A 41,758-nucleotide genomic window follows, 5' to 3' on the forward strand; every position below is an offset into this window, starting at 1 on the left:
ACCGGGACAGTCTGCCGATTGACTCATAATGACGGAATTAAACGACTGTCCCTAATATAATATTTATAGAATAAAAACGGAAATAGGCAACCTAATTTTTTTAAAAAAAGTTGTTGCACAAAGAAATGTGAAGAAGATAAAGGAGGGGTGATTGATTGTCTGTCTGGAGCAGGACCGATTCAGACGGAGAGAGAAGGGGGTGGGGCCGATACTCAAAGGGGGAGTCCCTGTTGGCAGGAATCCCCCTTTGTATCAGTTATTCACGAATCCGCCCAATGAGGTCGGAAGTTGCGGCTCGAACGAGTAGGCTCTGGCAAATTGCCTGATAAAGTCGATTGTCGAGGCCGACGGCTGTTGTTGCGTCTTTGAGCTTCTCACTGTCAGGGTGTCTTTGGGAGTAGAGGTTTTTTTCATAGGCCGAAGTGTTGATGTTTGTATATGGTAAACGTCGTCGGCCTGTGATTTATTATCTGTGAGGTGCTCTTTTTTATTACAGAGTGAGAACAATGTTGTTCTCTTCGGCCATTTTCCGCAGGTTGAGTATGGCATAACGCATCCGCCCCAGTGCGGTGTTGATGCTTACCTGGGTGTGGTCGGCAATCTCTTTGAAGCTCATGTTTTTGTAGTAGCGCATGATGAGAACCTCGCGCTGCGAGTGGGGCAGAGCTTTGATGAGTTTGCGTATGTCGGCCTCGATTTGGTTGTGTACGATGGCGTCTTCGACCGTACCCTCGCTCAGCTCCTTGCGGTTGAAGATGTCCATGGTTTCGTTGTCCGATACGACGTAGTTGTCGGCCTTCTCCTGGCGGAAGAAGTCGATGATGAGATTGTGGGCGATACGCGAAATCCAGGCCGGGAACTTGCCGTTCTCGGTGTAGCGTCCCTGCTTGATGGTCATAATGGCCTTGACAAAGGTCTCCTGAAAGATGTCGTTGGCCAACTCTTTGTCTTTGACAATGTAGAAAATATAGTTGAAAGTACGGGCCTGATGACGCTTGAGCAATACATCAAAAGCTCCATTATTACCTTCGGCATACAGCGCAACCAATTCTTCGTCGGTGCGGTCGAATAAATCGTTCATTACTACCTCTCTTTTTTTTATTCCAGCGTAATGTTTTGTCGATAGGCAATCTTATTTTAGAGTGATTCAATAATTATTATTCGTTGCAAATAAAGATGTTTTTTTTGAAAACGGAAAGCAAAAATAGAATTTTTTTGTGCTATCGTTTCATTTTTAACATAGTTGCCGTGAACAAAATCGGTTTGTTAGCATTGTGTTTCTTCTGTTTTCGAGCCGATTAACGAGACCTTCCTCAGAGCCGGAGGTGAAAAGTCGGGAGCGCATGGGTGCATTATCATAAAAAATAATTACATTTGCAACTCATGGAAAACTAAAAAACAAGAAACTGTTATGAAACCAACTCTTTTTGTATTGGCCGCCGGTATGGGTAGCCGGTATGGGGGCTTGAAGCAACTCGACGGACTGGGCCCCAATGGTGAAACGATTATGGATTATTCGATATTCGACGCTTTGCGTGGGGGATTCGGTAAAGTAGTTTTCGTCATCCGTAAAGATTTCGAACAAGATTTCAGAGAGAAGATTCTTTCCAAATACGAAGGACATATCCCGTGCGAACTGGTGTTCCAGTCGATCAACGACCTGCCCGAGGGCTTTACCTGCCCCGAAGGCCGCACCAAACCGTGGGGTACCAACCACGCCGTGCTCATGGGCAAGGATGTGATTAAAGAGCCGTTTGCCGTCATCAATGCCGACGACTTCTACGGCCGCGAGAGCTTTGCCATCCTGGCCGACTATCTGAAGAATCAGGAGGGTAAGCAAAACGACTATTGCATGGTGGGTTACCGGGTAGGCAACACCTTGTCGGAGAGCGGTACCGTGGCTCGCGGTATCTGCGAGACCAATGCCGCCAAACACTTGACTTCGGTGGTTGAGCGTACGCAAATCGAGCGTCGCGACGGCCGGGTCATGTACAAGGAGGACGACGACAGCTGGACGGCTATCGACGACAATACGCCCGTGTCGATGAACATGTGGGGCTTTACGCCCGATTATTTCAAATACTCCGAAGAGTATTTCGTTAAATTCCTCCAGGAGAATGCCGGCAATATCAAGGCCGAGTTCTTTATCCCGCTGGTAGTCAACGACCTCATCCAATCGGGTAAGGCTACGGTTACGGTACTCGACACGCCGTCGAAGTGGTTTGGGGTGACTTATGCCGCCGATCGTCAGTCGGTTGTCGACAAGATTCAGGCACTGGTCGATGCCGGTGAATATCCTGCCAAGCTCTTCTAATCGAGCGGCTTGACATAAAAGTTTATCAGAAGAGAGAGGTTGTCTCGCGTGAGTGCAACCCCTCTCTCTTTGTCTCTCGGTGGGGTGGGGCAGGATGTTGGGCCCGTGGGGGCTGAATGGAGAATCAGATAGGGATGGGGGCGAATTGGAATAGCCAAACTCTTGAAAACAGTGTTTTCGGTTTGTCTCTGCTCTCGCCTTTCACTATCTTTAGATAAGATAGGATGCGGCTCGGCCAAGCAAATCATGCAAGCATCTTTGCTTGTCGCTCACCTTTCACTATCTTTATAGAAGATAGGATACGGTTCGGGATAAAAAATATCTGAAACGATGTTTCGATATTTTATTCTCCTCTCACCTTTCACTATCTTTGCACGCTGTTTTTGAAATGGTATTTATGAATGCGATTCCACTATTGCCTTATAAGCAACAGGTCGTTTCGTTGCTGAAACTGGGACTCCCCATTGTCGTGGGGCAGTTGGGTATGATTATATTGGGACTGGCCGATACGGTGATGATTGGGCACCACAGCACCGAGGAGCTTGCGGCTGCTGCCTTTGTCAACAACGTATTTAACCTGGCTATTATTTTTGCGACGGGTTTTTCATACGGACTTACCCCTCTGATCGGGATGTTGCAGGGGACCGGCAACGTGCAGGGCATCGGGCGGGTTTTCCGCAATGCCCTCGTGGCTCACACGGCAGTGGCGGTGCTGCTCACGGTTATCATGTATGTAGTCTACTGTTTTGTCGATCGGCTGGGACAGCCGGTGGAGTTGTTGCCTTACATACGGCCCTATTTTGTCTTGCAGCTCATCTCGCTCATTTTCGTGATGCTCTTCAACAGCTTCCGGCAGTTCTCCGAGGGGCTCACCGATACACGCACGCCCATGTGGATTTTGCTGGGGGGCAATGCTCTCAATATCATAGGGAACTATCTGCTCATCTACGGTAGCTTCGGTTGCCCCGAATGGGGGCTGTTCGGTGCCGGCGTGAGTACGCTGGTGTCGCGGGTAGTCATGCTGCTGGTCTTTGTGGGGATGGTGTGGTGGATGCCTCGCTACCGGGCCTATCGGGAGGCGATGCGCCATTCGCGCTTCAACCGCAACGACTTCGTGCAACTCAATGCCCTGGGGTGGCCGCTGGCCTTGCAGATGGGTATGGAGACGGCTGCCTTCTCGCTGAGCGCCATCATGGTGGGTTGGCTGGGCAGTGTGCCATTGGCGGCTCACCAGATTATGATTTCGGTCAGTACGCTGGGCTTTATGATTTATTATGGTATGGGTGCTGCCCTGGCGGTGCGGGTGAGCCACTTTATGGGACAGCGCGATTTCCCCAACCTGCGCCGGGCCGTACATGCCGGGCTGGGCATCATTCTGGTGCTGGCCGTGGCAGCCAGTCTCTTCTTCTACCTGGCTCGGGTGCCTATCGTATACAGTTTCACCGAAGACCCCGCGGTGATGGCTCTTGTGGTGGTGCTCATCTATTCGCTCATCGTCTACCAGTTTGGCGATGCCTTGCAGATTACCTTTGCCAACGCCCTGCGGGGGACGGCCGACGTGAAGCCCATGATGTGGATTGCCTTCGTGGCCTATTTCGTGATAGCCTTGCCGGTAGGATACCTGTGTGGTTTCACGCTCGACGGTGGAGTCGTGGGGGTGTGGGTCGCCTTCCCGGCAGGATTGTTCTCGGCCGGCTTCCTCTTTTGGCTGCGGTTCCGCTACCGCCTGCGTAGATTGATGAAGGAGGGGCAGGTATGAAGCCGGTATCCGACAAAGCCTATCTGCAACAGCTCATCGACGAGGGAGAGCACCAGCAGCAGGATTTCAAGTTCGAAATCTCCGATGCCCGCAAGATAGCCCGCTCGCTGTCGGCCTTTGCCAATACCGACGGCGGCCGGTTGCTCATCGGGGTGAAGGACAACGGCCGCATTGCCGGGGTGCGCTCCGAAGAGGAGATTTACATGATCGAGGCGGCGGCCCGGCTCTACTGCCAGCCGCAGGTCGATATTGCCATGCACACCTATACGGTCGACGGCAAGACGGTGCTCATTGCCGAGATACCCAAGGCTCCGGAGAAACCGATACAGGCCCAGGTGGCTCCCGGCAAATACATGGCTTATGTGCGCATTGCCGACGAGAACATACTGGCTATGGCCGTGCACCTGGCGGTGTGGCGGCAGAAGAACAGCAAGCGCGGGTCGCTTGTGGAGTATACCGAGCGCGAGCAGATGTTGCTCGACTATCTGGCCGAGCATGGCGAGATAACGGTGAGCAAATACAGCCGGTTGGCCCGGCTCTCGTATCGGTCGGCCGTGGAGCATATAGCTCGCTTTGTCCGCTTCGGGTTGCTCGAGGTCTGCTTCGAGCATCACAAGTTTTATTATCGGTTGCGGCAAAGCGAAGAGTGAGGTTGAATAAGCTCGAATGATAACATAAAACGGGGGAGAGTGGTCGCACACCGCTCTCCCCCGCTGTTATAATAACCTTATCTTATTTTACCCTGAATTTCAAACTTTGAGTCTGGCCGTTGGCCCGAATTGTCACGAGGTATATCCCGGGCGTGAGGAAGCGGTCGGGCAGGGGGTAGGTGTAGGTGCCCGGCAGTTCGCGGGTGGTGGTGTAGGCGGTGAGTTGCCGTCCGTCGAGGGTCCACAGCGCGATGTCGGCCGCACCGGTGCGCGACAGGCGGTAGTGCAGCACGGGCGAGCCCTCGGTCGAGATCCAGGCAAAGCGACTCTCGGCAACGGGGGTCGTTACGGCCGAGTTCTCCTTCACGGGGTAGTAGGCCCGCAGGTCTCGCAGGGGTATGGCTACCTCGGACCGGCTGCCGGCGTTGAGCACCAGGCGGATGGCCTGTAGCGTGAGGGGGAAGTCCTCGATGGGATATTCGCCACCCTCTTGGGCAAAGGCCCACGTGATAGTCTGGTCGCCGGTGTGAGAGGGCACATACTCGGGTTGCCAGTAGTTTTTACCCCCTTGGTGGGTGAAGTCGCAACGGATGTGTTTGATGGCGGCCAGCGCCTCGTCCGAGAGGTTGATTTGCAGCGAAATGGAGTCGGGCAGACTGTACAGCCGGTAGCTCTTGCCCAGTTCGACGTAGGGGTTGCGTCCCGCCTTCTGGTCGAACCGCAGCACGGCTCCGTCGCTCCATCCGGCCGGCAGCCCCTCGTGCGTGAGGGTGAGGGTGTTGGCTACGGTCGAGGCGAGGGGGTAGTCGGTGAGGTCGGCAAAGTCTTCGTGTACGAGTGTAGCCGGGGTCACCTCTACCGTTACGTGCAGATTTACCGTGAGGTCACCGAGGGTGCCGGTGAGGGTAGTCTCACCGTTGGCCAAGCCTTTGATTACCCCCTCGTCGATGCGGCAGCACGAGGGGTTGGTCGAGCTCCAGGTGAAAGCTGCCGGGTCGAGCGTATATACCTGGCCGTTGATGCTCCCCTCGAGGTTGATGCGGTAGGGGCGCACACTGTCGATGAGCACTTCGTCGACAGCGATATGAATGCCTTCGACCGGTCGGGTCGATACCGGCAGCTCGGCCGAGATACCGTCCTTTTCGGCAATGATTTTACCCGCCATCACCGTTTCGCCGGCATGGAATACGGCCTCGTCGTCGACCCAACCCAGCTCGGCCGGTTCGCAGCGGAAGGTGAAACCTTCGACGTTACGCTCGACAATATCCTTGTATTGGTTCTGAGCCATGAGGGTGAGCGGTGCCAGCGAGATAATGGGTACGTTCAACTGACTTTTCGAGAAGGTGTAGTGGGCCACCACGCTGTCTTCGGGGGCATTCGATACCACCAGCACGCCGTCCATGACCGGACGCAGCGAGCCGCGCCCCGGCAGGTTGAGCATGGTGTGGTTCACCACGATGGCCGTGGAGCCTCCGCTGTCGAAGTTGACCACGTTCCAGGCGCCGTGGGCCAGCATCCAGTTGGCTATGTCGATGCAGTTGATACCCACGCTGTTCTCCGAGAGTTCGGTGGCTACGAAGTAGACCGTCTTCCCGTCTTGCGACATGCCGGCCATGGTGCGGCACGAGAGCTCGTATTCGCGGCCGTTTTCAAAATCGTTGTATTCGCCCTCGTGCAGTTTCCCCTCGAAGGCGATGCTGGGGTAGCCGTGGAAGGCCTGCAGGATATTCTCGGGCGGGGTGCCGAACTTGCCGGGTATCAGTTTCTGCGAGATAGTGATTTCGCTGCCGACAGCCACACCGGGCAGGGCCTCGCGTTTCGTGTTGCGCAGGAAGAGCACGAAATCGCTCTCGGAGGTTTGCAGCGGCGAGTCCGATACCTCGAGCACCTCGCACGCGGTAGGCTCACCGTTGATAATCCAGTCGCCGAGCGGGCGCAGCTTGATATACCGCCCCTCGGCATCGAGCGTGAGGGCGTTGAGGTTGGTAAAGAGCACGCAGTCGCCGTTGGTGTAGCCGATACCCCAGTTGAACTGGTCGATGGCTACCGACTCGCCGGTAGGCAGCGAGGCCGAGCACTGAGGCACGGGGAAGAATACCGAGGCCGTTTTGTCTTGTGTGATAGCAAAGGTAGAGCGACCGCTGCCCGACGACCAGGAGATGAGGCCGTTGCTGGCGTTGAGCCCGATGCAGATGCCGGCATCATAGCTGAAGAAGTCGTGGTTGAAGGCGGCACACACCTTATGTCCCGGCCGGGTGAGCCGTTTCGACATGTCTTGCACCAGTTCGCGCGAGAGGTCGGGCACGGCGTTGTTCGACTGCACCTGCTCGATGGCATTGTAGGGGTTGGTCATGTCGATGGTGGTAGCCCACAGCGTGAGGGGTACCGATTCGTACCGTATCTTGATGTATTGGATGCCGGGGCCTATTTCGTAGTGTTCCAAGGTATCGGCCACTCCCCAGTCGGGAGCGGCAGCCTGTCCGGCCAGAATACCCATGGCTATCGAGGCAAGGAGAGTAAATCTTTTTCTCATGTGTTTTTATATATTAGTAAGACTTCTGTCGTTGGTCAAGTGTCCGCACAAGGCATGTTATGGGATTGTGCGGCCTGGTACGTCAGCGACTACTGCCTTGTGAGGCAGAACTCTGCACGTATTGACACTAACAAAGATAAAGTGCTTTTTTGGAAATCACTAAATAAATTATCCTAAAATATTGTATCTAAATATTATTTATTGTGATTCATGGGGTAGCTGTATTCGATATGAGAATATAAGTGGAGATGGAGTCGGCCCGGGATAGACAAATTTTTAATTTCCAAAACATGAGAGCTCCATTTTGACAAGATGCTAATGTTTTGTCGTATGGGTATTCCTGGATACCGCATCGGGGTGTGGTATGACGGGGTGTCACCCCGCGCTGCGACGCGGGGTCCAGAAGGAGGGGTGTAGAATAGGAGTCGGTTCGGCATAGCCAAATATCGAAAACTGCGTTTCCGTTTGTCCCTGCCCTCACCTTTCGCTATCTTTGTTACACGAAGATAGGATGCGTCTCAGTATAAAAATCAAGCAAGTTTGTTTTTCTACCTTCGACTTTCACTATTTTTGTCATTGGATTGAGGATTACGATAGTAATGATAAACAATAATACAACAGATTATGAAGAAACTCATTCTTACATTAGGGATATGTTTAGGTTCATTTTCATTTGGATACAGTCAAAGTTCAGATGAAAAAATAGCTGATGCAATGAATAATTCAGACTGGTTTGCATTGGACTCTTTATATCAAACAGAGCCCAGAGATTCAATCAGCGATTTTTTTGAAATATTTTCTCGTTGCCTTATTGGAAATAGGTTGAATCGTCCGGATGTTTCCATTCCTGCCTTTACGGAATTATTCAACACTCAGTCAGAAAATCTTGATTTGGGTAATATGCTCAGTTCGTCCATGATGTTTGCCATGGACTTAAGCAGGACTGGAGATAATGAGGCTGCTGCAAACATGTTATCTTCAACTCTTGGTTCAATACGCTCGTATCTTGATAGTACAACCATTGCAGGGGTTCAGCAATTTATCGATCAATACGAAGCCCTATCTAAATACAATCCATATAAAATCACATTTGAAAATTCGGCAGGGACTATTCCGTTTGAGATTGTACCGGTTGGTCCGGAAAAGAACAATTCGGTATTGATGCATCTAAGAGACAGTTATATAAATGGCGTTGAAGCCGATATTACTTTTGACACAGGCGCAGGAGTAAATATTATTACCGAATCATTAGCCCTTAAATATAATTTAATTCCACTCGAAGCATCCAGTACTGTTGGGGGAGTAGGTATACAAAATGGAAACTATGCAATAGCCAAGGAATTGAAAATTGGAGATATGATTGTTACGGATGTTCCTTTTTATGTCATAAACATAACAACTCATAACGAAGAGGCAGACCAATATATTGACTGTTTCGATATTGTGGTCGGTAGCGAACTGATGTTACAACTCAAAGACCTGACCCTTGATTTTGTCAATCATAAAATTACAGTTCCATCAGCCGCTCCCAAACGAAGCCAAGTGTCTCCAAACATGTGTTTTTCATCCAGTATGAATTTATTGGGCAAGGGTATCGTACACGGTAATAAAATGTTGATGAATATTGATACCGGTGATGCTTCATATGGTTCGTTAGACGAAAGATTCTTTGCGAATAACAAAGAATACATCACTACTCATTGTAAATTGGATACTGTCAGAGGTGCAGGAATTGGAGGTGTGCACATATCGGAGTGTTATCGAATGCAAAACATAGCACTCGAATTGGGAAATAGTCAAGTGTCTGTACCTGAAATGGTTGTTTTGTTGGAAAAGAATACAGACGGTGTATTGTATTCTTATCAATGTAATTTAGGGCTCAGATCGTTGATGTTTTTTGACAAAGTACGATTCAATATGGTCGATTTTGTATTGACGACATTTGAATAGAAACGATAATAATCTATTATGCAGACGAAAGAAAATTATTGTTATCTTCTTTTCGTCTGCATTTCTTTTTGTACTTTTGTATAAACAAGATAGTGATATGAGCGTAATAATTTCTCCGTCGTTGCTGTCGGCCGATTTCGGAAATCTGAACAGCGAGATAGACATGATTAACGAGAGTGCGGCCGATTGGCTGCATATCGACGTGATGGATGGCGTGTTTGTGCCGAACATCTCGTTCGGGTTTCCTGTACTGGAGTTTGTGAACCGTCGGTGCAAAAAGCCGCTCGACGTGCATTTGATGATTGTCGAGCCGCAGAAGTTTATCGCCGAGGTCAAGCAGATAGGGGGCGCCATCATGACGGTGCACTACGAGGCTTGCACGCATCTGCACCGGGTGGTGCAACAGATTCATGCGGCGGGCATGAAGGCGGGGGTTTCGCTGAACCCGCACACGCCGGTGTCGCTGCTCGAGGATATTATCGAGGATGTCGACGTGGTGCTGCTCATGTCGGTCAATCCCGGTTTCGGCGGGCAGAAGTTTATCCCCCGCATTCTCGACAAGGTGCGCGACCTGAAGGCGATGATTGCCCGGCGCAATTCGCACGCCCTCATCGAAATAGACGGCGGCGTGAACCTCGAGACGGGGCGGCAGCTGGTCGAGGCCGGTGCCGATGCGTTGGTGGCCGGCAGCTTCGTGTTCCACTCCGAGGCTCCGCTCGATACCATAGCCCGGCTGAAACAGTTGTAACGAAAAAGAGAACTTGAAAGAGGATAAAGCAGAAGCCCTCGCTTGCACATCGGTTGGCAGGCGAGGGCTTCTCTTTATGCGGATGGTATCGTTATTCCATATAGGCTGTGACGGTTACGGGGTCGGCTCCGACGGTTGCCTCGACGGTAGCGCGTTCGCCCCGGGCGTTTTCATAGACAAAGGTGTAGGTCTGGTCCTTCTTCAACAGGAACTTGAGGGCATCGTTCATGTCCTGCAAGGGACCGGCGGTGCGGCCGCCACCCAGTTGCACACCGTTGCAGAAGACATCGACGTTGGCCTCGACCCGGTCTTCCGATTGGGTGCTATGCTGTTTGTCCTTGTACATGACGAAGGTCACCACGGTGTGGGTATTCTCCCGGGCAATGGTTTGGGTCTGCTGGCCGTAGAGGTCGATATAGCGTTGCGACACGTCGACGGCATGCACGTCGCGCGACTCCTGATTCCAGACCATCGGGAACCAGTCGCCCGTGGGGCGGAACGATACGGCATAGATGGCGTGGATGCGGTCGCCCGGAGTCGACTGTCCGGCATCGGCCATGAACCAGGCGCCGTCGAGGGCAGGGGGGTAGTAGTATTCGGTCGAGTACCAGACCCCGTCGAGCCATACCTCGGTCCAGCTGTGGTTGCCCCGGTTGTCGTGCCAGGCAGCCGTGCCCACGAAGCGGGCCGGGATACCTACCGAGCGCAAGGCATCGACCAGCAGGATGGAGAGACCTGTACACGAGGCCATGCCCTGGCGCATCGATTCCGACGGGCTCTGGTTGGTCTTTTCGCGCAGGGTATTATATTCAACTCCCACTACTTGCGGAATGATGCGGTTGATGGTGTCGAAGGCCGCACGCATATCTTTACAGTCTTTCACCCGAGGGGCAAAGCGCTCGTAGAAATCTTTCCGCCAGGCATCGCGCACCTCGTCGACCGAGGCGTAGGGCAACACTTCGTTGAGGAAAATCGAGTCGGGCAGCGCCTTGGTCCAGGGAAATTCGGCACGGGCACGGCAGGCGTAGGTCACGTTTTCGCGCAGCAGTGCCAGGTCCATGGTGTCGCGGTCGCCCTGGGGCATCCAGGCCAGCAGATAGGCCATGGCTTCCTGTTCGTCGCGGGGTGTCTCCTTGAGTAGAGTGCGCAGGCTGTCGGCTCGGGGCGAATCGTCGAGCACGGTTTCGAGTTGTCGCTGACTGTCGGCCGAGATTCCCGACGAGGTACAGCCTGCAACCGTGCAGGCCAACCCGGCGCACAGCAGCAGGAGGGCATGAGTTTTTTTCATATCGGATGGTTTTTATTGAGTTAATTGATTGAGAATTTCGCGTATCTTGCGTTCGTCGGCGCCCACCGAAGCATATTCGGGGATACCCTCCACACCCCCCATCGAGACGGTGGGGTTGCGGTAGGTCATGCGGCTCTCGATGAGGCAGCGGGCACTGAAGTGCACGGCGTCGACTCCCGCTTGAGCCAGAGTCCGCACGTTCGACGGACTCACGCCGCTGCCGGCCATGATGGCTATGCGGCCGTCGGCCTGACGTACCAGCGAGCGCAGGGTGTCGATACCCTCGCTGACGGTGTTGCGTCCGCCCGAGGTGAGTACCCGGTAGCAGCCGGCGCGCACGAGAGCTTCGAGGGCCTCGGAGGTGTCTCGCACCATGTCGAAGGCCCGGTGGAAGGTAAACTGCATCGAGCCGCAACGCTCTACGAGTCGGGCGGTGCGGGCTTCGTCCACACGGCCGTCGGGGGTGAGGATACCCGCCACGGCACAGTCGGCGCCGCATTCGCGCACGAAATCTATCTCGTCGAGCATCAGGTCGAACTCGTCGTCGGTATAGAAGAAGTCGCCCCCGCGGGGACGAATCATCACACTCAGTTGCAGGTGGGGTATCTGGCGGGCCCTTCGTATGAGGGCCGCCGAGGGGGTGGTGCCCCCTTCGTAGGGCGAGGCGCACAGTTCTACCCGTGTCACGCCGGCGCGGGCTGCCGCCCGACAGGCTTCGAGGGAGAAGGCGCAAAGTTCGGTTTCGATCATGGCGATGGTTTTTGTGTGTTTGTTACAAAGATAGCGAAAGGTGAGCGACAAGCAAAGATGCTTGCATTATTTGCTTGGCCGAACCGCCTCTTTTCTTCTGAAAAGATAGTGAAAGGCGAGGGCAGAGGCAAACCGAAAACGCAGTTTTCAGTATTTGGCTATGCCGGGCCGACTCCTGTCTAAAGATAGTGAAAAGAGAGAGCAGTGACAAACCGAAAACGCAGTTTTCAGTATTTGGCTATGCCGGGCCGACTCCTGTCTTCTAAATTTTGTTGCCGTGTCGGAGAGGTACGACAAAAGCCGCAGCTACGGGTGTTGCCCCGCCAGTCTACGGCTTTTGTACCGGATGGCAAAAGTATCTTTTTTATTTGGTCTTTTTCGTGCCTTTGTAGATGAGGAAGCCCACGATGAATACACAGATGGCGATGAGTATGTAGAGTATCTCGTGGCTGTAGGTCTGCACCTTCAGGATGAGCTCGTCCTCGGGAATGACGGCGTGGAATCCGTATCCGATGGCGGCCAGCACGATGTTCCAGCACATGGCACCCAGCGTGGTGAAGAGGATAAACTTCGAGAACTTCATGCGGGCCAGACCGGCGGGTATGGAGATGAGCTGACGCACGGCCGGGATGAGTCGGCCGATAAGGGTCGATATGCTGCCGTGCTTGTCGAAGTAGCGTTCGGCCGTCTCTACCTTGCCTTGGTCGAGCAGGCACATGTGGCCCACGCGGCTGTTGGCAAACTTGTAGACGAGCGGACGGCCTATCCAGAGGGCCAGGTAGTAGTTTATGATGGCACCTATATCGGCACCGAGGGTACCGAAGAGGATAACCAGATACATATTCAGTTCGCCATAGGCAGCTTTGTAGGCGGCGGGTATAATCACGACTTCGGAGGGGAAGGGGATAAACGAACTCTCGATCATCATAAGGAAAGTGATGGTCCAATAATTGATATTATCGAGACACCACTGTATGAAAGATAACGATTCCATATAAAAAGAGTGTATAGAATTAAAATTTTTGAGACTGCAAAAGTAATATAATTCTGCTTAGAAATGAAAATGTTTGTAAAAATGTAACATAAATGTAATATGGTAATATTACTCTATTGCCGGGGCTTGAAAGATGGTGCGATAGATGGCCGCCTTCTCGGGCAAGGGTTTGGGATAGGCTCGCGAGGAGGAGGGCATGCGGTAGATTCTGAGTGTTCGGTCGTGGTAGACGATTTGGTTGTAGCTACCTATCGGGGGCGGAGTGGCTCCGGTGATGGCACAGAGGGTATCGGTGGCCTTCTGTCCGGTGGTGACGATGGTGTGGCAGCGGGGTATCTGGTCGAGCAGACGGGCCAGGTCGAGCGGCTCGACCACCTCGAGCGTGAGGTCCGAGGCGTTGCCGTTCAGTCTGCGGGCCACGGCCACGGTGTCGCTGATGGCGATGCCCTGTTCGCGCAGAAACGATTCGATGGCCTCGCGGCGGAAGCACTTGTGGGCCGTGTCGACAAAGTGGTCCTTGTCGTCGAAGAAGATAAGGCCGAAGATGCGCCACATGTCGTTGGTATAGTTGGGGTAGAAAAACTCCATCGACCAGCGTTTGCGGGGTGGCGGGAAACTGCCCAGCATCAGGATGCGAGCCTGCGGCGGCAGAAACGGGGCGAGTGGGTGGATTTCGACAGATGCGGTGTCCATAACGGTAAGTTGGGTTTATAGAAACGAGTCGTCCGAATCCATGTCGGTTTTCCAGAAGGCATCCTCGGCTGCATCGTATCGGTAGTTGCCGCTCGGCAGTGAGTCGGCGATGAAATTCTCCTTCTCGAGCAGGTCTGCTTCGTCTTCGAGCAGATAGAATTCGTTGTCGGGGTCGTCGCTCTCGAGGGTGGCTCGATAACCCTCGGGAACCTCGAAGGTCTCGCCGTCGGCTACCTCGATGAGCTGGCGGTCGTATCCCTGTTGAAACATGATGTCATAGGCATCGAAATCTTCATACTCGTCGTATCCCAATTCATCTCTCAACATCTCGAATTCGGGAGTGAGTGCTAACAAGATTGTATCCATGCGTATAGTCTCTTTTCGTCGGGGGCAAAGTTACTTATTTTTACGATTGCTTCAACAATTTGACCCGCCTGTTGTTTTAATTGAAAATAAAACTTATAAATCCTGAGTGTATATGAAAAAATTGTTCTTTTCTTGTGCCTGCGCCCTGTGCCTCGTGGGGGCTCCGGTATATGCTGCCGATGCTGCCGATGCCGCCGACACGCAGGCGACCGAGGCGGTCGAGCAGAGAGGCCGTCAAGTGCCCTCCGAAGTTTCGGATCGTATCGTCTTCCTGTGGGGTGGAAATGCTGCCAACAGTGAGCTGATAGGCATGTTTTACGACACGCGCCAACTCCACTTCCAAGACCCGCGTGCCCCCCGGTTCCTCTTTGTCGACCGCAAGGGCAAGGTGGCTTTCGGTGTGGGTGGTTATGTGAAGGTGACCGCGTCATATGACTTCGACGGAGCCGTGCCCAATCGCGACTTCCTCACTTACGATATTTCCGTGCCCGGCAATCCGGCCGAACGCAACCAGTTCCAGATGGATGCCACCACGTCGCACCTCTTCTTCAAGTTGGTGGGCGACAACTCGGTGTTGGGCAAGTATACGGTCTTTATCGACGGTGACTTCCGGGCGGGACAAAACTACGGCTTCCGGCTCGACCAGGCCTATGTGCAGGCTCGTGGTTTCCTGATAGGTCAGACGTGGAGCACCTTTGTCGATGCTGCTGCGGCGCCTCCTACCATCGACTATGAGGGGCCTACCGGCATGACCAGCGTGCGCAACGTGATGATGCGTTACACGTTCAATATGGGCAAACACTGGCAGATGGCCCTGGCGGCCGAGGCTCCGTCGGTCACCTGCACGCTCGACGGCGACTACAACGCCGCCATCAACCAGCGCATGCCCGATATACCCTTCTATATCCAGTATGGCTGGAACGGCGGTCACGACCACATACGGGCCTCGGGTCTGTTGCGCGGCCTCTCTTACCGCGACCTGGTGGCCCAGCGCAACCGCTCGGTGCTGGGGTGGGCGGTACAGCTCTCGGGTGTCACCCACATTACCCGCAAACTCTCGCTCTACTACCAGGGAGTCTATGGCTATGGCTACGGTGAGTATCTGAACGGATTGAACGATGAGGGCTTCGACCTGATTCCCGACCCCGATACGCAGGGCAAACTCTATGCCCCCGAAACCCTGGGCTATGTGGCCGGTTTGCAATATGCCTTCTCGCCCAAGATCTTCATCTCGGCCTCGTACAGCCAGAGCCGGGTGTACAGCAAGCAGGGGGCACTCTCGCCCGACTCGTATCGCTATGCCCAGTATATCGTGGGCAATGCCTTCTACAACCTCACGAGCGATTGCAGCATAGGCATCGAGTATCTCTATGGCCGACGTTCCAACCTCAATCGCGAGGATGGTCAGGCCAACCGCATCAACACCATGATACGTTATAATTTCTAAGCCAGTACGATAGCTTTTTTTAGCGAAGCCCGTTCTCTCGTTGTTTGCGATAGTTGCGAGAGGGCGGGCTTTTGCTGTCTCCTTTTGAGGCCGATTGGAAATAGGTTTTTCTTGTAAAAAATGTTGCAGGCCGTATAAAAAGTGCTATTTTTGCAAATTGGTTATAATAGACCTTTACTTAAATTAAAAGGAGAAGATGAAGTTTTTGTATCGGGTGTTTATTGCACTTCTTGTTTGGGGAATCACGTCGTGCTCTTCCTCGAAGAATGTACCCTATATGATTGATGTGGAAAATATTCCGTCCGAGGTACTGAATGCCGCTACGCCGCAACCGTCGCCTATTTTGGCGCCGGGCGATATTCTCGACATTTCGGTGATGGCCAAGAACCACGAGGTGGTAATCCCGTTCAACAAGCGGTTGAACCAGGGCGAGGCTTATGTACGAGGCAATACGTCGAAGGCTGTGGAGTATTATCTGGTCGACCAGAACGGCGATATTGAGTTCCCGGTAATCGGTCGCATCCACGTAGCCGGCAAGACCAAGAGCGAGCTGGAACTGATGATTCAAGAGATGCTCTATCCCAAGTATCTGAGCGAGTTGCCCCAGGTGTCGGTGTGGATACAAAACTTCAACATCTCGGTGTTGGGCGATGTAAACCGTCCGGGCATGTTTACCATCGAAAACGAGCGGGTGAGCATTCTCGATGCGATAGCTCTGGCCGGCGACCTGGCCATTACCGGCCGGCGCGACAATGTGCTGCTGGTGAGAGTCAATGCCGACGGAACCAAGTCTATTGCCCGTATCAATCTGAATGACAAAAATCTGATCTCTTCGCCCTATTTCTATTTGCAACAAAACGATGTGCTGTATGTGGAGCCCAACAAGTCGAAAGCCAATTCGGCCGTAGTGGTACCGCCTACGACTACGCTCATATTCAGTGCCACATCTATTTTGCTGACGATTGCTAACTTGATTATTACGGCCTGGAGTATTTCGAAATAACAACTATGGAAGAAGATAAGCAAAAGAATACAGAGGAGAAAAACTCGGAGGAGTCGTTCGACGTCACGGGTTTTCTGCTGGAGTGCTTTGCGCACTGGAAATGGTTTGTCGCCTGTGTGGTGGTGCTGGCTGCGGTAGCGCTCTTCTATTGCTTCAGGCAGACCCCGCTCTACGAGGTGACCTCGGCCGTCTATATTCAAGACAACAAGAGCGACAACGGCAACGTGCTGTTGGAGAGTCTGGGTTTGTCGCCCTACAAAAACAATATCGACAACGAAATCGAGGTATTCCGCTCGAAAAATCAGATAACGGCCGTAGTCGAAGCGCTGGGGTTGTACAAGTCGTATGCGTGGAAATCGTTCATGCGCACCACGCCGCTTTATGGCAATTCGCCGGTCGAGTTTGCGCTCGATTCGATTGACCTGCGAGCAATACAGTCGCCGCTTCAGGTCGAGCTCAAACCGTTGCATGGGGGTAAGTTTCACCTCGAAGCCAAGACTCACACCCTCGATGGTGATAAGGTGATGCTTTGCGACCAGGTTATCGACGGGTTGCCCTATGAGCTGCCGTTTGCCGGCGGTACGGTGCAGTTGCGCTACACGGGCGATACGATTCCCGTGCTGGAGAAGACGCTGTCGATGACCCTCTCCAACCCGCGAAGCGTGAGCAAGGCGATTACCTTGAACCTGACGGTAGCCTTTGCCTCGAAAGATGCAACCATCCTCACCGTGATTTACCGCACCCCGGTCGTTCAGGAGGGTAAGGACTTTGTCAGTACGCTGGTCGACTTCTACAACATCGACGCAGCCAACCTGAAAAATATGGGAAATGAGAAGACTCAGGAGTTTATCGATTCGCGCCTTTCGTCCATCTCGGAAGAGCTGGCCGTTGTCGAGGCGCAAGTCGAGGCTTATCGCAGCCACAACAACCTGATAGACATTTCGACCGAGGCCCAGCTCTACCTCGAGCAGACCGGCTATGCCGATGGTCAACTGGCCGAGTTGGAGTTGCAAAAGAGTCTGGTCGACTATGTCGAAGAGTTCCTGGCCGTCCCCGAAAACGAGTATATGCCTATCCCCGTGCTGGGTATCGACAACGAAGATTTTGCCGCATTGATAAACGAATACAACAAGAGCCTGCAGCAGCGCGAACGGCTGTTGCTCTCCTCGTCGGAGTCGAACCCCGTAGTGGCCGAACTGACTCGCAGTGTCAAAACCCAGCGGGCTCTGTTGCTCAAGGGCATCGAGAGTATCCGCAAGGGGGTCGAAATCAAGAAACGGGATATTTCGAAACAGGACAGACGCCTCGAAGACAAGATTAAGAATGTGCCGGTTTACGAGCGGGAGCTCTCCGACATCATTCGTCAGCAACGTATCAAGGAGAACCTCTATATCTTCCTGCTGGAGAAACGCGAGGAGAACTCCCTGGCCAAGAGCATGGTGGTGCCGGTAGCCCGCATCATCGACGACCCCGACTCGACCAACGAGCCGGTATCGCCCAAGAAGGTGCTGATTCTGTGCGCGGCCGTCCTGTTGGGCTTGCTGATACCGGGCTTTGTCATCTACCTGCGCATGGTCTTCTACCCCGTATTGAAAGACAAGAAGACTCTCGAGCGTCTCACCTCCATACCCATTCTGGCCGAGATTTCGCGCAAGCCTGAGGGCAAGTTCTTCGTGGTCGAGAAGAAGAGTGTGGAGCCCATTGCCGAGCTCTTCCGCTTGGTGCGCAACAACTTGCAGTTTGTACTCACCAGTTCCGACAAGAAGGTGCTGGTCGTCACCTCGTCGGTTATGCACGAAGGTAAGACCTTTATCGCTTCGAACATGGCCCTGAGCTTTGCCATCACCGGCAAACGGGTGCTGCTCATCGGGGTGGATATTCGCCGGCCCCGCCTCTCCGAGAACTTCCACATACCCAATCGCGAGGGTGTTACCACCTATCTGTCGGGCGTTAATACCGACCTGGCTTCGCTCATTCACCCCTCGGGAGTCGATCCTAACCTCGACCTGCTCATGGCCGGTCCCATACCGCCCAACCCCAACGAGCTGTTGATGAGCAAGCGTTTCGACGAAATGATTGACTATGCCCGTGCCCACTACGATTATGTGATACTCGACACGGCTCCGCTGGGTATGGTTTCCGATACCTTCCTGCTGGCGCGTGCCGTCGATATCGTGGTGTATGTGGCTCGTGCCAACTATACCAACAAGGCGGCTATCGAAATGCTGAACGGCTGGATTCGCTCCAAACGCATCGCCGTGCCTACCTATCTCATCTTGAACGATGTGAACATGAAGTCGAAAGCCTACTCTTACCGGCAGTATGGCGGTGGCCGATATGGTTACGGATATGGTTACGCCAACCAGTCGCGCGAGATGTTGCCGTGGTACAAGCGGTTGTTCAAGAAGAAAGATTAAAGGCCGGTAAGGCTGTAAGATAAAGCGGCGGGGGCGGCTCTTGGCAAAGGGACCGCCCTCGTTGTTGTTGGTCGGGGAGGAGAAGAATCACACATTTCCTCCGACAATCACACACTTCTTTTTTCTCCCCCCCTTTTGATAAAACGAGAAACCCTCGAGAGTACCGCAATAACGGTTCTCGAGGGTTTCTTGTTAGGGGTATGTCGGCCCGATGCCGGAGTGTCGAGCAGTAGTGTGTCAGGCTTTGTTGATGCGAGCGGCCATTTCGCGCCCCAGAGCCCGGCAGAGCTCTTTGATTTCGGGGGTGAGACCCTGTTTCATCTCCACGCAGCAAGGCAGAGTCTCCCACTTCATCGACTCGCCGAAGGCGGCCAGATGCTTCACGGCGGCACCGGCCCACGAGAAGGAGCCGAAGTAGCCGAATACCCGGTTTTTGATGTCGCGGGTGGCAATCATGCTGGTGAGCATCTCGACCTCGGGGTAGAGACGATTGGAGTAGGTAGGGCTGCCGATGATGAGACCCTGGTAGCGGAATATGCTTTGGAGAATGAACGAGGGGTCGTCGTGCGATACGTGGTGCATCACGATGTTCTTGACGCCGTTTTCGGCCAGTTCGCGGGCAATCACCTCGGCCATCTGTTCGGTGTGGCCATACATGCTGCCATAGGCAATCACTACACCCGGCTCGGCCTCGTAGCGGCTCAGACGGTCGTAGATGTCGATAACCCTATTCACCTCGTTTTCCCACACGGGACCGTGAGTCGAGCAGATGGTTTTGATTTGGAGGCAGGCCAGCTTCTTCAAGGCTGTTTGTACGGCCGAGCCGTATTTGCCCACGATGTTGGAGTAGTAGCGCACCATCTCGTCCCAATATTTGGCGGTGTTCAGTTGGGTGTCCTTGATGCCGCCGTCGAGAGTCCCGAAGCAGCCGAAGGCGTCGCCCGAGAAGAGCGTTTGGGTTTCGTTGCAATAGGTCATCATGGTCTCAGGCCAGTGTACCATGGGCGTGAGGTAGAAGGTGAGCGAGTGTTTGCCCACGGTGAGGGTATCGCCGTTCTTCACACACAGCGTGTTGTCGTCGATGCCGTAGTAACCCTTCACCATTTCGAGGGTTTTGGCGTTGCCCACGATAGTCATGTGGGGATATTTCTGGCGGATAAACTGGATCGAGGCCGAGTGGTCGGGCTCCATGTGGTTGATGACCAGATAGTCGATTGTGCGGTCTCCGATAATTTCGGCGATGTGGTCCAGCAGACGGTCGGTATAGGCGGCATCGGCCGTATCGACCAGAACATTCTTTTCGTCGGTAATCAGATAGGCGTTGTAGGAAACTCCGTAAGGGAGCGGCCAAAGGTTCTCGAACTTGTGTTTACTGCGGTCGTTGACTCCTACATAGTGTATTCCTTCTGCGATTTCTGTTATCTTCATAATCCAATTAAATTAACCCGATATGATATAAATTCAAACCTAAAAATCAATCCTTTTGTTTAAAAAAGGCCTCAAAAGTAAGAAAAAAAGTGCGAATCTATATGCAAATTAGAATTTATTTTTTTTCTTTGTATAGAGAATCTTAATCGCTGAATCAACTAATTACTAACCAAGGTGCGGAATCGTACCTGAAAAACATTGACATTATGAAAAAGTATTTGGCAGAAATGTTGGGTACCATGGTACTCGTATTGATGGGTTGCGGAAGCGCCGTCTTTGCCGGTAACATAGCCGGTGTTTGCGGTGCAGGTGTAGGAACATTGGGCGTGGCTATGGCCTTCGGCCTTTCGGTAGTAGCCATGGCCTATACCATCGGCGGTATTTCGGGCTGCCACATCAATCCGGCCATCACGTTGGGCGTGTGGCTGTCGAAACGCATGAGCGGGAAGGATGCCGCCATGTATATGATTTTCCAGGTTATCGGAGCCATTATCGGTTCGGCCATCATCTATGCACTGGTGTCGACGGGCGGCTCGTCGGGAGTAACCATGACGGGAGCCAACAGCTTTGGCGAGGGTGAAATGTTGCAAGCCTTCATTGCCGAGACGGTCTTTACCTTTATCTTCGTGCTGGTCGTGCTGGGTGCGACCGACGAGAAACGGGGTGCCGGCAATTTTGCCGGTCTGGCCATTGGTCTGGCACTGGTACTCATTCACATCGTTTGTATTCCCATCACGGGAACTTCGGTCAATCCGGCCCGCAGTATCGCCCCGGCTCTCTTCGAGGGTGGCGTGGCTCTCTCGCAACTGTGGCTCTTCATCGTGGCACCCTTCTTCGGGGCAGCCATTTCGGCCATCGTTTGGCGTGCACTGACCAACGATTGATAAACAGAATCGTATAGATACAGGAAGAGCGGGGCTCCAGTCAAGGGGCTCTGCTCTTTTTTTGTGATTGTATAGGGCGACCGATTGTCGTTGGAGGGGTGTTGCGCGGGTCGTGCTTGTGAGGCCTGTCTCTCTTGGTCGGGTATTGCGACAAAAGCAAGAGGGGGTGACCCAAAAGTCTAATTTCATAAAAGCGAACTTACAGACAGTAACTTGGCCATCGTAATTTTATTAATAAGAGCCTTATCAAACTCCTTTCTGGGTGCTTTGATAAGGCTCTTTAATACTTAGAACTTACAATTTGTAATTTCTAAGAAAATGTATTTTACTTTTGGGTCACCCCCTCTCTATTCGATACGGTAACTCGTGGGAGAGTTTATTTGTTGACTCTGAATTTGTCGATACCCTCTTTGAGGAATCCTACCGATTGACGGGCGGCGGCGATACCGGCGTTGATGTTGGCCTCGGCCGTCTGGGCACCCATCTTCTTGGGGGTGAAGAATACCCGGTCGCCGAATTTCTCGGTCAGTGCGGCGGCTGTCGACGGAGCCACGTCGGCTACATAGCGGAAGTCGGGACGCTCCTCGAGCACGCGGGCCAAATCCTCTTCGTGAATCACCTCCTTGCGGGCGGTGTTGATGAGCACGGCACCTTTGGGCATGAGCGACATCAGGGCGTGGTTGATCGACTGTTTGGTCTCGGCTGTAGCCGGGATGTGCAGCGATACGAACTGGCAGGTGCGGTAGAGCTCCTCGACCGAAGCCACGGGTTTCACGCCGTCTTTCTCCATCACCTCGTTGGGGCAGTAGGGGTCGAAGGCGTAGAGCTCCATGCCGAATCCTTTGGCGATGCGGGCTACATTGCGGCCCACTTGGCCATAGGCGTGGATACCCAGCTTTTTGCCTTTGAGTTCGGTACCCGAGGTTCCGTTGAAGTGGTTACGAATCATCAGGATGGTCATGCCGAATACCAGCTCGGCCACGGCGTTGGAGTTCTGGCCCGGGGTGTTCATTACACACACGCCCTTGGCGGTGGCGGCGTTCAGGTCGATGTTGTCGTATCCGGCACCGGCGCGAACGACGATTTTCAGATTCTTGGCGGCGTCGAGTACTTCGGCGTCGACGATGTCACTGCGTACAATCAAGCCGTCGGCATCGGCGACAGCTTTCAACAGATCGGCTTTGGCGGTGTATTTCTCCAAGAGAGCCATTTCGATACCGGCGGCATCGAGTACCTCTTTAATACCGTTCACGGCTACGGCGGCAAACGGTTTTTCTGTGGCAACCAATACTTTCATGTCGATATACTCCTATGGATTAGTGGTTCTTTTCAAATTCCTTCATGGCCTCGATGAGCACTTCGACGCTCGACTTGGGCATGGCGTTGTAGATCGAAGCTCTGAAGCCGCCTACCGAGCGGTGACCCTTAATGCCTACGATGCCTTTGGTGCCGGCAAATTCGATGAAGGCGCTTTCGAGTTCCTTGTACTCCTCTTTCATTACGAAGCATACGTTCATGATCGAGCGGTCTTCGTGAGCGGCGGTGCCTACGAACATCTTGCTCGAGTCAATGGCATCGTAGAGGATAGCGGCTTTTTCGAGGTCGCGGCGCTCCATCTCTTTGATACCGCCCAACTCCTTGTAGTATTTCAGGGTTTGCAGGGCAGCGTAGATGGGCAGACACGGCGGGGTGTTGAACATCGAACCCTTCTTCACGTGGGTGCGGTAGTCGAGCATGGTGGGGATGGCACGCTCTACATGACCCAGGGCCGACTCTTTGACGATGACGATGGTCACACCGGCAGGAGCCAGGTTCTTCTGGGCACCGGCGTAGATGACGTCGTATTTCGATACGTCGATGGGACGCGAGAAGATGTCGGACGACATGTCGGCTACCAGAGGTACTTTCACATCGGGGTCGAAACGCATTTCGGTACCGTAGATGGTGTTGTTCGAGGTGAAGTGGAAGTAGTCCACGTCGTCGGGTACGGTGTAGCCTTTGGGGATGTATGAGAAGTTGGCGTCTTTCGAAGAAGCTACTACGTCTACTTCGCCGAAGAGTCGGGCTTCTTTGATGGCGTTGACGGCCCAGGTACCGGTCTCGAGGTAGGCCGCTTTTTTGTTCAGCAGGTTATAGGGAACCATGCAGAATTGCAGGCTCGCGCCGCCGCCCAGAAACAGTACGGAGTATCCGTCGGGGACCTCGAGCAACTCTTTGACCAGCGCTTGAGCCTCTTCGATAACGGCTGTAAACTCCTTGCTGCGGTGCGAAATCTCCATCAGCGACAGGCCTGTACCGGCAAAGTTGAGGACGGCGTCGGCCGTGTTTTTGATGGTGTACTCGCTCAGGATAGAGGGTCCTGCATAGAAATTGTGCTTCTTCATAACGATATTTGTTTAGTGGTTGGTATAAATTTGGTATTGATAGATTGCAAAGGTACTTCTTTTTCTCTATGTTTTTGTTTAATTTATATCTTTTTTGTCGCTATAAAAGGCGATTTTGTGTCTATTTGCTAACTTGAGTTGGCATTCCTGACATCTTATTTATATCGACCTTTCCATAGTTCGTTCAGGTGCTCTTTCAGCTTGTTCTCGGCCGGATTGTTCTGCGGTTTCCACCACCCGTGGTTTTTGAGGGCGTCGGGTAGGTATTGCTGGTCGACGAAGTGGCCGGGATAGTCGTGGGCATACTTGTAGTTCTTGCCATAGTCGAGCTCCCTCATCAGTTGGGTGGGGGCGTTGCGCAGGTGCAGAGGTACCGGCAGGTTACCCGTTTCGCGCACGGTCTCCAGAGCCTGGTTGATGGCCATGTAGGCCGAGTTGCTTTTGGGCGAACTGGCCAGGTAGATGGTGGTCTCGGCCATGATGATGCGGCTCTCGGGCCACCCGATGTTCTGCACGGCATCGAAGCAGGCGTTGGCCAGCAGCAGGGCGTTGGGGTTGGCCAGACCGATGTCTTCCGACGCTGAGATGACGAGCCGTCGGGCAATGAATGCCGGGTCTTCACCTCCCTCGACCATGCGGGCCAGCCAGTAGATGGCACCGTCGGGGTCGCTGCCCCGTATCGATTTGATAAAGGCCGATATGATGTCGTAGTGCATCTCGCCGTTTTTGTCGTAGGCGACCGGGTTTTGTTGCAGCCGCTCGGTGACGATGGCATCGTCGATGACAATCTTTTCGTCTTCGCCTACGGCCTGTGAGATGAGGTCGATGATGTTCAGCAGCTTGCGGGCATCGCCTCCCGAGTAGCGGAAGAGGGCGTCGGTCTCGCGCACCTCAAACTCGCGAGTCTTTAAATAGGTATCGCAGTGGATGGCGCGGTCGAGCAGCTGTTGCAGGTGTTTCACCTCGAGCGGCTTGAGCACATAGACCTGGCAGCGCGAGAGCAGCGGGCGGATGACTTCGAACGAAGGGTTTTCGGTGGTGGCTCCGATGAGGGTCACCGTGCCGTACTCGACGGCTCCCAGCAGCGAGTCCTGCTGCGATTTGCTGAACCGGTGTATCTCGTCGATGAAGAGGATGGGGCGCACCTTCGAGAAGATGTTGGCCTTGCAGCGGTCGAGCACCTCGCGCACCTCCTTTACGCCCGACTGTACGGCGCTGAGGGTGAAAAACGGGGCCTGTAACTGTTGCGAGATGATGTGGGCCAGGGTGGTTTTGCCTACACCCGGGGGACCCCACAGGATGAACGACGAGATCTTGCCCGAGTCGATCATGCGGCGCAAGACGGCACCCGGGCCTACCAGGTGTTCCTGCCCGATGTATTCGTCCAAGGTCTTGGGCCTGAGTCGTTCTGCCAAAGGTTGTAACATATTCGCTTCGTTCCGTTGATACAAATATACTCCTTTCGGCCCGTATTTCCAAAGGAAAGTGGCCGAAAGATACACCCGTCACCCCGTTTTGTCGGAGGCGTAAAAGCGGGGGTAAAAATTGAATGTTTCTTGGAGCGATTCGTAAAAAACTGTTATCTTTACCCCCGACAATTTAATGAAATGTATCATGCGTAAATTTATTCTTCTTTTGTGTCTGGCGGGGTTGGCTTCGATAGCCCCGGCAGCCGACACGGTCTTTGTCAAGGAGGCCCAGGTGCCTGTGCTGCTCGAGCGGCAGGACAATGTGATGTTCTATCTGCGTATTCCCGCCCGGGAGAGCCGCGTGCTCGACCAGGTGGTACTCGATTTCTCACGCTGTGCCGACCGGGCTTCGGTGGCTGCGGTGAAGCTCTACTACGGCGGTGTCGAGGCTCGGCAGGACGAGGGGAAGAATCGGTTTGCGCCGGTAGGCTACATATCGAGTTTCAGTGCCGGGAAGACCCTCTCGGCCTATCCCTCCTATTCGGTCAAGTGTGCCGAGGTGACCAGTCCCGATAAACGGGTGGTGCTCCAGGCCGACTACGAATTGTACCCGGGTGTCAACTTCTTTTGGGTGAGCCTGCAGATGAAGCCGGGCACCTCGCTCTCTGCGAAGGTCGGTGCCGAGCTGGCCTCGGTATCGCTCGACGGTAAGAAAGCCTTGTGCCATAGGGTTTCGCCCGACGGTATCGTGCACCGCATGGGTATCGGGGTGCGTCATGCCGGCAACGACGGAGCAGCGGCTTTCCGCATTCCCGGGCTGGTGACGACCAACGAGGGTACGCTGCTCGGTGTCTACGACGTGCGCTACAACAGCAGTGTCGACTTGCAGGAGCATATCGACGTGGGGTTGAGCCGCAGCACCGACGGCGGTAAGACGTGGGAACCCATGCGCCTGCCGCTCTCGTTTGGCGAGTATGGCGGATTGCCTGCCGCACAGAACGGGGTGGGCGACCCCTCGATTCTGGTCGATACAAAAACCAACACGGTGTGGATTGCCGCCGCCTGGACACACGGCATGGGCAACCAGCGGGCCTGGTGGAGTTCGCAGCGGGGCATGGACTTGGACCACACGGCACAACTCGTGCTCACCAAGAGTACCGACGACGGCAAAACCTGGTCGGAACCCATCAACATCACCTCGCAGGTGAAAGACCCCTCGTGGCGATTCCTGCTGCAAGGGCCTGGGCGGGGCATCACCATGCACGACGGCACGCTGGTATTCCCCATCCAGTTTATCGACTCGACCGACGTGCCCAATGCCGGCATCATGTACAGCCGGGATGCGGGCAAGAGCTGGCATATCCACAACCTGGCCCGCACCAACACCACCGAGGCGCAGGTAGTCGAGATTGAGGAGGGGGTGCTCATGCTCAACATGCGCGACAACCGGGGCGGCAGTCGGGCCGTGGCTATCACCCGCGACCTGGGGCGTACCTGGACCGAACATGAATCGTCGCGCAAGGCGTTGCCCGAGCCGGTGTGTATGGCCAGCCTCATTCGGGTCGAGGCCCAGGACAATGTGCTGGGGCGCGATATTCTGCTCTTCTCCAACCCCAACACGACGAAGGGGCGCAACCATATCACTGTCAAGGCCAGCCTCGACGGTGGGGTGACCTGGCTCCCCGAGAACCAGATTATGCTCGACGAGGAGGATAGCTGGGGCTATACCTGCCTGACGATGATCGACCCCGAGACGGTGGGGATTCTCTACGAAAGCAGTGTGGCTCACATGACTTTCCAGACGTTGAAACTCACCGAACTAATCCGTAAGAAATAGTATAAATTGTTGATTATAAACCTATAAATGGAGGTAGACCCACCGAAGGGTTTGCCTCCTTTTTTGTTAAAAGTCTTAAATTTAAGAATAAACATCCGGGGCAGATTAAACTTTTGGGGCAAACCGTAGTCATATAAGCAGAAACGCAATTCGAATTAGCAGACCAATAGATGAATTACTTAACCATTTAACGAAAGGAAAACGATTATGAAAAGAACAGTTGTATCGGTAGCGTTGGTATTGGCTTTGACCATGAGTGCTTTTGCCGGAAATCAAAATAAAAAACAGCCCCGGGAAAAATGTGAGTTCCCCTGCGAACAGATGGTGAAAAACTTGAACCTGAGCGACAAGCAGGTGAAACAGTTGAAAGAGGCCGATGAGACCTTCGATGCCGAGGTGAAAGCGCTTCGCGAGAAAAGCAAGGAGTTCCAAAAGAACAATCGCGAGTCGATGAAGGCTGCCAAGGCTCGCCGCGACTCTACGTTGAAATCGGTATTGACCAAAGACCAGTATATCCAGTATCTGGAGCAGAAAATAAAACGTCTCGAACGTCGTCCCGATGGCCGTTTCGACCGGAACGCTCGTCCCATGAACAAACGCTTCGACGGCAAGCAGATGCGTCAGGGGCGTTGCCCGATGAGTCCGGCCTCCGATGCTCCGGCCATCAATCCCCCGGCTCCTGATGCCGCAGCAAAGTAAACAACCACTTCATACATGATTTATAGGTTTTTTAGGTAGGCTGAAAAAAAAATGAGAGGCTATGCTTCCTCACGGGAACGTAGCCTCTCTGTTTTTGCCCGGTTCACTCCCTGGCGGGAGCTCGGGCTTCGAGGGAGGGAAAGAATATAAAAAAAGGAGCCGTGTCGCCTCAGGCAGCACGGCTCCGTATGGTTTATTTCACACCCGCATCAGTTGCGGAATACGATTTGATCGTTTTCGGCATCGACCACAATAGGTTTCGACCGATCCACTTTCTGGGCCAGCAGGTCTTTCGACAGCTGGTTGAGGATGAGCCGGTGGATAACCCGTTTTACAGGACGTGCACCGAACTCGGGGTCGTAGCCCTCGGTAGCGATGAGGCTCAAGGCCTTGGGCGTGATTTCGAGCGTAACACCGTTCTTCTCGAGCATCTTCTTGATGTTGTCGATTTGCAGCGATACAATCTGTTCGATTTCGTTCTTCGTAAGCGGCGTGAACATGATGGTCTCGTCGATACGGTTGAGGAACTCGGGACGTATGGTCTGTTTCAACATCTCCAGAACCTGCTCCTTGGTCTTTTCGATTACCTCGGCCCGGTTGGCATCGGTCATCTTCTCGAAGTTCTCACGAATCAGCGACGAACCCATGTTGGAGGTCATGATGATAATCGTGTTCTTGAAGTTGACCAACCGCCCCTTGTTATCGGTCAGACGGCCATCGTCGAGTACCTGCAACAGGATGTTGAAGATGTCGGGGTGAGCCTTCTCGATTTCATCGAACAGCACTACCGAATAGGGCTTCCGGCGGATAGCCTCGGTCAACTGACCGCCCTCTTCGTAGCCCACGTATCCGGGAGGCGAACCGATGAGTCGCGTAGCGCTGAACTTCTCTTGATATTCACTCATATCGATACGCGTCATCATGTTCTCGTCGTCGAACAGATACTCGGCCAAGGCCTTGGCCAGCTCGGTTTTACCTACACCCGTCGTGCCCAGGAAGATGAACGAACCGATAGGTTTGCGGGGATCGTTCAGGCCGGCACGGCTCCGACGCACGGCGTCGGCAATGGCGGTGATGGCTTCGTCCTGACCCACTACCCGTTTGTGCAACTCCTCTTCGAGGTGGAGCAGTTTGTCTTTTTCGCTCTGCATCATCTTGTTCACGGGGATACCGGTCCACCGCGATACGACGTCGGCAATATCTTCGGCATCGACCTCCTCCTTGATCATGGCCTTGTCGCCCTGCAACTCGTGCAAGCGTTGCTGGGTAGCGTGTATGTCGTCCTCTTTGGCTTTGATTTTGGCATACCGTATTTCGGCCACCTTGCCGTAATCGCCTTCGCGTTCGGCCTTATCGGCTTCGAAACGCAGGTTCTCGATGTCGATCTTGTTCTGCTGTATGCGGTTGACAAGCTCTTTCTCCGATTGCCATTTGGCGCGGAACTTGGTCTCCTCCTCTTTCAGGTCGGCAATCTCCTTGGCCAGCTGTTGCAGCTTCTCGGTATCGTTTTCACGCTTGATGGCCTCGCGCTCGATTTCGAGCTGTTTGATACGCCGCGTGATTTCATCGAGGGCCTCGGGCACCGAGTCGACCTCGATACGCAGTTTGGCGGCAGCCTCATCCATCAGGTCGATGGCCTTATCGGGCAAGAACCGGTCGGTGATGTACCGCTCCGACAACTGTACGGCAGCGATGATGGCATCATCTTTAATCCGCACCTTGTGGTGGTTTTCATACCGTTCCTTCAAACCACGCAGAATCGATATACTGCTCATCTCGTCGGGCTCGTCGACCATAACGATCTGGAACCGACGCTCCAGAGCCTTATCCTTCTCGAAGTATTTCTGATACTCGTCGAGGGTAGTGGCACCGATGGCCCTCAGTTCGCCACGGGCCAAGGCAGGTTTCAAGATGTTGGCGGCATCCATGGCACCGTCGCTCTTGCCGGCACCTACCAGGGTGTGAATCTCATCGATGAAGAGGATGATTTCGCCCTCGCTCTGGATTACCTCGTTGACTACCGATTTGAGTCGTTCCTCAAACTCACCTTTGTATTTGGCACCGGCGATAAGGGCACCCATGTCGAGCGAGAAGATCTGTTTGCTCTTCAGGTTCTCGGGCACATCGCCACGTACGATACGGTGAGCCAACCCCTCGGCGATAGCCGTTTTACCGGTACCCGGTTCACCTATCAGGATAGGGTTGTTTTTGGTACGCCGGCTCAAGATCTGCAGCACCCGACGTATCTCGTCGTCACGCCCGATAACCGGGTCGAGTTTGCCGCTACGGGCACGCTCGGTCAAGTTGATGGCATATTTGCTCAGCGCATTATAGGTATCCTCGGCCGAAGCTTCGGTTACTTTCTTCCCTTTCCGCAGCTCATCGATAGCAGCTCCCAACTCCTTCTCGGTAACGCCGGCATCCTTCAGGAACGACGAAGCCGAACTTTTGGTCAGGAACAGACCCATCAGCATGGCTTCCAGAGCCACAAACTGGTCGCCCAGTTTCTGAGAGTAGTCGATGGCTTTTTGAAGAGCGTCGTTAGCCTCGCGGCTCAAGTAGGGTTCGCCCCCGCTTACCTTTGGCAACGATTCTATCTCACGATCGAGCTGGCTGTTCAGCAAACCGGCGTTGACACCCAGCTTCTGGAAGAGGTACGAAGTAAGGCTTTCGCCCACCTGCAAGATTCCTTTCAGCAGGTGCACCGGCTCGATCGACTGCTCGTTGTGGTCACGGGCAATCTGCACGGCCTTTTGCACGGCCTCTTGCGATTTGATTGTAAAATTGTCAAAGTTCATATGATGTTCTCCTTTCTAATTTCTTGGTTGTGTTTACGCCCTTGTATAGTCAAAAGAAGTGCCAAACCCAAAAGGGTGAAATATTGTCTGAAAATCAGTCGGTTAATATGACAAAATGTCCTCGTTTATCCGTCCGTCCGTGGGGGCGTAGGGTAACGGGGTCATTTGTAGTATGTTCGATTTCTGACAAAATGTCGTCACTTCACATGTACAACACGCACGGCCCTCGAAAGTTCGACGGCAGGCGGGTGATTATGGGGTGGAAACGGGTAAAGGCGGAGTTATTTCCGAGGTTGGACCGAAAGGGAATCGGGGCGGTCGGTAGCCGTCGAGTCGGGCAGGGCGAGGGTATCGGTTGCGATGGCGGGAAGCTCCGGCCGCCGGGCGCTCGAATCGTTGGTCGTGGCGGGCAATTCGAGTTTGAATTGGGGGCGCTCCTTGCCCCAGAGCGGAGCCGTAAATTTCGGTTTCGACGGGGCCACGATGGTATCGTTGGCCAGCAGGGTAGAGATGAGCACCGGGTTGGCGATGCGGCTCACCGGGGCATTCCGTTTCTTCTCGAGGTTCTGTTTGATAGAGTCGGTCTCCTGTTTGGTGAGCAGCCGGTTGTCGTCGCCGAAGAGGGTCATCAGCACCATCTTGGTGCGCAGGGCCCGCTTCTTGCGTTTCCATTCGCGATAGAGCTCCACGGGGTCGATAATCCCCACATAAGCTATACTTGCACCGAATGGCATGGTGTTGGGTGCCCCCATTGTGAAGTTGTTGACCGGGCCGGGCCGGTCGTCCGAGAGGGGACGCAGCAGGTTGCGCACCAGAAAATGGTCGACCATGCGGGCAATCGTCTCGTCGTGCAGACTGGCGATGCTGTCCTTCACGGCATGCAGCAGGATGACGTTGAGCATGAACTCCGAGGGGTTCTCAGGAAAGAGGGTCGAGGGTCTCATCATCTGAATCGAAGCCTTCTCGAGATGGTCGTCCAGCCGACGTTGGATAAAGTGGTCGTTGGGGGTAGAGGTAGGCATCTGCTCGGTGCGGGGCCACGACTGTTCGCCCCCTTTGATTTCCAGCTCCGAGCCGTTGCCCGGTCGCATGGGGGGCGGGGTGGATTGTGCGCACACGGTACCGACGGCCGTCAGAAACAGGCCGCACAACCATAGTCGCATATCTCTTGTCGTTCGTGGTTTCACCATACCATTTGCAAAGATACCCGCAATTTGGGAAACCTCCCGCCGATTCTTCTCAAAATCACCGTTAATAATATGATAAAATATTTATAAATTCTTCGCCGGCAGAATCGGTACGGGGGGTGCTCCCTTTTTTATGGAGCTTTTCGGCCGGGTGCTGATTTTGACAAAACCGAAATAAATTTGATTTTACCCGCGGCTTGCACTATCTTTGCCCTGAAAAAAATCGGAGGCCGGGGTTCCCGGCGGCTGCACCATGGTGCGGGCCGGGGAAGTGCGGTGTCTCCTCTTGTTTTCAAACTTGAACGACAGACGATGGATTTTGAGCTGATACATACCGATGAGCGTAGCAGCGCGCGGGCGGGCGTCATCACGACCGACCACGGTACGATACTGACGCCTATCTTCATGCCCGTGGGCACGGTGGCGTCGGTCAAGGCCGTGCATCAGCGCGAGTTGCGCGACGACATCAAGGCCCAGATTATCCTGGGCAATACCTACCACCTGTACTTGCGGCCGGGCCTCGACATCTTGCACAAGGCCGGCGGACTGCACAAGTTCAACGGGTGGGAGCGCCCGATTCTTACCGACAGCGGGGGCTTTCAGGTATTCTCGCTCTCGGACCGCCGCAAGCTCACCGAAGAGGGGGCTCACTTCCGCTCGCACATCGACGGCTCGAAACACCTCTTCACGCCTGAGAATGTGGTGGACACGCAGCGCATCATCGGGTCGGACATCATGATGGCGCTCGACGAGTGTACGCCGGGCGATGCCGACTACGACTACGCCAAGAAGTCGCTGGCCCTTACCCGCCGCTGGCTCGACCGGGGGTGGAAGCACTTTTGCGAGACCGAGGGGCTCTATGGCTATCGGCAGACATTCTTCCCCATCGTGCAGGGGTGCGTCTACCGCGACCTGCGTACCGAGGCGGCCAAGCATGTGGCCGACCTGGGGGCCGACGGCAACGCTATCGGCGGTCTGGCCGTGGGCGAACCTACCGAAAAGATGTACGAGATGATCGAGGTGGTGAACGATATTCTGCCCCAAGACAAGCCCCGCTACCTGATGGGAGTGGGCACGCCGGCCAATATACTGGAGGGCATCGAGCGCGGGGTCGACATGTTCGACTGCGTGATGCCCACGCGCAACGGCCGCAACGGCATGCTCTTCACCCGCAACGGCATTATGAACATGCGCAACAAGAAGTGGGCCGACGACTTTTCGCCCATCGACCCCGAGGGTACCTCGTTTGTCGATACCTGTTACAGCAAGGCCTATCTGCGCCACCTCTTCATCAGCGAAGAGATTCTGGCCATGCAGATTGCCTCGATACATAACCTGGCATTTTATGTATGGCTCACCCAGGAGGCCCGTCGCCAGATTCTGGCCGGCACATTCAAGCCGTGGAAGGACGAGATGGTGCGCCGGGTGACTACACGGTTGTAAAACGTCGCATGATGAAGGTACTGAAGAAAATAGACATCTATATCATCAAGAAGTTTCTGGGAACGTACTTCTTTGCGATAGCCCTTATTCTGGCTATCACCATCATGTTCGACATCAACGAGAAGCTCGATTCGTTTCTCAAGGCGCCGTTGTCGGCTACGATATTCGACTATTTCTTCAACTTTCTGCCCTATTTTGCCAACCTCTTCAGCCCGCTCTTTACCTTCATTGCCGTCATCTTCTTTACCTCGAAGCTGGCCGACAACTCCGAGATTATCGCCATGCTCTCGAGCGGCATCAGTTTCAAGCGGCTCTTTGTGCCCTATATGATTTCGGCGGCCATCATCGCGGCGCTGAACCTCTATTTGAGCTGTTATGTGATACCGCCGGCCAATGTGACCCGCATCGAGTACATGAATACTTATGTGAAGAACAAGCGGGTCGACTATGCCAGCAACATCCAGTTGCAGGTCGAGCCCGGGGTCATTGCCTATATTGCCCGCTACGACAACAGCAACAAGACCGGCTACCGATTCTCGCTCGAGAAGTTCGACGACAAGGTGCTCAAGTCGCGCCTCACGGCCCAGACGGTCAACTACGACTCGGCCTATCACTGGCGGGCCAACAACTACCTGATTCGCAACTTCAACGGCATGCGCGAGGAGCTGGTGCGCGGTACTTCGCTCGATACGATTGTGCCCATCGAACCCTCCGACTTCCTTATCTCGCAGAACGACAGCGAGATGATGACCACCCCTGAGTTGCGCCGCTACATTGCCCGTCAGAAGGAGCGGGGGGTTGCCAACATCAAGAATTTCGAAATCGAATATGAACGGCGCTTCGCCATGGCGGCTGCCGCCTTTATCCTCACGGCTATAGGCATGTCGCTCTCGTCGCGCAAGGTGAAGGGGGGTATGGGTATCAACATTGGTATCGGGCTGCTGTTGAGTTTCTCCTACATCCTCTTCTCGACCGTGACCTCGACCTTTGCCGTATCGGGAGCCACTTCGCCCATGCTGGCCATGTGGATACCCAATATCCTCTACACGGTAATCGCGGTCGTGCTGTATAAAAAGGCTCCTAAATAGGAATAATTTCTTATTGTCTGAAAATAAATGCCTTTTTATTTTTTGCTGTGGAAATAATAGCCTACCTTTACCACCCTATTCTTTTATTTAATTTCAAGTACAAATAATGATTCAAGAAGATTTTGAGCAGCATGTGGTAAAACTGCAAGGTGCTCTGTTGGGCTTTGCCAAGAGTCTGACCCACAACGACGACGAGGCAAAAGACCTGTGGCAGGAGACCGCTCTGAAAGCCTTGGTGAATAAAGAAATGTACCGGGATTCGGGGAATATCAAGAGCTGGCTGTGCACCATCATGTTCAATCTCTTCCTGAATTGCCGCCGTCTTTCTTCCCGCCAGCAGGCCATGATAGCCGATTTCCAGCTGGACGCTGCCGACGACATGGAGGAGGCAATCAATGCCGAATGTGCCATATCGGCTACCGATATTCAGCAGATTATGAATTTGTTGCCGGCCAAGAGCCGCGAACTCTTCTCCCTCTATCTGCAAGGATACCATTACGACGAGATTGCCCGGCGCCTGAATATGCCGGTGGGTACGGTGAAGGTCCAGATATTCCGCATCAAGAACAAGTTGAGAGCCTGCAAAAAGCAGATTTTGTGACAGGCAGGTCCCGCGCTTTCGCCCGTAAGGCCCGACGGTATTTCCTCTCCTCTCGCCCATACGCACCGGTAAAAAAGATAGACCCGCACCTCTTCGCAGAGATACGGGCCTTTTTCGTTTATTTAAATCAGGAAGTTAATACGTCGTATGTCGTTCGTTACATGCCCGTGCCGCTGCCCGAGCCTCCCATGCCGCCGGCTGCGCCGCTACCGGCACCGCTGCCGCTGCTCTTGAGGTCGTCGTTGTTGATACTGCGGCGGGCCTTCTTCACGGCACTCTTCATCTGGCCGAACGAGTAGGTTATACCCAGCCGTACATACTGGCAGGGGTTGTAGTTGTAGCTGTCGATGCGGTAGTCGTCGTTCTTGATGTGCATGACAAACTTGCGCTCTTTCGAGAAGGGGTCGCTGGCCGAGAGGTTCACCTGCAACCGCTTGTTGAAGAACGACTGGCTCACGCTGAAGCCGCAGAAGGCAAAGGGAGCCGTGGTTCCCACCAGCATGCGGAATCCCGAGTAGTAACCCAGGTTGGCACTGATGGCACCGTCTTTCCAGGCATTCCAGCGGGCACCCAGAAAACCGTTGTAGTCCCACCCCCTGTTGGAGTAACCGGCCCGGGCCGAGCTGTAGTCGCCGTATCCGCCCGAGAGGTTGGTGTAGAGGTTGAGCGTGGGCAGCACGTTGCCCGAGAAGAATACGTTCAGCTTGCCCTCGCGCACCCGGCCTATGTTGTCGTAGGTGACGTTGGCGATACCGTTCTCGTCCATGAAGATGGTCTGCTCGATACCGTTGTTCTGCACGCGGCCGTTCAGCTCGGCGGCCAGGCTCATGCCCGTGGCGGTAAAGAGGGTATATCCCAGCGAGAAGGTGTGCGAAATCTCGGAGTCGAGGTTGGGGTTACCATAGGTCACCTGCATGGGGGTAGAGGTATCCTTGAAGGGGTTGAGTTGCCAGATGCCCGGTCGGCTGAGCCGCTGCGTGTAGGAGAGCTTGACGGTCTGCATCTCGCGCGGTTGCCACGAGAGGGTCACATAGGGTACCACGTTGAAGAAGTCGTTGTCGAAGCGGGTCTCTTGTGTACCTCCCTCGGCGTTGTGGTTGGTGGTGCGGCCGTCGTTCCAGGTCGATTCGAGCCGGGCACCCACCTTGCCGCTCCACTTCTTGATCTTCAACACATAGCCGGCATAGAGGCCCAGAATGTGCTGCGTGTAGTCGAGGTCGTTGACCGGCAGCAGCACGTCGCTCCAGGTGTCGGTAGGCTCGTCCCACAGGCTTTGGGTGCGGTTGCCGTCGCTCACGTTGCAGCGCATGATGTACTTGGCGCCGGCCTCGATCTGGTGCATCTCGGTGAGGGGGTCGAAGTAGTCGATCTGTACGGTCTGTTCGGTACCGTGAGCCTTGTTCTTGCTGCGTTCGATGTAGCTGTCCCAGTTGATGAGGCCGTTGCTCTCGGTGGTATAGTCCGAGTTGTTGGGGTTGTATTCAAACTGGTACGAAGCCGTGAGGGTGCGGTCTTTCTTGGCGAACGAGCGCTGGTAGTCGAGCGTACCCGACACCGAACCGTAGTCGCTGCTCGAGCGGGTGAGCGACTGGTATTGGCTGCTGATGTCGTTGGCCCGGTTGTAGTAGGTGTAGTCGAGGTTGGAGTTGGACTTGTTGTTGCCCAGCCAGCCGAAGGCCGAGAAGCTGATGAGGTTGAGGGTGTCGATTTCGTAGCTGGCCTCGATTGAGAGGTTGTGGCCGAGCCCTTCGAATCGCGACTTGCCGTAACCGGCCGAGTGGTTGAACTCGTCGCTGCCGTAGGTCTCGGAGAAGGCTTTCGAGCGGCCTCCGTGGCCGTTGGTGTAGCGGCTGCCCGAGTAGCGGCCCGAGAAGGCGAACTTGCCAATTTGCGAGGAGAGGTAGACGTTACCGCCGAATCCGCCGCGGTTGTCGGCGTTGGCCCCCACGCTACCCACTATGCCGTTGGAGTCGCGCCGCGACACGGTGACGATGTTGATGATACCGCCCACGCCCTCGGCCTCGTATTTCGACGAGGGGTTGGTGATGACTTCGATATTCTTGATCGAGCTGGCCGGCATGCTCTTGAGTACCTCCTTGAGGTTGTCGCCCGACATGATGGCCGAGCTCTTGCCGTTGAGCAGCACCTTGTAGTTGCTCTGTCCGTTGAGCCGGATGTTCTCCTCGGCATCGACGGTAATCATGGGCACCTTGCGCAGCATGTCGAGGGCGTTGTTGCTCGTGGCCTCGGGGTCGGCCTCCATGTCGTAGGTTATCTTGTCGATGTCGCTCTTGATGAGGGGGCGTTGGGCCACGACGGTTACCTCAGAGAGTTCGGTCCCTTCGGTGAGGGTGAGGTTGCCCAGGGCCTTGGTGCGTTCGCCCGGTTCGATGGCTACCTCTACGCGGTTGGTCGCATAGCCTACCGACGAGATGGCCAGCGTATAACGGTTGCCGGCGGCAGCCGTGGCGGTGAAGTTTCCGTCCACGTCGGAGGCCACGCGGGATAATACCTTGCCGTCGCTGTTTTCTACCCCTACGGTCACGAAGGGGATGGCCTCGCCACTGATCGAGTCGGTCACGGTGCCGCTTATTTTGCAATCGGCCGCAGCGGCGTGGGCCATAGTGAATGCCGAGAGTAGCATTCCCAGCAGAATACCCAGTTTGAAAACTCGTTTCATCTGTTTTAGTCAATTAAAATGTGTGATGAATAGATCGGTCTGTTCTTATTTTTTCTCTTTTTTATCCTTGTCGTCGGAGGTGTATTTCATACCGATGCCGAAACTCACGGCGTCGATACTGTCGTTGTCGATCGACTTCGACAGGTTGAACTCCATGAGGTCGATAGAGCCGGTCACACCAATGTTGTTGCCCTCGATCGACAGGGTGTTGAGCGCCTTGGGAAGGAAGGCGGTGCCTATGTTGTTTTTCGAGAGGCTCAACGAACATTTGTCGTTAAGGTATGCAAATAGTGTGCCGATATTGCATTGCTGGCAGGCAGTCCCACTGTGGCCTATGCTGTCCTGCACGACGAGCATGCCCACGTTCGATTCCCGCACGACCACGTCGCCTTGCGATTGAACGATGAGTTTATCGAAGTTGCTCTCCGAGAAATGGAGCGTGACGTTGGGGTTGTGGTTCTCGACGATGAGTTGGGTATTATGGTCGTAGTCGAGAGTCTGTTTGCCGAACCACGACTGGGGTATCGAGTCGTTTGAGTCGTCGGCCGACGGCTGCTCCAGCCACTGGTCGGTGAGGTGCAAGGTGTCGCCCGTGTAGTTTTCGCCGTTGGCAAAGACGATACCCTTCCGGGAATCTTTCTTGTCGCGGGTCGAGATGAAGATGCAGGAGTATACCGAGTCATTGTCGGTATCGTCGATAACGAGGTACCGCACGGGGGCGTTGGCATTTTCATTATAATCCAGCAACTCTTTCAGACTCTTCAATTTCGTTTCGGGCGAGAGGTTGCTGATGACTTTGATGGCGATGATGGGGGCGAATATCATCACGGCCAGAACGATTAACAGGACTATGGTCGAACGTTTCATGATGCTTGGTTTGAGGGGTTTGACGTGAGGTTTTCGATAAACTCCCGGTACATGGAGTCAATCTCGTCCATGGGGATGTGCAGGGTATAGAGCTGCATGAAGAAGCGTGGCAGTTCGGTCTTGAGGAATTCGTTTCGCCGGTATTCCGTGATTTTGTGTTTGGCGTCGGGCGAGACGAAGAAGCCGATTCCCCGCTTGTTGAAGATGATACCCTGGGTCTGCAAAAATTCATAGGAACGCATCACCGTGTTGGCGTTTACCTCCACGAGGACCGCGTATTCGCGCACCGAGGGTATGCGGGCTCCAATGGCATAGTGGCCCAGCAGTATCTCGTCGCTGATGCGTTCGGCGATTTGCAGGTAGATGGTTTGGTTCTCTTTGAATTGCATACTTATCGTTTGGTTTCGTTTATTTCGAGTTCTTTCATGCGCATGTATCCGATGTATCCGAACAGCAGATATTCTACGGCGCTGATGCCGTTGAGTATCCACACGAAGTCGTTGTTGTTGAAGCTGTCGAAGTAGTTGCCTACGACCAGGTAGGTGAACATCGACTCCAGCTCTTCCTTACCCAGCAGGGTGGTGTAGAAGATGATGACGATGATGCCCAGCAGGAAGCAGGCGGCAATGGTCTTGAGAAAACTGTTTTTCTGCCACAGCGTAGCTCCCAGCGTGAAGGTAACGATAATATTGATCGTGTAGTTCACCAGGAACGAGGTGCTGTACATGTTGTTGTTCCAGAAGGTGAGCAAGCCTTGCAGCGGTGTGCCCGGGTTGAAGGCTTCGCCGCGTATCATCGACGAGGCTGTCTCCGAGACATACTGGGCCACCAGGATGGCTGCGAAGAAGAGAATGGGGTAGAGCACGATGGTCCACAGCAGGTGGGCGATATACTTCTCGGCGGTCGAGGCGGGAACCACCAGGTAGAGCACCCGTTTGGAGCGGCGGCCTATCTGATCGGCCAGGCTCGAAGCACTCTTGGCGATATAGACAAAGAAGCCGAGCCAGATAATTATCTGTATGCCTGTCGAAGCGATGGAGGGAATCAGTCCCTCTTCGTCGGTCGAGTGGAAGAGGAACATCAAGAGGGTGTAGATGCCTGCCAGCGAAAAGAACTGGAGCAACAGTCCCCGTTTCCACTCGTGTATCTGCTTGGAGCAGTAGCGTCCGAAGCGTTTCAGGCTGAAGATGTTGGAGGCCGTCGGGCGTGAGGCTACCGAGGCGGTGGCCTCTTGGGCGTTGGGGGTTATGTCATATTCGTTCATGGTCGTCTTATTTTACAGGGTTGGCAAATATACGTTCGATTTCCGCCGGTTTTTCGATGGCGTAGTTGAAGAGCATCTCGATGTCGAGCGGCGTCTCTTCGCCCGTGGGGTTGGGCAGGATGGCGCTGTATCCGGCAATGGTCGAGACCGAGTAAAGGGCCCCTTCGATGTCGGCCTCGCCGGCTCCCTTGATAAATCGCAGGTGCGAGGTGATGTCGGCCGTGTCGCTGTCGAGCAGCAGGCGGCCACCCTCGAGAATGTCGATGCGGTCGATCATGTTTTCGAGGTCGCGCACCTGGTGGGTCGAGATGACGATGCTCTTCTGCTCGTTCATGCCCGAAGCGATGACCTTGCGGAACTGGCTCTTCGAGGGGATGTCCATGCCGTTGGTAGGCTCGTCCATGAGCAGCAGCGGGGTGTTGGTGGCCAGGGCAAAGCTCACCAGGTATTTCTTTTTCTGTCCCATCGAGGTCTTGGACAGGTTCTTGACATTCTCCAGTTCGAAGTCGGCCAGATACCGGTCGAACTGCTCGCGGTCGAAGCGGGGATAGAAGACGCTGTTGCGGCGTACGTAGGCATCGACCGAGATAGGGGGAAGGTCGAACTCCTCGGGTACGAGGAAAATCTTCTCGAGCGTTTCGGGGCGGCGGTGGCGCACCTCCACACCGTCGAGCGTGATGCGTCCCTTGTGGGGAAACATCAGGCCGCACATCATATAGAGCAGGGTCGATTTACCGATTCCGTTTTTACCCAGCAGCCCGTAAACCGAGCCCGGTTGTATCGTCAGGCTTATGCCGTTGAAGATGGGGGCCTTCTTTTTGTGATAACTAAATTCAAGATTCTCAATCTGTAACATAGTATTTCGGGATAAAATTGTTTTACTGTTTTGGTGTATTAGTTTAATAGTACACTGCAAATGTAGATAAACTTTTTGAATCTGCAACAAAAAAACTTATTTTTTTTTCTGTCGATTTGCAAAAGCCGTTAATGATTTGTACTTTTACCCAATCAAATAACCCCAAAAACATAGAAAAAATGAGCCAAAACGAAGATATATTTGCCTACGACGAAGACAAGGCTGTAGAGTATATAAAGAATGTATTGCCCCAGGAACTGAAAGAGAAGTATAGCTACGACGATATTGTCTACGTTACCGATGTCGTGTACGACTATTACGAGCAGAAGGGGTTCTTCAACGAGGATGCCGGCGACGAGGTGGAACTCGACGAAGACGACATCATCGACTTTGCCCGCAAGTGTGCCCACAAGGACGGCGTGAAAATCGACGACGAGGATATGCCTTTCCTGGTACGGGGTGAATTGGATTACGAAGAGTCGCTGGGTGTTTTCTGAGGAGGCGAGTGATGAACAGGAAAACAGGATTTATCATATTGCTGGGTGTAGCCGCGTTGCTCCCCGTCGAGGCGGCCTCGCAGAATGTCTTTCAGAAGGCGGCCAACACGGTGTCGTCGTGGTTCTCGTCGGACAAGTCGAAAGGCGAAGTGGCCCCGACCGAGCATATCGACCTCACGCAGTTGACCCTCGACGAGAATATCTCGATACCCGAGCTCGACAAGGAGGCCCGCAAGATACGCACCGCCCAGTCGCGTGAGATGCGCCGCTTGCAGAAGGCCCGTCTCACCGACCTGAAGCTGGTGCGCAACTACGAGGTAATCAAGGCTACCATAGCCGCTTCGAACCTCTTCCTGCCCAACGATACGGTGCTGAGCGAGAAGGCCGACATTTTTCTGCGTCCCTTCCTGGCCGACCTGCGCATACCCGATTACTACCATGTGATGCTGGTCATGCACAGCGACGATACCGGCTCGGAGGCTTACAGCCTCGACCTGACCCGCTCCCGGGTACAGGCCGTGCGCGACTGGTTTGCCCGTAACGGGGGCAATACCGACTTTGTGGTGACGTATGAGGCCGGTGCCTTTTCGCCTATCGCTTCGAATCGTACCATGGAGGGGCGGGCCAAGAACCGGCGGCTCGAAATCTATCTGATACCGGGCGAGAAGATGATCGATATGGCTCGCCGCGGTCAGCTCGACAAGCGGTAACCTTTCGGTTGTAAAACAAGTTCTCGGTCGGGGCAATTCCATTTGGAACTCTGGGTTTCATTTGTTTTTGCTCTCATCTTTCTTGTATCTTCGGATAAGACAGGATACGGTTCGGGATAGTCAAAAACTGAAAAACTCCGTTTTTCTTTTGACTCTTCGCTCATCTTTCTTGTATCTTCGGATAAGACAGGATACGGTTCGGGATAGTCAAAAA

General features: G+C 54.1%; 36 protein-coding genes. 16 read left to right on the forward strand and 20 right to left on the reverse strand.

Going from position 1 to position 41,758, the window contains the following annotated elements:
- Positions 1-252: 252 nt before the first annotated feature.
- Complete coding sequence (locus Q1K76_RS11130; RefSeq protein ID WP_164470573.1) at positions 253-414, reverse strand: hypothetical protein; 162 nt, start codon at positions 412-414, stop codon at positions 253-255.
- A gap of 76 nt (positions 415-490) precedes the next feature.
- Positions 491-1,081, reverse strand: a complete 591-nt coding sequence (locus Q1K76_RS11135; protein WP_258327087.1) for a sigma-70 family RNA polymerase sigma factor — start codon at positions 1,079-1,081, stop codon at positions 491-493.
- Between the two features lie 330 nt (positions 1,082-1,411).
- On the opposite strand from Q1K76_RS11135, the gene Q1K76_RS11140 reads away from it, so the two are divergent.
- From Q1K76_RS11140 to Q1K76_RS11150, 3 genes are all read left to right on the forward strand, one after another.
- The gene (locus tag Q1K76_RS11140) at positions 1,412-2,314 is read left to right on the forward strand and encodes a nucleotidyltransferase (protein ID WP_087408367.1); all 903 of its coding nucleotides are present in this window, start codon (positions 1,412-1,414) and stop codon (positions 2,312-2,314) included.
- A gap of 397 nt (positions 2,315-2,711) precedes the next feature.
- Entirely contained in the window at positions 2,712-4,073 is a 1,362-nt protein-coding gene (locus Q1K76_RS11145) for an MATE family efflux transporter (protein WP_258327088.1), read from the forward strand.
- Positions 4,070-4,723: a helix-turn-helix domain-containing protein gene (locus Q1K76_RS11150; RefSeq protein WP_300133389.1), complete on the forward strand. Its 654-nt coding sequence runs from the start codon at positions 4,070-4,072 to the stop codon at positions 4,721-4,723. The genes Q1K76_RS11145 and Q1K76_RS11150 overlap by 4 nt, the downstream gene beginning before the upstream one ends.
- 82 nt (positions 4,724-4,805) lie before the next feature.
- Here the strand turns inward: Q1K76_RS11150 and Q1K76_RS11155 are convergent, their stop codons facing one another.
- Complete coding sequence (locus Q1K76_RS11155) at positions 4,806-7,256, reverse strand: phosphodiester glycosidase family protein (RefSeq protein ID WP_300133391.1); 2,451 nt, start codon at positions 7,254-7,256, stop codon at positions 4,806-4,808.
- A gap of 624 nt (positions 7,257-7,880) precedes the next feature.
- On the opposite strand from Q1K76_RS11155, the gene Q1K76_RS11160 reads away from it, so the two are divergent.
- Complete coding sequence (locus Q1K76_RS11160) at positions 7,881-9,206, forward strand: retropepsin-like aspartic protease (protein ID WP_300133394.1); 1,326 nt, start codon at positions 7,881-7,883, stop codon at positions 9,204-9,206.
- A 97-nt stretch (positions 9,207-9,303) separates the two neighbouring features.
- Positions 9,304-9,954, forward strand: coding sequence for a ribulose-phosphate 3-epimerase (rpe, locus tag Q1K76_RS11165; RefSeq protein WP_258327092.1), 651 nt, complete (start codon positions 9,304-9,306; stop codon positions 9,952-9,954).
- Between the two features lie 91 nt (positions 9,955-10,045).
- Here the strand turns inward: rpe and Q1K76_RS11170 are convergent, their stop codons facing one another.
- The 5 genes from Q1K76_RS11170 to Q1K76_RS11190 form a co-directional block, all read right to left on the reverse strand.
- Entirely contained in the window at positions 10,046-11,242 is a 1,197-nt protein-coding gene (locus Q1K76_RS11170) for a transglutaminase domain-containing protein (RefSeq protein WP_258327093.1), read from the reverse strand.
- Between the two features lie 12 nt (positions 11,243-11,254).
- Positions 11,255-11,989, reverse strand: a complete 735-nt coding sequence (locus Q1K76_RS11175) for a copper homeostasis protein CutC (RefSeq protein ID WP_087408486.1) — start codon at positions 11,987-11,989, stop codon at positions 11,255-11,257.
- Between the two features lie 367 nt (positions 11,990-12,356).
- Positions 12,357-12,986: a DedA family protein gene (locus Q1K76_RS11180; protein ID WP_258327095.1), complete on the reverse strand. Its 630-nt coding sequence runs from the start codon at positions 12,984-12,986 to the stop codon at positions 12,357-12,359.
- A gap of 108 nt (positions 12,987-13,094) precedes the next feature.
- Positions 13,095-13,679, reverse strand: coding sequence for a uracil-DNA glycosylase family protein (locus tag Q1K76_RS11185; RefSeq protein ID WP_087408375.1), 585 nt, complete (start codon positions 13,677-13,679; stop codon positions 13,095-13,097).
- A 15-nt stretch (positions 13,680-13,694) separates the two neighbouring features.
- Positions 13,695-14,045, reverse strand: coding sequence for a hypothetical protein (locus Q1K76_RS11190; RefSeq protein ID WP_258327096.1), 351 nt, complete (start codon positions 14,043-14,045; stop codon positions 13,695-13,697).
- Positions 14,046-14,157: 112 nt separating this feature from the next.
- Here Q1K76_RS11190 and Q1K76_RS11195 point away from each other — a divergent pair, with 112 nt between their 5' ends.
- The 3 genes from Q1K76_RS11195 to Q1K76_RS11205 all read left to right on the forward strand — a co-directional run bounded on the left by Q1K76_RS11195 (position 14,158) and on the right by Q1K76_RS11205 (position 18,912).
- Entirely contained in the window at positions 14,158-15,492 is a 1,335-nt protein-coding gene (locus tag Q1K76_RS11195) for a DcaP family trimeric outer membrane transporter (protein WP_300133400.1), read from the forward strand.
- 277 nt (positions 15,493-15,769) lie between these two features.
- Positions 15,770-16,495 carry a polysaccharide biosynthesis/export family protein gene (locus tag Q1K76_RS11200; protein ID WP_158096847.1) on the forward strand — a complete coding sequence of 242 codons (726 nt, stop codon included), beginning with the start codon at positions 15,770-15,772 and terminating at the stop codon, positions 16,493-16,495.
- A gap of 5 nt (positions 16,496-16,500) precedes the next feature.
- On the forward strand, positions 16,501-18,912 hold the full coding sequence (locus Q1K76_RS11205) for a tyrosine-protein kinase family protein (RefSeq protein ID WP_300133403.1): 2,412 nt from the start codon (positions 16,501-16,503) through the stop codon (positions 18,910-18,912).
- 237 nt (positions 18,913-19,149) lie between these two features.
- On the opposite strand, the gene Q1K76_RS11210 is transcribed toward Q1K76_RS11205, so the two are convergent.
- Positions 19,150-20,340: an FprA family A-type flavoprotein gene (locus Q1K76_RS11210; RefSeq protein WP_087408380.1), complete on the reverse strand. Its 1,191-nt coding sequence runs from the start codon at positions 20,338-20,340 to the stop codon at positions 19,150-19,152.
- 203 nt (positions 20,341-20,543) lie between these two features.
- On the opposite strand from Q1K76_RS11210, the gene Q1K76_RS11215 reads away from it, so the two are divergent.
- A complete protein-coding gene (locus Q1K76_RS11215; protein WP_300133444.1) occupies positions 20,544-21,224 on the forward strand; it encodes an MIP family channel protein in 681 nt (226 codons plus the stop codon).
- Between the two features lie 376 nt (positions 21,225-21,600).
- Here the strand turns inward: Q1K76_RS11215 and Q1K76_RS11220 are convergent, their stop codons facing one another.
- From Q1K76_RS11220 to Q1K76_RS11230, 3 genes are all read right to left on the reverse strand, one after another.
- Entirely contained in the window at positions 21,601-22,521 is a 921-nt protein-coding gene (locus Q1K76_RS11220; RefSeq protein WP_087408382.1) for an NAD(P)-dependent oxidoreductase, read from the reverse strand.
- A 19-nt stretch (positions 22,522-22,540) separates the two neighbouring features.
- Positions 22,541-23,608: a 3-phosphoserine/phosphohydroxythreonine transaminase gene (serC, locus tag Q1K76_RS11225; protein ID WP_087408383.1), complete on the reverse strand. Its 1,068-nt coding sequence runs from the start codon at positions 23,606-23,608 to the stop codon at positions 22,541-22,543.
- A gap of 155 nt (positions 23,609-23,763) precedes the next feature.
- Entirely contained in the window at positions 23,764-25,035 is a 1,272-nt protein-coding gene (locus tag Q1K76_RS11230; RefSeq protein ID WP_300133409.1) for a replication-associated recombination protein A, read from the reverse strand.
- 187 nt (positions 25,036-25,222) lie between these two features.
- Between Q1K76_RS11230 and Q1K76_RS11235 the strand changes: the two genes are divergently transcribed.
- Together Q1K76_RS11235 and Q1K76_RS11240 are read left to right on the forward strand one after the other, a co-directional pair.
- Positions 25,223-26,854 (forward strand): sialidase family protein, encoded by a 1,632-nt coding sequence (locus Q1K76_RS11235; protein ID WP_300133412.1) that lies wholly within the window; start codon positions 25,223-25,225, stop codon positions 26,852-26,854.
- A 207-nt stretch (positions 26,855-27,061) separates the two neighbouring features.
- On the forward strand, positions 27,062-27,553 hold the full coding sequence (locus Q1K76_RS11240; protein ID WP_258327101.1) for a DUF4890 domain-containing protein: 492 nt from the start codon (positions 27,062-27,064) through the stop codon (positions 27,551-27,553).
- A gap of 209 nt (positions 27,554-27,762) precedes the next feature.
- Here the strand turns inward: Q1K76_RS11240 and clpB are convergent, their stop codons facing one another.
- Positions 27,763-30,351, reverse strand: coding sequence for an ATP-dependent chaperone ClpB (gene clpB / locus Q1K76_RS11245; RefSeq protein ID WP_298662437.1), 2,589 nt, complete (start codon positions 30,349-30,351; stop codon positions 27,763-27,765).
- Positions 30,352-30,632: 281 nt separating this feature from the next.
- Positions 30,633-31,514, reverse strand: coding sequence for a hypothetical protein (locus tag Q1K76_RS11250; protein WP_298662435.1), 882 nt, complete (start codon positions 31,512-31,514; stop codon positions 30,633-30,635).
- Positions 31,515-31,850: 336 nt separating this feature from the next.
- Between Q1K76_RS11250 and tgt the strand changes: the two genes are divergently transcribed.
- From tgt to Q1K76_RS11265, 3 genes are all read left to right on the forward strand, one after another.
- The gene (gene tgt / locus Q1K76_RS11255) at positions 31,851-32,981 is read left to right on the forward strand and encodes a tRNA guanosine(34) transglycosylase Tgt (RefSeq protein WP_087408388.1); all 1,131 of its coding nucleotides are present in this window, start codon (positions 31,851-31,853) and stop codon (positions 32,979-32,981) included.
- Between the two features lie 8 nt (positions 32,982-32,989).
- Positions 32,990-34,069: an LptF/LptG family permease gene (locus Q1K76_RS11260; protein ID WP_300133417.1), complete on the forward strand. Its 1,080-nt coding sequence runs from the start codon at positions 32,990-32,992 to the stop codon at positions 34,067-34,069.
- Between the two features lie 106 nt (positions 34,070-34,175).
- Positions 34,176-34,670: an RNA polymerase sigma factor gene (locus Q1K76_RS11265; protein ID WP_300133420.1), complete on the forward strand. Its 495-nt coding sequence runs from the start codon at positions 34,176-34,178 to the stop codon at positions 34,668-34,670.
- Positions 34,671-34,827: 157 nt separating this feature from the next.
- On the opposite strand, the gene Q1K76_RS11270 is transcribed toward Q1K76_RS11265, so the two are convergent.
- From Q1K76_RS11270 to Q1K76_RS11290, 5 genes are read right to left on the reverse strand one after another with little or no spacing between them, the layout of a single operon-like run.
- Entirely contained in the window at positions 34,828-37,350 is a 2,523-nt protein-coding gene (locus Q1K76_RS11270; protein ID WP_300133423.1) for a TonB-dependent receptor, read from the reverse strand.
- Between the two features lie 45 nt (positions 37,351-37,395).
- Positions 37,396-38,217: a hypothetical protein gene (locus tag Q1K76_RS11275; RefSeq protein ID WP_300133426.1), complete on the reverse strand. Its 822-nt coding sequence runs from the start codon at positions 38,215-38,217 to the stop codon at positions 37,396-37,398.
- The gene (locus tag Q1K76_RS11280; RefSeq protein WP_300133429.1) at positions 38,214-38,606 is read right to left on the reverse strand and encodes a GntR family transcriptional regulator; all 393 of its coding nucleotides are present in this window, start codon (positions 38,604-38,606) and stop codon (positions 38,214-38,216) included. The genes Q1K76_RS11275 and Q1K76_RS11280 overlap by 4 nt, the downstream gene beginning before the upstream one ends.
- Before the next feature lie 2 nt (positions 38,607-38,608).
- Positions 38,609-39,481: a hypothetical protein gene (locus Q1K76_RS11285; protein ID WP_300133432.1), complete on the reverse strand. Its 873-nt coding sequence runs from the start codon at positions 39,479-39,481 to the stop codon at positions 38,609-38,611.
- A 7-nt stretch (positions 39,482-39,488) separates the two neighbouring features.
- Positions 39,489-40,337, reverse strand: coding sequence for an ATP-binding cassette domain-containing protein (locus Q1K76_RS11290; protein WP_087408395.1), 849 nt, complete (start codon positions 40,335-40,337; stop codon positions 39,489-39,491).
- A 179-nt stretch (positions 40,338-40,516) separates the two neighbouring features.
- Here Q1K76_RS11290 and Q1K76_RS11295 point away from each other — a divergent pair, with 179 nt between their 5' ends.
- Together Q1K76_RS11295 and Q1K76_RS11300 are read left to right on the forward strand one after the other, a co-directional pair.
- Positions 40,517-40,834 (forward strand): hypothetical protein, encoded by a 318-nt coding sequence (locus Q1K76_RS11295; protein ID WP_300133436.1) that lies wholly within the window; start codon positions 40,517-40,519, stop codon positions 40,832-40,834.
- An 11-nt stretch (positions 40,835-40,845) separates the two neighbouring features.
- Entirely contained in the window at positions 40,846-41,544 is a 699-nt protein-coding gene (locus tag Q1K76_RS11300; protein WP_087408397.1) for an OmpA family protein, read from the forward strand.
- Here Q1K76_RS11300 and Q1K76_RS11305 read toward each other — a convergent pair.
- Positions 41,526-41,758 (reverse strand): hypothetical protein (locus Q1K76_RS11305; protein WP_300133439.1); only part of this gene is annotated, 233 nt, incomplete at its 5' end. The genes Q1K76_RS11300 and Q1K76_RS11305 overlap by 19 nt on opposite strands.

It is taken from the genome of uncultured Barnesiella sp., assembly GCF_946496565.1.
In the GTDB taxonomy this organism is placed as follows: Bacteria; Bacteroidota; Bacteroidia; order Bacteroidales; family Barnesiellaceae; genus Barnesiella; species Barnesiella merdigallinarum.

Coding starts and splice junctions, on each gene's coding strand:
- Q1K76_RS11195 (WP_300133400.1), top strand. CDS start 14,158: ATGAAAAAATTGTTCTTTTCTTGTGCCTGCGCCCTGTGCCTCGTGGGG.
- Q1K76_RS11240 (WP_258327101.1), top strand. CDS start 27,062: ATGAAAAGAACAGTTGTATCGGTAGCGTTGGTATTGGCTTTGACCATG.
- Q1K76_RS11260 (WP_300133417.1), top strand. CDS start 32,990: ATGATGAAGGTACTGAAGAAAATAGACATCTATATCATCAAGAAGTTT.
- Q1K76_RS11250 (WP_298662435.1), bottom strand. CDS start 31,514: ATGCGACTATGGTTGTGCGGCCTGTTTCTGACGGCCGTCGGTACCGTG.
- Q1K76_RS11295 (WP_300133436.1), top strand. CDS start 40,517: ATGAGCCAAAACGAAGATATATTTGCCTACGACGAAGACAAGGCTGTA.
- Q1K76_RS11155 (WP_300133391.1), bottom strand. CDS start 7,256: ATGAGAAAAAGATTTACTCTCCTTGCCTCGATAGCCATGGGTATTCTG.
- serC (WP_087408383.1), bottom strand. CDS start 23,608: ATGAAGAAGCACAATTTCTATGCAGGACCCTCTATCCTGAGCGAGTAC.
- Q1K76_RS11135 (WP_258327087.1), bottom strand. CDS start 1,081: ATGAACGATTTATTCGACCGCACCGACGAAGAATTGGTTGCGCTGTAT.
- Q1K76_RS11150 (WP_300133389.1), top strand. CDS start 4,070: ATGAAGCCGGTATCCGACAAAGCCTATCTGCAACAGCTCATCGACGAG.
- Q1K76_RS11280 (WP_300133429.1), bottom strand. CDS start 38,606: ATGCAATTCAAAGAGAACCAAACCATCTACCTGCAAATCGCCGAACGC.
- Q1K76_RS11235 (WP_300133412.1), top strand. CDS start 25,223: ATGCGTAAATTTATTCTTCTTTTGTGTCTGGCGGGGTTGGCTTCGATA.
- Q1K76_RS11275 (WP_300133426.1), bottom strand. CDS start 38,217: ATGAAACGTTCGACCATAGTCCTGTTAATCGTTCTGGCCGTGATGATA.
- Q1K76_RS11285 (WP_300133432.1), bottom strand. CDS start 39,481: ATGAACGAATATGACATAACCCCCAACGCCCAAGAGGCCACCGCCTCG.
- Q1K76_RS11205 (WP_300133403.1), top strand. CDS start 16,501: ATGGAAGAAGATAAGCAAAAGAATACAGAGGAGAAAAACTCGGAGGAG.
- clpB (WP_298662437.1), bottom strand. CDS start 30,351: ATGAACTTTGACAATTTTACAATCAAATCGCAAGAGGCCGTGCAAAAG.
- Q1K76_RS11270 (WP_300133423.1), bottom strand. CDS start 37,350: ATGAAACGAGTTTTCAAACTGGGTATTCTGCTGGGAATGCTACTCTCG.
- rpe (WP_258327092.1), top strand. CDS start 9,304: ATGAGCGTAATAATTTCTCCGTCGTTGCTGTCGGCCGATTTCGGAAAT.
- Q1K76_RS11180 (WP_258327095.1), bottom strand. CDS start 12,986: ATGGAATCGTTATCTTTCATACAGTGGTGTCTCGATAATATCAATTAT.
- Q1K76_RS11140 (WP_087408367.1), top strand. CDS start 1,412: ATGAAACCAACTCTTTTTGTATTGGCCGCCGGTATGGGTAGCCGGTAT.
- Q1K76_RS11190 (WP_258327096.1), bottom strand. CDS start 14,045: ATGGATACAATCTTGTTAGCACTCACTCCCGAATTCGAGATGTTGAGA.
- Q1K76_RS11210 (WP_087408380.1), bottom strand. CDS start 20,340: ATGAAGATAACAGAAATCGCAGAAGGAATACACTATGTAGGAGTCAAC.
- Q1K76_RS11220 (WP_087408382.1), bottom strand. CDS start 22,521: ATGAAAGTATTGGTTGCCACAGAAAAACCGTTTGCCGCCGTAGCCGTG.
- Q1K76_RS11200 (WP_158096847.1), top strand. CDS start 15,770: ATGATTGATGTGGAAAATATTCCGTCCGAGGTACTGAATGCCGCTACG.
- Q1K76_RS11160 (WP_300133394.1), top strand. CDS start 7,881: ATGAAGAAACTCATTCTTACATTAGGGATATGTTTAGGTTCATTTTCA.
- Q1K76_RS11265 (WP_300133420.1), top strand. CDS start 34,176: ATGATTCAAGAAGATTTTGAGCAGCATGTGGTAAAACTGCAAGGTGCT.
- Q1K76_RS11230 (WP_300133409.1), bottom strand. CDS start 25,035: ATGTTACAACCTTTGGCAGAACGACTCAGGCCCAAGACCTTGGACGAA.
- Q1K76_RS11300 (WP_087408397.1), top strand. CDS start 40,846: ATGAACAGGAAAACAGGATTTATCATATTGCTGGGTGTAGCCGCGTTG.
- Q1K76_RS11145 (WP_258327088.1), top strand. CDS start 2,712: ATGAATGCGATTCCACTATTGCCTTATAAGCAACAGGTCGTTTCGTTG.
- Q1K76_RS11170 (WP_258327093.1), bottom strand. CDS start 11,242: ATGAAAAAAACTCATGCCCTCCTGCTGCTGTGCGCCGGGTTGGCCTGC.
- tgt (WP_087408388.1), top strand. CDS start 31,851: ATGGATTTTGAGCTGATACATACCGATGAGCGTAGCAGCGCGCGGGCG.
- Q1K76_RS11290 (WP_087408395.1), bottom strand. CDS start 40,337: ATGTTACAGATTGAGAATCTTGAATTTAGTTATCACAAAAAGAAGGCC.
- Q1K76_RS11130 (WP_164470573.1), bottom strand. CDS start 414: ATGAAAAAAACCTCTACTCCCAAAGACACCCTGACAGTGAGAAGCTCA.
- Q1K76_RS11185 (WP_087408375.1), bottom strand. CDS start 13,679: ATGGACACCGCATCTGTCGAAATCCACCCACTCGCCCCGTTTCTGCCG.